This is a genomic window from Amycolatopsis sp. NPDC000009 (assembly GCF_055563465.1).
Genome location: NZ_JBVHDI010000007.1, coordinates 280,586 through 336,297, shown reverse-complemented (window position 1 = coordinate 336,297; position 55,712 = coordinate 280,586). Strand labels below are relative to the sequence as shown.

The 55,712-nt window shown below is 69.2% G+C and carries 61 protein-coding genes (2 of these 61 running past the window's edge); 33 read left to right on the top strand and 28 right to left on the bottom strand.

Annotated features, from left to right (window positions below; genetic code table 11):
* Positions 1 to 24, bottom strand: the start of a protein-coding gene (locus tag ACZ3HL_RS21900) for a glycosyltransferase family 4 protein (RefSeq protein ID WP_465533184.1). 1,044 nt of this gene lie to the left of the window's left edge; only the first 24 of its 1,068 coding nucleotides appear in the window; the start codon lies at positions 22 to 24; its stop codon lies off the left edge, out of view.
* A gap of 19 nt (positions 25 to 43) precedes the next feature.
* On the opposite strand from ACZ3HL_RS21900, the gene ACZ3HL_RS21895 reads away from it, so the two are divergent.
* Genes ACZ3HL_RS21895 through ACZ3HL_RS21885 form a run of 3 tightly spaced genes read left to right on the top strand, consistent with a single transcriptional unit; the run spans position 44 to position 4,582 of the window.
* Positions 44 to 955, top strand: coding sequence for a glycosyltransferase family 2 protein (locus ACZ3HL_RS21895; RefSeq protein WP_465533136.1), 912 nt, complete (start codon positions 44 to 46; stop codon positions 953 to 955).
* Between the two features lie 32 nt (positions 956 to 987).
* Positions 988 to 3,501, top strand: a complete 2,514-nt coding sequence (locus ACZ3HL_RS21890) for a glycosyltransferase (RefSeq protein WP_465533134.1) — start codon at positions 988 to 990, stop codon at positions 3,499 to 3,501.
* Entirely contained in the window at positions 3,494 to 4,582 is a 1,089-nt protein-coding gene (locus ACZ3HL_RS21885; RefSeq protein ID WP_192746632.1) for a glycosyltransferase family 4 protein, read from the top strand. Before ACZ3HL_RS21890 ends, ACZ3HL_RS21885 begins: the two co-directional genes overlap by 8 nt.
* A gap of 76 nt (positions 4,583 to 4,658) precedes the next feature.
* On the opposite strand, the gene rfbD is transcribed toward ACZ3HL_RS21885, so the two are convergent.
* Complete coding sequence (rfbD, locus tag ACZ3HL_RS21880) at positions 4,659 to 5,540, bottom strand: dTDP-4-dehydrorhamnose reductase (protein WP_465417082.1); 882 nt, start codon at positions 5,538 to 5,540, stop codon at positions 4,659 to 4,661.
* 4 nt (positions 5,541 to 5,544) lie between these two features.
* On the bottom strand, positions 5,545 to 6,528 hold the full coding sequence (gene rfbB / locus ACZ3HL_RS21875) for a dTDP-glucose 4,6-dehydratase (protein WP_465417084.1): 984 nt from the start codon (positions 6,526 to 6,528) through the stop codon (positions 5,545 to 5,547).
* A 150-nt stretch (positions 6,529 to 6,678) separates the two neighbouring features.
* Between rfbB and ACZ3HL_RS21870 the strand changes: the two genes are divergently transcribed.
* The 3 genes from ACZ3HL_RS21870 (at position 6,679) to ACZ3HL_RS21860 (ending at position 10,344) form a co-directional block, all read left to right on the top strand.
* Entirely contained in the window at positions 6,679 to 8,220 is a 1,542-nt protein-coding gene (locus ACZ3HL_RS21870) for an LCP family protein (RefSeq protein ID WP_465533132.1), read from the top strand.
* Positions 8,221 to 8,307: 87 nt separating this feature from the next.
* Entirely contained in the window at positions 8,308 to 9,627 is a 1,320-nt protein-coding gene (locus ACZ3HL_RS21865) for an LCP family protein (RefSeq protein ID WP_465533130.1), read from the top strand.
* 9 nt (positions 9,628 to 9,636) lie between these two features.
* Positions 9,637 to 10,344: a TIGR03089 family protein gene (locus ACZ3HL_RS21860; protein WP_465533128.1), complete on the top strand. Its 708-nt coding sequence runs from the start codon at positions 9,637 to 9,639 to the stop codon at positions 10,342 to 10,344.
* Positions 10,345 to 10,389: 45 nt separating this feature from the next.
* Here the strand turns inward: ACZ3HL_RS21860 and ACZ3HL_RS21855 are convergent, their stop codons facing one another.
* Positions 10,390 to 10,815, bottom strand: coding sequence for a DoxX family protein (locus ACZ3HL_RS21855; RefSeq protein ID WP_007031884.1), 426 nt, complete (start codon positions 10,813 to 10,815; stop codon positions 10,390 to 10,392).
* 133 nt (positions 10,816 to 10,948) lie between these two features.
* On the opposite strand from ACZ3HL_RS21855, the gene ACZ3HL_RS21850 reads away from it, so the two are divergent.
* Positions 10,949 to 11,401, top strand: coding sequence for a hypothetical protein (locus ACZ3HL_RS21850; RefSeq protein ID WP_465533126.1), 453 nt, complete (start codon positions 10,949 to 10,951; stop codon positions 11,399 to 11,401).
* On the opposite strand, the gene ACZ3HL_RS21845 is transcribed toward ACZ3HL_RS21850, so the two are convergent.
* Positions 11,349 to 11,777: a hypothetical protein gene (locus tag ACZ3HL_RS21845; protein WP_465533124.1), complete on the bottom strand. Its 429-nt coding sequence runs from the start codon at positions 11,775 to 11,777 to the stop codon at positions 11,349 to 11,351. The two genes, ACZ3HL_RS21850 and ACZ3HL_RS21845, sit on opposite strands and share 53 nt — an antisense overlap.
* Positions 11,778 to 11,945: 168 nt before the next feature.
* Positions 11,946 to 13,118, bottom strand: a complete 1,173-nt coding sequence (locus ACZ3HL_RS21840; RefSeq protein WP_465533122.1) for an acyl-CoA dehydrogenase family protein — start codon at positions 13,116 to 13,118, stop codon at positions 11,946 to 11,948.
* A 105-nt stretch (positions 13,119 to 13,223) separates the two neighbouring features.
* Between ACZ3HL_RS21840 and ACZ3HL_RS21835 the strand changes: the two genes are divergently transcribed.
* Positions 13,224 to 14,873 (top strand): class I adenylate-forming enzyme family protein, encoded by a 1,650-nt coding sequence (locus tag ACZ3HL_RS21835; RefSeq protein WP_465533120.1) that lies wholly within the window; start codon positions 13,224 to 13,226, stop codon positions 14,871 to 14,873.
* A gap of 3 nt (positions 14,874 to 14,876) precedes the next feature.
* Here ACZ3HL_RS21835 and ACZ3HL_RS21830 read toward each other — a convergent pair whose 3' ends face one another.
* The 6 genes from ACZ3HL_RS21830 to ACZ3HL_RS21805 all read right to left on the bottom strand — a co-directional run bounded on the left by ACZ3HL_RS21830 (position 14,877) and on the right by ACZ3HL_RS21805 (position 20,839).
* Positions 14,877 to 15,500, bottom strand: coding sequence for a DUF3558 family protein (locus ACZ3HL_RS21830; RefSeq protein WP_465533118.1), 624 nt, complete (start codon positions 15,498 to 15,500; stop codon positions 14,877 to 14,879).
* Positions 15,501 to 15,645: 145 nt separating this feature from the next.
* On the bottom strand, positions 15,646 to 16,143 hold the full coding sequence (gene purE, locus ACZ3HL_RS21825; protein ID WP_465417123.1) for a 5-(carboxyamino)imidazole ribonucleotide mutase: 498 nt from the start codon (positions 16,141 to 16,143) through the stop codon (positions 15,646 to 15,648).
* Between the two features lie 10 nt (positions 16,144 to 16,153).
* Positions 16,154 to 17,338 carry a 5-(carboxyamino)imidazole ribonucleotide synthase gene (locus tag ACZ3HL_RS21820; protein WP_465417125.1) on the bottom strand — a complete coding sequence of 395 codons (1,185 nt, stop codon included), beginning with the start codon at positions 17,336 to 17,338 and terminating at the stop codon, positions 16,154 to 16,156.
* Between the two features lie 13 nt (positions 17,339 to 17,351).
* A complete protein-coding gene (locus ACZ3HL_RS21815; RefSeq protein WP_465533116.1) occupies positions 17,352 to 18,557 on the bottom strand; it encodes a glycosyltransferase 87 family protein in 1,206 nt (401 codons plus the stop codon).
* A complete protein-coding gene (locus ACZ3HL_RS21810; protein ID WP_465533114.1) occupies positions 18,532 to 19,884 on the bottom strand; it encodes a glycosyltransferase 87 family protein in 1,353 nt (450 codons plus the stop codon). Before ACZ3HL_RS21810 ends, ACZ3HL_RS21815 begins: the two co-directional genes overlap by 26 nt.
* 82 nt (positions 19,885 to 19,966) lie before the next feature.
* Positions 19,967 to 20,839 (bottom strand): nucleotidyl cyclase domain-containing protein, encoded by an 873-nt coding sequence (locus ACZ3HL_RS21805; protein ID WP_007031897.1) that lies wholly within the window; start codon positions 20,837 to 20,839, stop codon positions 19,967 to 19,969.
* Between the two features lie 311 nt (positions 20,840 to 21,150).
* Between ACZ3HL_RS21805 and ACZ3HL_RS21800 the strand changes: the two genes are divergently transcribed.
* From ACZ3HL_RS21800 to ACZ3HL_RS21765, 8 genes are all read left to right on the top strand, one after another.
* Positions 21,151 to 23,391 (top strand): sigma-70 family RNA polymerase sigma factor, encoded by a 2,241-nt coding sequence (locus ACZ3HL_RS21800; protein WP_465533112.1) that lies wholly within the window; start codon positions 21,151 to 21,153, stop codon positions 23,389 to 23,391.
* A gap of 10 nt (positions 23,392 to 23,401) precedes the next feature.
* Entirely contained in the window at positions 23,402 to 23,905 is a 504-nt protein-coding gene (locus ACZ3HL_RS21795; protein ID WP_465533110.1) for a GtrA family protein, read from the top strand.
* 216 nt (positions 23,906 to 24,121) lie between these two features.
* Positions 24,122 to 24,661, top strand: a complete 540-nt coding sequence (locus ACZ3HL_RS21790) for a GtrA family protein (protein WP_465417138.1) — start codon at positions 24,122 to 24,124, stop codon at positions 24,659 to 24,661.
* Between the two features lie 246 nt (positions 24,662 to 24,907).
* Positions 24,908 to 26,266: an MDR family MFS transporter gene (locus ACZ3HL_RS21785; protein ID WP_465533108.1), complete on the top strand. Its 1,359-nt coding sequence runs from the start codon at positions 24,908 to 24,910 to the stop codon at positions 26,264 to 26,266.
* A gap of 11 nt (positions 26,267 to 26,277) precedes the next feature.
* Positions 26,278 to 27,114: an NAD(P)H-binding protein gene (locus tag ACZ3HL_RS21780; RefSeq protein ID WP_465533106.1), complete on the top strand. Its 837-nt coding sequence runs from the start codon at positions 26,278 to 26,280 to the stop codon at positions 27,112 to 27,114.
* A gap of 269 nt (positions 27,115 to 27,383) precedes the next feature.
* Positions 27,384 to 28,031 (top strand): response regulator, encoded by a 648-nt coding sequence (locus ACZ3HL_RS21775; RefSeq protein WP_465533104.1) that lies wholly within the window; start codon positions 27,384 to 27,386, stop codon positions 28,029 to 28,031.
* Between the two features lie 135 nt (positions 28,032 to 28,166).
* Positions 28,167 to 28,799 (top strand): helix-turn-helix transcriptional regulator, encoded by a 633-nt coding sequence (locus tag ACZ3HL_RS21770; RefSeq protein ID WP_465533102.1) that lies wholly within the window; start codon positions 28,167 to 28,169, stop codon positions 28,797 to 28,799.
* Between the two features lie 4 nt (positions 28,800 to 28,803).
* Positions 28,804 to 29,217 carry a hypothetical protein gene (locus ACZ3HL_RS21765; RefSeq protein ID WP_465533100.1) on the top strand — a complete coding sequence of 138 codons (414 nt, stop codon included), beginning with the start codon at positions 28,804 to 28,806 and terminating at the stop codon, positions 29,215 to 29,217.
* Here ACZ3HL_RS21765 and ACZ3HL_RS21760 read toward each other — a convergent pair.
* The 3 genes from ACZ3HL_RS21760 to ACZ3HL_RS21750 all read right to left on the bottom strand — a co-directional run bounded on the left by ACZ3HL_RS21760 (position 29,195) and on the right by ACZ3HL_RS21750 (position 31,761).
* A complete protein-coding gene (locus ACZ3HL_RS21760) occupies positions 29,195 to 29,707 on the bottom strand; it encodes a hypothetical protein (RefSeq protein WP_465417154.1) in 513 nt (170 codons plus the stop codon). The genes ACZ3HL_RS21765 and ACZ3HL_RS21760 overlap by 23 nt on opposite strands.
* A 64-nt stretch (positions 29,708 to 29,771) precedes the next feature.
* Entirely contained in the window at positions 29,772 to 31,055 is a 1,284-nt protein-coding gene (locus tag ACZ3HL_RS21755) for an ATP-binding protein (protein WP_126735183.1), read from the bottom strand.
* A gap of 1 nt (position 31,056) precedes the next feature.
* Positions 31,057 to 31,761 carry a response regulator transcription factor gene (locus tag ACZ3HL_RS21750; RefSeq protein ID WP_465417361.1) on the bottom strand — a complete coding sequence of 235 codons (705 nt, stop codon included), beginning with the start codon at positions 31,759 to 31,761 and terminating at the stop codon, positions 31,057 to 31,059.
* A gap of 39 nt (positions 31,762 to 31,800) precedes the next feature.
* On the opposite strand from ACZ3HL_RS21750, the gene hisN reads away from it, so the two are divergent.
* Complete coding sequence (hisN, locus tag ACZ3HL_RS21745) at positions 31,801 to 32,589, top strand: histidinol-phosphatase (RefSeq protein WP_465533182.1); 789 nt, start codon at positions 31,801 to 31,803, stop codon at positions 32,587 to 32,589.
* Positions 32,590 to 32,769: 180 nt separating this feature from the next.
* Here the strand turns inward: hisN and ACZ3HL_RS21740 are convergent, their stop codons facing one another.
* The 5 genes from ACZ3HL_RS21740 to ACZ3HL_RS21720 all read right to left on the bottom strand — a co-directional run bounded on the left by ACZ3HL_RS21740 (position 32,770) and on the right by ACZ3HL_RS21720 (position 36,391).
* Positions 32,770 to 33,045 carry a hypothetical protein gene (locus tag ACZ3HL_RS21740; RefSeq protein WP_016331362.1) on the bottom strand — a complete coding sequence of 92 codons (276 nt, stop codon included), beginning with the start codon at positions 33,043 to 33,045 and terminating at the stop codon, positions 32,770 to 32,772.
* A complete protein-coding gene (locus ACZ3HL_RS21735) occupies positions 33,042 to 33,842 on the bottom strand; it encodes a TNT domain-containing protein (protein ID WP_465533098.1) in 801 nt (266 codons plus the stop codon). Before ACZ3HL_RS21735 ends, ACZ3HL_RS21740 begins: the two co-directional genes overlap by 4 nt.
* A 119-nt stretch (positions 33,843 to 33,961) precedes the next feature.
* On the bottom strand, positions 33,962 to 34,894 hold the full coding sequence (locus tag ACZ3HL_RS21730) for a hydroxymethylglutaryl-CoA lyase (protein WP_465533096.1): 933 nt from the start codon (positions 34,892 to 34,894) through the stop codon (positions 33,962 to 33,964).
* Entirely contained in the window at positions 34,894 to 35,469 is a 576-nt protein-coding gene (locus ACZ3HL_RS21725; RefSeq protein ID WP_465533094.1) for a PH domain-containing protein, read from the bottom strand. Before ACZ3HL_RS21725 ends, ACZ3HL_RS21730 begins: the two co-directional genes overlap by 1 nt.
* Before the next feature lie 97 nt (positions 35,470 to 35,566).
* Positions 35,567 to 36,391, bottom strand: coding sequence for a biotin--[acetyl-CoA-carboxylase] ligase (locus tag ACZ3HL_RS21720; RefSeq protein ID WP_465417166.1), 825 nt, complete (start codon positions 36,389 to 36,391; stop codon positions 35,567 to 35,569).
* A gap of 80 nt (positions 36,392 to 36,471) precedes the next feature.
* On the opposite strand from ACZ3HL_RS21720, the gene ACZ3HL_RS21715 reads away from it, so the two are divergent.
* Positions 36,472 to 37,587, top strand: coding sequence for a C40 family peptidase (locus tag ACZ3HL_RS21715; protein WP_465417168.1), 1,116 nt, complete (start codon positions 36,472 to 36,474; stop codon positions 37,585 to 37,587).
* On the opposite strand, the gene ACZ3HL_RS21710 is transcribed toward ACZ3HL_RS21715, so the two are convergent.
* A complete protein-coding gene (locus tag ACZ3HL_RS21710) occupies positions 37,588 to 38,130 on the bottom strand; it encodes a histidine phosphatase family protein (protein WP_465533092.1) in 543 nt (180 codons plus the stop codon). It abuts the gene before it with no gap.
* Positions 38,127 to 38,957 carry an alpha/beta fold hydrolase gene (locus ACZ3HL_RS21705; protein ID WP_465533090.1) on the bottom strand — a complete coding sequence of 277 codons (831 nt, stop codon included), beginning with the start codon at positions 38,955 to 38,957 and terminating at the stop codon, positions 38,127 to 38,129. The genes ACZ3HL_RS21710 and ACZ3HL_RS21705 overlap by 4 nt, the downstream gene beginning before the upstream one ends.
* Before the next feature lie 27 nt (positions 38,958 to 38,984).
* Here ACZ3HL_RS21705 and ACZ3HL_RS21700 point away from each other — a divergent pair, with 27 nt between their 5' ends.
* From ACZ3HL_RS21700 to ACZ3HL_RS21680, 5 genes are all read left to right on the top strand, one after another.
* Entirely contained in the window at positions 38,985 to 39,380 is a 396-nt protein-coding gene (locus tag ACZ3HL_RS21700) for a nitroreductase/quinone reductase family protein (protein WP_465533088.1), read from the top strand.
* A gap of 42 nt (positions 39,381 to 39,422) precedes the next feature.
* On the top strand, positions 39,423 to 39,818 hold the full coding sequence (locus ACZ3HL_RS21695) for a MerR family transcriptional regulator (protein ID WP_093934887.1): 396 nt from the start codon (positions 39,423 to 39,425) through the stop codon (positions 39,816 to 39,818).
* Entirely contained in the window at positions 39,819 to 40,154 is a 336-nt protein-coding gene (gene trxA, locus ACZ3HL_RS21690) for a thioredoxin (protein ID WP_465533086.1), read from the top strand.
* 397 nt (positions 40,155 to 40,551) lie between these two features.
* Positions 40,552 to 41,175 (top strand): LysE family transporter, encoded by a 624-nt coding sequence (locus ACZ3HL_RS21685; protein WP_465417180.1) that lies wholly within the window; start codon positions 40,552 to 40,554, stop codon positions 41,173 to 41,175.
* A 57-nt stretch (positions 41,176 to 41,232) separates the two neighbouring features.
* Entirely contained in the window at positions 41,233 to 41,658 is a 426-nt protein-coding gene (locus ACZ3HL_RS21680) for a VOC family protein (RefSeq protein ID WP_465417183.1), read from the top strand.
* On the opposite strand, the gene ACZ3HL_RS21675 is transcribed toward ACZ3HL_RS21680, so the two are convergent.
* The 5 genes from ACZ3HL_RS21675 to ACZ3HL_RS21655 are packed head-to-tail and all read right to left on the bottom strand — an operon-like array spanning position 41,655 to position 45,994.
* Complete coding sequence (locus tag ACZ3HL_RS21675; protein WP_465533084.1) at positions 41,655 to 43,418, bottom strand: S9 family peptidase; 1,764 nt, start codon at positions 43,416 to 43,418, stop codon at positions 41,655 to 41,657. The genes ACZ3HL_RS21680 and ACZ3HL_RS21675 overlap by 4 nt on opposite strands.
* Positions 43,419 to 43,422: 4 nt before the next feature.
* Positions 43,423 to 43,860: an SRPBCC family protein gene (locus ACZ3HL_RS21670; protein WP_465417190.1), complete on the bottom strand. Its 438-nt coding sequence runs from the start codon at positions 43,858 to 43,860 to the stop codon at positions 43,423 to 43,425.
* Positions 43,857 to 44,189, bottom strand: a complete 333-nt coding sequence (locus ACZ3HL_RS21665) for an ArsR/SmtB family transcription factor (RefSeq protein WP_465533082.1) — start codon at positions 44,187 to 44,189, stop codon at positions 43,857 to 43,859. The genes ACZ3HL_RS21670 and ACZ3HL_RS21665 overlap by 4 nt, the downstream gene beginning before the upstream one ends.
* 44 nt (positions 44,190 to 44,233) lie before the next feature.
* Positions 44,234 to 44,932, bottom strand: a complete 699-nt coding sequence (locus ACZ3HL_RS21660) for a lysoplasmalogenase family protein (RefSeq protein WP_465533080.1) — start codon at positions 44,930 to 44,932, stop codon at positions 44,234 to 44,236.
* 51 nt (positions 44,933 to 44,983) lie between these two features.
* Positions 44,984 to 45,994, bottom strand: coding sequence for a GlxA family transcriptional regulator (locus tag ACZ3HL_RS21655; RefSeq protein ID WP_465533180.1), 1,011 nt, complete (start codon positions 45,992 to 45,994; stop codon positions 44,984 to 44,986).
* Positions 45,995 to 46,037: 43 nt separating this feature from the next.
* On the opposite strand from ACZ3HL_RS21655, the gene ACZ3HL_RS21650 reads away from it, so the two are divergent.
* The 8 genes from ACZ3HL_RS21650 to ACZ3HL_RS21615 all read left to right on the top strand — a co-directional run bounded on the left by ACZ3HL_RS21650 (position 46,038) and on the right by ACZ3HL_RS21615 (position 52,364).
* Entirely contained in the window at positions 46,038 to 46,808 is a 771-nt protein-coding gene (locus ACZ3HL_RS21650) for an NAD(P)H-dependent oxidoreductase (RefSeq protein ID WP_465533078.1), read from the top strand.
* A 68-nt stretch (positions 46,809 to 46,876) separates the two neighbouring features.
* Entirely contained in the window at positions 46,877 to 48,028 is a 1,152-nt protein-coding gene (locus ACZ3HL_RS21645; RefSeq protein WP_465533076.1) for a sensor histidine kinase, read from the top strand.
* Positions 48,025 to 48,690, top strand: coding sequence for a response regulator (locus ACZ3HL_RS21640; RefSeq protein ID WP_465533074.1), 666 nt, complete (start codon positions 48,025 to 48,027; stop codon positions 48,688 to 48,690). The genes ACZ3HL_RS21645 and ACZ3HL_RS21640 overlap by 4 nt, the downstream gene beginning before the upstream one ends.
* Positions 48,691 to 48,857: 167 nt before the next feature.
* A complete protein-coding gene (locus ACZ3HL_RS21635; protein WP_465533072.1) occupies positions 48,858 to 50,534 on the top strand; it encodes an acyl-CoA carboxylase subunit beta in 1,677 nt (558 codons plus the stop codon).
* A complete protein-coding gene (locus tag ACZ3HL_RS21630) occupies positions 50,531 to 50,749 on the top strand; it encodes an acyl-CoA carboxylase subunit epsilon (protein WP_125680154.1) in 219 nt (72 codons plus the stop codon). Before ACZ3HL_RS21635 ends, ACZ3HL_RS21630 begins: the two co-directional genes overlap by 4 nt.
* Positions 50,750 to 50,809: 60 nt before the next feature.
* Entirely contained in the window at positions 50,810 to 51,643 is an 834-nt protein-coding gene (locus tag ACZ3HL_RS21625; RefSeq protein ID WP_465533070.1) for a helix-turn-helix domain-containing protein, read from the top strand.
* Positions 51,644 to 51,840: 197 nt separating this feature from the next.
* Positions 51,841 to 52,047, top strand: coding sequence for a DUF397 domain-containing protein (locus tag ACZ3HL_RS21620; RefSeq protein ID WP_465417216.1), 207 nt, complete (start codon positions 51,841 to 51,843; stop codon positions 52,045 to 52,047).
* Positions 52,044 to 52,364 (top strand): hypothetical protein, encoded by a 321-nt coding sequence (locus ACZ3HL_RS21615; protein ID WP_465417218.1) that lies wholly within the window; start codon positions 52,044 to 52,046, stop codon positions 52,362 to 52,364. Before ACZ3HL_RS21620 ends, ACZ3HL_RS21615 begins: the two co-directional genes overlap by 4 nt.
* Before the next feature lie 42 nt (positions 52,365 to 52,406).
* Here the strand turns inward: ACZ3HL_RS21615 and ACZ3HL_RS21610 are convergent, their stop codons facing one another.
* Complete coding sequence (locus ACZ3HL_RS21610) at positions 52,407 to 54,212, bottom strand: glycoside hydrolase family 3 protein (protein ID WP_465533068.1); 1,806 nt, start codon at positions 54,210 to 54,212, stop codon at positions 52,407 to 52,409.
* A 166-nt stretch (positions 54,213 to 54,378) separates the two neighbouring features.
* On the opposite strand from ACZ3HL_RS21610, the gene ACZ3HL_RS21605 reads away from it, so the two are divergent.
* Both ACZ3HL_RS21605 and ACZ3HL_RS21600 read left to right on the top strand, forming a co-directional pair.
* Entirely contained in the window at positions 54,379 to 55,005 is a 627-nt protein-coding gene (locus tag ACZ3HL_RS21605; protein WP_465533066.1) for a Maf family protein, read from the top strand.
* A gap of 100 nt (positions 55,006 to 55,105) precedes the next feature.
* Positions 55,106 to 55,712: the beginning of a dicarboxylate/amino acid:cation symporter gene (locus tag ACZ3HL_RS21600; RefSeq protein ID WP_465417224.1), read on the top strand. 755 nt of this gene lie beyond the right edge of the window; 607 of the gene's 1,362 nt are visible here — the first part of the coding sequence; the start codon lies at positions 55,106 to 55,108; its stop codon lies off the right edge, out of view.

Genomic DNA, 55,712 nt, shown 5'->3' with positions numbered 1-55,712 from the left:
GGCGAGCACGACCAGTTCGGGCATGGTCTCTATTCTCTCTGGCATGACCAGCACCACCGTCGTCGTGGTCACCTGGCGCGGCGCCGCGCACGTCACCGCCTGCCTCGACGCGCTCGCCGCGCAGACCCGCCCGCATCGGACGCTGGTCGTCGACAACGCCTCCGACGACGGGACGGCCGCCCTGCTCGCCGCCCATCCGTCGAAGCCCGAGGTGCTCCGGCTGCGGCACAACACCGGTTACGCGGGCGCCATGGCCGCCGCGCTGGACAAGGTGGAAACCCCGCTGATGGCCTGGCTGAACGACGACGCCGCCCCCGCCCCGGATTGGCTCGCGACCTGCGAAGACACCCTCGCCAAGGCTCCGCTCGCCGCCGCCGTGAGCGCCCGGCTGACGCTGGCCGACGGGACCGTCCAGTCCACCGGCGTCCGCCTGACCGCCGACGGCCACGGCGCCGACCTGCCCGAGCCCGCCGACGAGGTCTTCGGTTTCTGCGGGGGTGCGGCTGTGCTGAACGTCGAGGCGCTCCGTTCCGTCGGTGGCGTCCCGGCCTCCTACTTCTGTTACTACGAGGACACCGACACCGCATGGCGGCTGCGGCTGGCGGGCTGGGACGTCGTCGGCGCCGAAGCCGAGGTCACCCACCGGCATGGCGCGAGCACCCGGCCGGGTTCGGTCCCGTTCCACCTGTGGAACGAACGCAACCGCCTGCTGACCCTTCTGCGGTGTGCTCCGCGCGCGGTGGCGATCCGTCAGCTGGTGAAGTTCACGATCTTGACCGCGATACTCCCCCTTCGCGGGAAACCTGACGCCCCGAACTTCCGTCTGAGCCTCCGGTGCCGGGTCCTCGGCGCCGTCGCCGCCCGGCTGCCGCGCACGCTGCTCGAGCGGCGGGCCATCGGGCGACGGGCGACACTGGGCCGAGGCGCGGTCTGGGACGCGTGGGCGGGCAATTAAGCTTGCCCCAATCGAGAGCAGGGAGTACGGCTTTGGCGCAGGGGGAAACGCAACCGGTCGTCTCGGTGATCGTGGTGAACTACCGGGGAGCGGCCGACACCGTCACCTGCCTGCGCGCGCTCGCCGAACACGATTACCCGAACCTCGAGGTCATCTGCGTCGACAACGCATCCGGCGGCACCGATGTGGCCGAGATCAAAGCCGCCGCCCCGGGCGTCAAGCTCGTCGAGTCCCCGGTGAACTCCGGCTTCGCGGGCGGCTGCAACCTCGGCGCGCGGCACGCGACAGGCACCGTCCTCGCCTTCCTCAACAACGACGCCCGCCCGGCACCCGGCTGGGTCGGCACGGCCGTGGCCGAACTGCGCGCGCAGCCGACCGTCGCCGCGGTGGCCAGCAAGGTCCTCGACTGGGACGGCACCGGTACCGACTTCGTCGACGCGGGCCTCACCTGGTTCGGCATGGGCTACAAGCGCCACGCCGGCAGCCCGCTGGCGGACGTCCCCGCCGCCGAGCACGAGATCGCCAAGGACGTCCTGTTCGCGACCGGTTCGGCGATGTTCGTCCGCGCCGGGGTGTTCGCCGAACTCGGCGGCTTCGACGAGCGGTTCTTCATGTTCTACGAGGACGTCGACCTCGGCTGGCGGCTGAACCTGCGCGGCTGGCGCGTGCGCTACGTGCCGGAGTCGCTGACCTATCACCGGCACCACGCCACGATGTCCACAGTGGACGCGCCGGAGTCCGGGCGTGAGACGTTCCTGTTGGAGCGCAACGCCTTGGCGGCGCTGTACAAGAACCTCTCCGACGAGACGCTGACGCGCGCGCTGCCCGCCGCGCTGGCGCTGGCCGTCCGCCGGGCGACCGCGCGCGGCGATCTCGACGCCACCCAGCTCGATCTCTCCCACGGCGTCGGCCCCGCCGAGACCGGCCCGGTCGAGGTGCCGAGGACGACCTTGGCCGGCGTGCTGGCGATCGACCAGTTCGTCGAGCTGCTGCCCTCGCTCACCGAGTCCCGCGCCGCCGAACAGGCCGCCCGCGTCCGCACCGACGCCGATCTGCTTCCCTTGCTGCGCAAGGCCTTGGAGCCCGCGTATCCGCTGCCGCGCTATCTTGCCGCGCACGACGTCCTGGTCGAGACGTTCGGTATCGACGCGCTCTTCGGGCAGCGTCGCAAGGTACTGGTGATCACCGGCGACGCGATCACCGAACGGATGGCGGGCCCGGCGATCCGCGCCTGGAACATGGCCGCGACGCTGGCCACCGAACACGACGTCCACCTGGTGACGATCAACCCGCTCGCCGATCCGCCGCCCGCCGCGTTCCGGGTCAGCGCGGCCACCCGGCGCGATCTGGAGACGCCGATCGCCTGGGCCGACATCATCGTCCTGCAGGGCCACGTGCTGGAACTCGCGCCCTCGCTGAAGAAGCAGTACGCGCACAAGATCGTGGTCGCGGATCTATACGACCCGATGCACCTCGAACTGCTCGAACAGGGCAAGGGCGTTCCCGACGACAAGCGGGCGCTGGACCTCGTCGGGGTCACCAAGGTCCTCGACGCGCAGCTGGAACGCGGTGACTTCTTCCTCTGCGCCTCGGACCGTCAGCGCCACTTCTGGCTGGGCCACCTCGCCGCGATGGGCAGACTGTCGCCGCGGCTGTACGACGCCGACCCGACCACGCAATCGCTGCTGTCGATCGTCCCGTTCGGCCTGCCGCCGCAGGCACCGGTGCGCACCGGCCCCGGCCTCCGGTCCACTTTGGACGGTATCGGCGAGACCGACCACGTCGTGCTGTGGGCGGGCGGCGTCTACAGCTGGTTCGATCCGCTGACCCTGGTCCGGGCGATCGAGCTGCTGCGGCAGCGCCGCGGCGACGTCCGGCTGGTGTTCCTCGGGATGAAGCATCCCAACCCCGAGGTCACCGAGATGGACATCGGCGCGCGGACGATGCTGCTGTCCGACACGCTCGGGCTCACCGGCAAGCACGTGTTCTTCAACCAGCAGTGGGTGCCCTACGAAGAGCGCCAGAACTGGCTGCTGGACGCGAATTGCGGCGTCACCACCCATTACGAGCACGTCGAGACGACTTTCGCGTTCCGGACGCGGGTGCTGGACTACCTGTGGGCCGGACTGCCGATCGTCACCACCGACGGCGACTCGTTCGCCGACCTGGTCCGCGAGGAACGGCTCGGTGTCGTCGTCCCGGCCGAGGACGTGGACGCGCTCGCCGACGCGCTCGAAAAGGCGTTGTACGACGAGGAGTTCGCCGCGGGCTGCGTCGAGCGGATGGCCGCGGTCGCCCGGCGTTACGCCTGGCCGGAGGCGCTGAAGCCGCTGGTGGAGTTCTGCCGGAACCCGCGGCCCGCCGCCGACCGGCTGCCCGGCTCCAGCGACCTCGTGGTCTCCGAACCGGTGCGGGGCAAGGAAATGCTGCGCCGCGACGTCGACCTGATCCGCGAGTACCTCTCCGTCGGCGGCCCGAAGGAGCTCGCGCGGCGCGTCGGCGGCCGCGTGGTCAAGGTCGCCAAGCAGAGGCTCGGCCGTGGCTGACCGCCCCTTGCGCGTCCTGCTCGACGGGACCCCGCTGCTCGGTGCCAGGACGGGTATCGGCCGGTACACCGTCGCCCTGTCCGAAGAGCTCGCCTCGATGTCCGAAGTGGACACTCGCGCGGTCGCGTTCACGTTGCGCGGCTGGCGAAGGCTGCGGCACGTGCTCCCGCACGGCGTCCGGGCGCGCGGTATGCCGGTGGCGGCGCGACTGCTGCGCAAGGCCTGGCTGCGTTCGCAGCTGCCGCCGGTGGAGCTGTTCGCCGGGCCGACGGATGTCGTGCACGGCACCAACTTCGTGCTGCCCGGCCGGTTCCGTGCCGCTGGCGTGGTGACGATCCACGATCTGGCCTTTTTGGACGCTCCCGAAGAGCTGGCGCCGAGCGATCACGAGCTGCCGCGCCTGGTGCGGCGCGGCGCCCGGCTCGCGGACGCGATCTGCACGCCCACCAACGCCGTCGCCGACCAGGTCGCCGAACGGCTCGACGTGGACCGCGGCAAGATCATCGTGACCCCGCTCGGCGTGAACCCGGCCTGGTTCACCGCGCGCCCACCGGACCCGGAACGCCGCAAGGAACTCGGGCTCCCGGACAAGTACCTGCTCTTCGCCGGCGCCCCCGGGCCCCGGAAGGGCCTGCACTGGCTCCAGCAGGCACACGAGGCCGCGCCGGATCTGCCGGATCTGGTGTTCGTCGGTCCCGGTTCGTTCGCGGTGGGCTCCCGTTCGCGGCACGTCGGCTACCTGTCGGACGTCAACCTCAGGCGCGTCGTCGCCGGGGCCAGCGCGCTGGTGCTGCCGTCGCGCGACGAAGGCTTCGGGCTCCCGGTTCTGGAGGCGCTGGCGTCGGACGTCCCCGTGGTGTGCACGGACATCCCGGCGTTGCGCGAGGTCGCGGGGAACTGCGCGAGCCTGGTGCCCTACGAGGACGTCGACGGGCTCGTGGAGGCGCTGCGGATCGCCGTCAGCGACCCGCACGCCGTCGCCACTTCGGCCGCGCGCCGCGCGCACGTCGCGAACTTCACCTGGCGCGCGTGCGCCGAACTCACCGTCGCCGCGTACCGCCAGGCGAGCACTAAGCACTGACCTCCCGCATTTCGTCCTCTGAATGCGGTACTTGCGTGTGCAAGTACCGCATTCAGAGGACGAAATGCGGGAGGGGTCAGGAAGCGAAGTAGGCCTTCAGCGCCTCAGGCCAGCCACGGAGCGGAGTGAGGCCCGCCTCGCGCCAAGACGCGTTCGACAGCACCCCGTACGCCGGGCGCGCTGCCGGACGGGGGAACTCCGCCGTCGTGCAAGGCTTCACGCGCGCCGGATCCGCGCCCAGCTCCGCGAAGATCGCCTTCGCGAACCCGCACCACGTCGTCGAACCGCCACCCGTGCAGTGCAGCACCCGCTGCGACGGCCCGTCGCCGGCGGCGACCCGGCCCGCCAGCTCCAGCAGGCCGGCGGCGAGGTCGCGGGACCAGGTCGGCGAACCGGTCTGATCGTCCACTACGGACAGTTCGTCGCGCTCCTTTTCCAGGCGCGCCATGGTCTCCACGAAGTTCGACCCGGTTTTGCCGTACACCCAGGACGTCCGGACGATCCACGAACGGGCACCCGAACCGAGCAGCGCGTCCTCTCCAGCGGCCTTCGTCCGGCCGTAGGCGTTGAGCGGGCTCAGCAGGTCGCCGGTCTCGTACGGCGAAGTCGCGTCGCCCCCGAACACGTAGTCCGTGGACACGTGGATGAGCGGCACCCCGCGCGACGAACACGCGGCGGCGAGCACCCGGGGGCCGTCGGCGTTCACCGCGAACGCCCGCTCCTCGTCGGTTTCCGCCGCGTCCACCGCGGTGTAGGCCGCCGCGTTGATCACCACCGGCGACCTCCCCGCCGCCCGCGCCCGGTCGGCCAGCTCGGTCACCGCTGCGACGACCTGACCGGTGTCGCGTACGTCCAGCTCCGACGACGACGGGGTCGTGGCGTCGATGGAGTCCACGGCCAGCGCCGCCAGGTCCCGCCCCAGCTGCCCGGATCCGCCCGGTACGAGAATGCTCAGCATCTGTTCACTCCCCCGCACGCTTCTTCAGCGGCTCCCACCACGATCGGTTCCCGCTGTACCAGGCGACCGTGTCGGCCAGACCGTCCTCAAAGGACTTCCGCGGCGCGTAACCGAGCTCCCGCGAGATCTTGGTGATGTCGACGGAGTACCGGCGGTCGTGCCCCTTGCGGTCCACGACCGGCTCGACGCTGTCCCAATCGGCGCCGACGGCGGCCAGCAGCCGCTCGGTCAGCTCGCGGTTGGTCAGTTCCGTACCGCCGCCGATGTTGTAGACCTCGCCCGGCCTGCCGCCGTCCGCGACGAGCTGAATGCCGTTGCAGTGATCGTCCACGTGCAGCCAGTCACGTACGTTGAGCCCGTCACCGTAGAGCGGGACCTTCTTGCCGTCGAGCAGGTTGGTCACGAACAGCGGGATGACCTTCTCCGGGAACTGGTACGGACCGTAGTTGTTCGAGCACCTCGTGACACAGACGGGCAAGCCGTGCGTGCGGAAGAACGAACGGGCCAGCAGATCCGAGGACGCCTTCGACGCCGAGTACGGCGAATTCGGCTCCAGCACGTGGTCCTCGTCCCAGGACCCCTTGTCGATCGAGCCGTAGACCTCGTCGGTGGACACGTGGACGAACTTGCCGACCCCCGCCTCCAGTGCGGCCTGCAACAGGGTCTGCGTGCCGAGCACGTTCGTCAGCACGAAATCGGCCGCGCCGGCGATCGAACGGTCCACATGGGACTCGGCGGCGAAGTGCACGACCAGGTCGATCCCGCGCATCAGCTCACCGACCAGGGCGGCGTCACAGATGTCGCCCTTTTCGAACCGGTAGCGCGGGTTCTCGCGCACGGGCTCCAGGTTCGCCTCGTTGCCCGCGTAGGTCAGCTTGTCGAGCACGATCAGCTCGGCGTCGGCCAAGCTCGGGTACGCACCCGTCAGCACCTGCCGGACGTAATGCGATCCGATGAACCCGGCGCCACCGGTGACCAGCACTCGCATGCCGCCATCCTCCCTCTGCTCCTTCATGACCGGCCGAGTGTGTCACGACCGGGGCAACCTTTCACCAGCCTACGGACGTCTAACACGAGACTCAGTAGAGTCATGGACGAGGCACACGTGTGCCCTGGGGAGATTCGTGGAGGACCGCACGTGACCGAGTGGCCCGGGCCACCCATTCTGGCGCGCCGTGGTGGTGGCGGCGTCGTGGTGTTCGCCCGCCGTGGCGTGAAGGTCGTGTTCAGCCTGGTCTCGATCACGATCCTGGCGCTGACCTGGTGGGGCTGGCAGTTCATCGGCGACCCGTCCCAGGGCTTCGCGACCACGAACATCTTCGATGACAACGGCCATCCCCCGGCGAAACCGCTGGACGGCGCGATCGACATCCTGCTCGTCGGCCAGGACAGCCGCACCGACGCGCAGGGCAACCCGCTGCCGCGCGAGGTCCTCGACATGCTGCACGCCGGTGTTTCGGACGGCGAGCGCCAGACCGACACGATGATCCTGGTGCACATCCCCCAGAACGGTAAGAAGGCGGTCGCGATCTCCTTCCCCCGTGACTCGTGGGTCGAGATCACCGGCGGTTTCGGCAAGCACAGGCTCAACAGCGCATACGTGTACGCCTACAACGACACGTCGAAGACTCTGCAGCAGCAGGGCAACACCGACCTCAAGGACGTCGACGCCAAGGCCAAGGACGCCGGCCGCAAGAACCTGATCGCGACGCTGGAGAAGTTCATCGGCAAGCCGAAGATGATCGACCGGTACGCCGAGGTGAACCTGTCGAGCTTCTACGAGATCACCAAGGCGATCGGCGGCGTCGAGGTCTGCCTCAACAACGCGGTCAAGGAGAAGAAGTCCGGTGTGGATCTGCCCGCCGGGAAGTCGACCGTCGAGGGCGTCCAGGCACTCGCGTTCGTCCGCCAGCGCTACGACCTGCAGAACGGCGACCTCGACCGGATCGCGCGGCAGCAGGCCTTCCTGTCCGGGCTGGCGAACAAGGTGCTCTCGTCGGACGTCCTGATCAACCCGGCGAAGATCGCTGACCTGATCGAGGCCGTGAAGAAGTCGGTCGTGCTGTCGGCCGGCTGGGATCTGCCGGAGTTCGCCGCCCAGATGCGCGGGCTGACCAGCGGAAACGTCGAATTCCACACGATCCCCACCCAGGGCGACGCGATCATCGGCGGCGCCGCCGTGCTCCGCGTGGACCCGGCCCAGGTGCAGGCCGAGGTCGCCCGCCTGACCGCGGACGGGGAGACGGCGCCGGCCGAGACCCCGGCCACGCTGCCGGGCGCGGAAGCCGTGACCGTCGAGCTCTTCGACGGGACCGGTTCGCCCACGGTGGCCACCGAGACCCGGAACCTGTTGCAGGGCAAGGGTTTCAAACTGGCGGCCGACACCAAGCTCAGCACCAGGAACTCGACGGTCGTCCGGCACGCTCCGGGCGACGACGACGCGCTGGCCCTGATCAAGCAGGTCTTCGGCCCGGCGGTGCAGGCCGAGGCGGACCGTGACGTCGCGCCCGGCAAGGTGCGGGTGCTGCTCGGCAAGGACTTCAAGGGCGCGTCCACCGGCGCGGCCACGCCCCCGGCGAAGACGTCGGCGCCCTCGAAGCCTGCTCAGCCGCCCTCCAGCGCCCCGGCGGCACCCACCACGAAACCGATCGTCGCGGGCAATGTGCCCTGCGTCAATTAGTTCCGGGTACTCAGCGTGGCCACCCCCACGGTGGCTTAGCCTTCTCCTACTATCGAACGGCTACCGCGCCAGGGGAGGTGATCAGGGATGAGCGACGAGGACAAGAGCGTCAACGAACGTTCTGAGCACTTGGACGCCGAAGAACCGGTGTCCGAAGAGGACGACAATTCAGACACCGAGAGTGACGAAAAGCTCGTCCCGACGCCGTACCCGCGGACTCCACCACTCCTCCAGCCGTCGGCCCCGGCCGAGGACGAAGACGAGCCGATCTCGGGCGTGCTCGACGTACCCGCACGCCCGCTGCGCCGTGCCGGCCGGATCACCCGGCGGATCGCGGTCGGCCTCGTGTCCCTGCTCGCCCTCGGTACGACGGGCTACGCGTACGTCACCAAGGACCAGCTGCAGAACAACGTCCCCACGACGAACGCCCTGAGCAAGCCCGACGACCCCGCCGCACCGCCCGCCGACGACGGCGCCACCGACATCCTCCTGGTCGGCAGCGACGCGCGGACCGACGCGCAGGGCAACCCGCTGCCACTGCGCGTGCTCAAGCAGCTGCGCACCGAGGAGAAGGCCGGCGTCAACACCGACACCATCATCATCCTGCGCATCCCGAAGAACGGCGGGAAACCGTCCGGCGTCTCGATCCCGCGCGACACCTGGACCGACATCCCCGGCCGCGGCCCGAACAAGATCAATTCGGCGTACGGATTCGCGAAGACCAATTACGCGAACGCCCATCGGGGTGAAACCGACCAGGCGAAACTCGAACGTGATTCCGATCAGGAAGGCCGCAAGGCACTGGTCCAGACCGTTCAGGAACTGACGAAGATCCGCATCGACCACTACGCCGAGGTCAATCTGCTCGGGTTCTACCTGCTGACCGAGGCGCTGGGCGGGGTCAAGGTCTGCCTGAATCACGCGACCGAGGACAAGGACTCGGGAGCGAACTTCCGTCGCGGCGTACAGACCGTGTCGGGCGGCGAGGCGCTTTCCTTCGTACGGCAGCGGAAGAACCTGCCGCGCGGCGACCTCGACCGCATCGTGCGGCAGCAGACGTTCCTGTCCTCGGCGCTGAATCAGGTGCTTTCGGCGGGGACGCTGACCAGCCCGTCGACGATGTCGGGCCTGATGGACGTCGTGCGCCGGTCGATCGTCCTCGACGAAGGACTGGACCTGCTGGAGTTCGCGCAGCAGGCGAAGGGGATCGCGTCGGGCGATCTGACCTTCACGACCATCCCGGTGGTGAACATCAACGGCCGCAGCGCGGACGGCCAGAGCGTCGTCGAGATCGACGCCGCCGCCGTGCGGACCTTCGTTTCCGGCCTGGCGGGCCGGGGCGGCGGTGGCGGCGCTCCCGGCGCGGCTCCGGTGCTCGCCGCGTCGAGCGTTCCCTGCGTGAACTAACGTCGTGGCGTGAGCCTCACCGAACTGCTGCTGCGACCCGTGCTCGGGTCGCCCGCGAAACCGCTGATCACGCATTACGACGACAAACAGGGCAGCCGGGTCGAACTGTCCGTGGCGACCACGGTGAACTGGGCGGCCAAGACGGCGAACTGGCTGGTCGACGAGTTCGACGTCGAACCCGGTGACGAGGTCGCCGTGGTGCTGCCGTCGCATTGGCAGACCGCAGGTGTGCTGCTGGGCGCGTGGTGGTGCGGCGCCAGGGTGGTGACGGAGACCGCGGGCGCGCGGGTGGCGTTCGTCGCACCGGGCGGCACGTCCGACGCAGCCGCGACCGCTGTCGTCTCGCTGCACCCGATGGGCCTCGGGCTGCCCGCCGGCTCCGTGCCGGACGGGGCGCTGGACTACCTGACCGAAGCCCGGCTTTCAGGTGACCAGTTCAGCCCGCTGTTCCCCGTGCCCGGTGACACTCCGACACTGGGTTCGTCCACTGTGGACGAAGTGCTCGCCGAAGCCCGCTCTCGCGCGACCGGCCTTGGGCTTTCCGCCGACGACCGGGTTCTGTCCACTGTGGAGTGGGCGGGCGAAGAAGGGATTCTCGCGGGGTTCCTGACGCCGTTGGCGGCGGGTGCGCATCTGGTCCAGGTCACCGACGCGGATCCGGCCAAACTCGCTTCCCGGCGCGAAGCCGAGCGGACGACGGCGGATCTTCCCTCCTGACGCGAGGTGAAGGGGCCTTTCGCAAGGCCCCTTCACCTTGAGGAATCAGGCGTCCTGGAGCTGCTTCGCCTCACGCTTGCGCCCGAAGAGTGCGTGGTCGAGCGACAGCTTGCCGGCGTTGAAGCCGAGCGCGAGCCCGGCGACCGCCAGGACCAGGACGAGTTCGTAACCGCCCTGACCGGTGAGGCCGTTGTCGAGGTGCACCGAGAGCAGGGCACCGACGGAGACCACGACGAAGCCGAGGCCCACCAGCGGCGTCAGGAAACCGACGATGAACAAGATCGCGCCCACGATCTCCACCGCGATCGCGAAGATCGCCGCGAGCGTCGGCAGCGGGATTCCGGTCTGCTCGAAGAACTTCGCGGTGCCGTCGATCCCGTTTTCCCACTTCTGCAGGCCGTGTGCGAGGAAGACCACACCGACACCGATCCGGCCGAGCAGGAGGGCGACATCCTTGAAACGAGCGAACATCGGGTATCAGCTTTCTGGTCGGTGAATATTCAACTTACCCGGATCACGGTAAGGCACCGGACGCCTCCGATGGCACCTCCGGAGCGTGATCGACAGGTATCCGACAGGAACCCCGTACGGCAGACTCGCCTCCGTGACGGACGAACGGCTGACCGGCCCATGGTCGGATGAGATCCTGCACCCGGGCAGCACCGAGTCCGTCGACCTGGTGTTCCGCCTCGACGGCTCCGGATGGCTCTACTGGGCGAGCTGGAGCACCGAGTTCACGGTTTCCCGCTTCACCTGGGCGACCCCGGGCGAACTGGTCCTGAAGTTCCATCGCACCTTGAACGGCACGTGGTCGATCGACAACGGTGTCACCCGTCACGACGTCGAATCCGACGAGAAGGAAGAGTCCGTCATCGAACTCGGGTACGAAATCGCACCCGGCGAAGACCCGTTCGGTACGCCGGTGACCCTGCTCTCGCTGGACCGCCCGTTGGACGAGCATCTGGCGGGTTCGCGGTTCGCCCGGGCCGGGAAACCGGAACCGCTCAGCGACCCGTCCGCCGGTGCTCCGCGGCCAGACCCGTCCAGCCCCCGCTGACGGCCAGCACCTCGAGCACTCGCTCGGCCTGCTCCGCGAACCCGGCGAGATCGGCGTGCAGCAACGCAATCCGCTCGGCGTCGAGCGGGACCTCGTCGTCGGCCCACAGCTCGATCACCGTGCTGACGGTCCACACGAGGAACTGGATGATCCGGATGAACCCCTCCGACGGCTCGTCGACGGCATCGCGGTAGCCCGTCTCGATCTCGTCGCAGGCCGCGACCAGCTCACGCAGCGGCCGGACGACGTCGGCCGCCGTCCCGTCCCACGCGGCCGACGGCCACGTGCGATCCCCGAGTTCGAGCCACAACCGCCAGCCGGCGATCAGCTCGGCCTCGTCGTGCGGCGTCCACGACACCGGTGCGAACCAGAACATCTTTCGAGAGTGACACCGGCGGTCCATGATCGCCGTACTTCCGTGAAGCATCTCACCGAGGGGCGATCTCACCTGCGCATTTCGTCACCTGAATGCGAGGCCCGAAGCGCGTGAAGGCCCCCTTCCCTCGGCTGAGCCGTGGGAAGGGGGCCTTCACGCGGGAATAAATCAGCCCTTGAGCAGGGCGCGCGCCATGACCATGCGCTGGATCTGGTTGGTGCCTTCGTAGATCTGCGTGATCTTCGCGTCGCGCATCATGCGCTCCACCGGGAAGTCGCGCGTGTAGCCCGCGCCACCGAAGAGCTGCACGGCGTCCGTCGTCACCGACATCGCGATGTCCGACGCGTACGCCTTCGCGGCCGCGGCCATGTAACCGCCGCGCTTGTCGCCACGCTCGGTCGCCGCGGCGGAGGCGTAGACGAGGTTCCTGGCGGCCTCGATCTTGATGCCCATGTCGGCCAGCATGAACTGGACGCCCTGGAACTCCGAGATCGACTTGCCGAACTGCTTGCGCTCCTTGACGTACGCGATCGACGCGTCGAGTGCGCCCTGCGCGATGCCCAGCGCCTGCGCGCCGATGGTGGGGCGGGTGTGGTCGAGGGTGCGCAGCGCGGTCTTCAGGCCGGTGCCGGGCTCGCCGATGATGCGGTCGGCCGGGATGGTGCAGTTCTCGAAGTGGATCTCGCGGGTCGGCGAGCCCTTGATGCCGAGCTTCCGCTCCTTCGAGCCGACGGTGAAGCCGGGGTCGTCCTTGTGCACGACGAACGCGGAGATGCCGTTGGCCTTCTTCTCGGCGTTGGGGTCGGTCACCGCCATCACGGTGTACCAGGACGATTCACCCGCGTTGGTGATCCAGCACTTGGTGCCGTTCAGCACCCAGTGGTCACCGTCGAGCTTCGCGCGGGTGCGCATCGAGGCGGTGTCCGAGCCGGCTTCGCGCTCCGAAAGCGCGTAGGACGCCGAGGCCTCACCGGAGGCGATGGAAGGCAGCACGAGCTTCTTGAGGTCTTCCGACGCCGAAAGGATGATCGGCACCGTGCCCAGCTTGTTGACGGCCGGGATGAGCGACGCCGACGCGTCGACGCGCGCGACCTCTTCGATGACGATGCAGGCGGCGATGGCGTCCGCGCCCTGGCCGTCGTAGGCCTCCTCGATGTGGACGGCGTTGAAACCCGACTTGACCAGCGCGTTGTACGCCTCGATCGGGTAGCGCTCGTCCTCGTCGACCTCGGCCGCGTACGGCTCGATCTCCTTCTCCGCGAGCGCACGCACCGCGGCCCGCAGCTCCTCGTGCTCTTCGGCAAGCTGGTATAGACCCGGGCCGTCAGACACCTTCGTCACCTCTTCTAACCGCGTTTGGGAGTTTGACCGATGTTAGCGCTCGTTCACATTGTGCGACATCGCGAGCGCTTGTGTCCTTGACCGCAAAGTCCGTACGTTCGAGTGATGGAGCTCACCCCGTTCCCCCGGTCGCTCGATTATCCCGAGGTCCCGGTCGGCTCGGTGCTGGCAGGCGCCGCTGCTCGCTGGGGCGCCCGCACGGCCTTCGCCCACGGAGACCAGAGCCTCACCTTCGCCGAGACGTACAAGGCGGCCTGCCGCTTCGCGAACGCCCTGCGCGCCGAAGGCGTCGGACGCGGCGACGTCGTCGCACTCCATCTGCCGAACTGCCTGGCGTACCCGGTCGCGTATTACGGGACGCTGCTCGCCGGCGCCACCTTCAGCCCGGCGAACCCGCTGCTCCCGCCGGACGACCTCGCCTTCCAGCTGGCCGACGCCGGGGCGGTCGCCGCCGTCACCGTCGGCCCGGTCGCCCGCGTGCTCGCTTCGGTCCGTGATCGGACGTCGGTCCGGCTGACCATCGTCGTTCACCCGCCGGAGTCACTTGGGCAGGGCGAGGTCGAGTTCACCGAGTTCTCCTCCGCTCACTCCGACGAGCGGCCGGACGTCGAGATCGACATCTACCGCGATCTCGCCCATCTGGCGTACACCGGCGGCACCACGGGACGCTCGAAGGGCGTGTGCCTGCCGCATCGGAACGTCGTGGTCAACAGCCTCCAGAGTTCCTGCTGGCGGCTGGGCGCGGTCCCCGCCCTCGACGCGTCGGGAGAGGTGATCGTCGAGCAGCTCGGCGGTCCGGACGAATGGCCGTCCCGGATCGGCACCGGCGTCGCCCTCAACCTGACGCCGTGGTTCCACGCCATGGGCACCATCGCCGCGCTCAACGTCCCGCTGCTCGACGGCGGCACCGTCGTCCTGCACGACCGCTTCGACCCGGCCGCGTACGTGGCCGACGCCGAACTGCTGCGGGTCACCACGATCGGCGGGGCACCGGCGCTGTTCGCCGCCTTGCTCGCCTGCCCCGAGTTTCACACAGCCGACCTGTCTTCGGTACTGACCATCGGGTCCGGCGCGGCGCCGATGAACCACGAGATGATCCGCGCCCTGCAGAAACGCTTCCCCGGCGTGATCATCACCGAGGGCTACGGCCTCACCGAGGTCACCATGGGCGCCGTCATCGCGCCGTCGTACCGCTCCGCCACCCGCAAGGTGGGCTCGGTCGGCCTTCCGCTGCCCGACACCGAGGTCAAGATCGTCCCGGCCGAGGGCGGCGAAGATCCGTTGCCCGCTGGGGAAAGCGGTGAGGTGTGCCTGCGCGGCCCGCAGGTGATGACCGGCTATCGCAACCGCCTCGAGGAAAACGCGGCCGCGCTCGTCGACGGCTGGCTGCACACCGGTGACATCGGCATCCTCGACGAGGACGGTTACTTGTCCATTGTGGACCGTAAGAAGGACATGCTGCTGTACAAGGGATACAACGTCTTCCCGCGCGAACTCGAAGAGCTGCTGATCACCCTGCCCGGTGTCGCGGCCGCGGCCGTCGTCGGCAAACCGGACACCGAGGTCGGCGAGCTACCGGTCGCGTTCGTGGTGCGCAGCGACGAGAACGTCACCGCCGAGCACCTACTGGAAGCCGTCGGCGCCCGTGTCCTGCCGTACAAACGGCTGCGGGCGATCCACTTCGTCGACCAAATCCCGGTTTCGGCGGCCGGGAAGGTGCTCAAACGGGAGCTACGGAAGCAACTCGCCGACTGACGCTCAACGGCCGCGGAGGTTGCCGATCACGAACTCCGCGGCCTTGAGCGCCGCCGCACACCGGTCGTTGCCCCAGTATTGCGACTTCTCGCCGTCGAACTGGGAGTATTTGAACTCCAGCACCTCGGTGTCCGTGGCTCCGACCTCGACGGTGCAGGCCTCGAGAGTGGCACCTTCGTGCTCGAAGACCGGCGGATTCCCGACTTGTTCGACCGAGGGAAGGCCACCGATCGACAACTCCCGCCAGTGGGACGACTGGGCCGGATCTTCTCTTCGCCGAGTCATGCGGTCTTCAAGGCTGCCCAAACCGACCTTGGGATTCCGGACTTCAAGGACGCCCGCCTTGGGCTGATCCCACTTGCAGGCATGACCCCCGGCGGAATACCGGTCCGCTGTCACCTTGTCCGGCGGATCAGCGATCAGGGCGGCGATTTCCGCACGCTCGAGAACGCCGCAAGGATCCGCCATGAAAGAATCCAGAGGCAACGGATCTTGCACCGGCACGGCCGGAATCGCAGGCCCCGTCAGGGCGGGCGAGGGTCTGTTCTCAAGAATTCTACCGCTGCCACAACCGGCGATCAGCAGTGATGTCAGTACCGCGACGGATATCTTCAGCGTGCGCGTCATGAACCCCTCCTCCACCACCGATCGAATTGACCGATGGTGCCCGGCTGACACCTTACAGTCATCGGCGCGCGCTACCTTCGCGTTTCGTCCTCTGAATGCGGTAGTTCGCCACCGAACTACCGCATTCAGAGGCCGAAAGGCGGGGTCAGCCTTCGACGCGTTTGCGCAGTGCGGCGTCCTTGTCGAGCACCAGCTGCTCCAGGTCCGCCTGGAACCGCGCCATCTTCGCCTGAAGCTCCACATCGGACGCGGCGAGGATGCGCACCGCGAGCAGGCCCGCGTTACGCGCCCCGCCGACGGAGACCGTCGCGACCGGGACGCCCGCGGGCATCTGCACGATCGAGAGCAGCGAGTCCATGCCGTCGAGGTACTTCAGCGGCACCGGCACCCCGATCACCGGCAGCACGGTCGCCGACGCGACCATGCCCGGCAGGTGCGCGGCACCGCCGGCGCCCGCGATGATCACGCGCACACCGCGCGAAGCGGCCGACGTCGCATAGTCGAGCATCCGCTGCGGAGTGCGGTGCGCCGAGTAGACCCCGACCTCGTACTCGACGCCGAACTCGGCCAGCGCCTGCCCGGCCGCTTCCATCGTCGGCCAGTCCGAATCGCTGCCCATGATCAGGCCAACCTGCGGCGCCATTTTCCTACTCCTAGTGAATTTCGTAGCCGTCGAGCCAGACGGCGTGGGAAAGCCAGTGCGCGGCGAGCAGTGCACGATCGCGCAGCTCCTCCATGCGTTCGCCGACGAGGTTGACGTGGCCGAGCTTGCGGCCGGGACGCTCGCCCTTGCCGTACAGGTGAACGCGAATGTCGGGGTATCGCGCGAACAGGTGGTGCAGCCGTTCGTCCGGGCCCATCGCCGGGGCCTCGGGGGCGCCGAGGACGTTCGCCATCACACAGGCGGGGGCGATCAGGTCGGTCACGCCGAGCGGGTAGTCGAGCACGGCACGCAGGTGCTGCTCGAACTGTGAGGTCTTCGAGCCGTCCTGGGTCCAGTGGCCCGAGTTGTGCGGGCGCATGGCGAGTTCGTTGACCAGCAGGCCTTCGTCGGTCTCGAACAGCTCGACGGCGAGCAGGCCGGTCACGTTCAGCGTCGCGGCGATCCGCAGCGCCAGGTCCTGCGCCTCCTGCGTGCGCCCGGCGCTCAGCCCCGGCGCCGGGGCGAGCACCTCGGTGTTGATCCCGCCGGACTGCACGGTCTCCACCACCGGCCACGCCGCGCCCTGCCCGAACGGCGACCGCGCCACGAGCGCGGACAGTTCGCGCCGCATGACGACCTTTTCCTCGACCAGCAAGGGGGTTCCGGCGTCGAGCAGTTCGGGGACGGTCTCGCGGGCGTGCTGCGCGGTGTCGAGCATCCAGACACCGCGCCCGTCGTAGCCGCCCTGCGCCGCTTTGAGCACCACCGGCCAGGAGTGCTTGTCGCCGAAGGTGATCACATCGTCCACAGAGGACACTTCGGCGAAGGCGGGGCCGGGGATCTCGAGCCCGGCCATCATCTCGCGCATGACGAGCTTGTTCTGCGCCATCGACAACGCGGCCGGATCGGGCCGGATGGTGACGCCTTCCATCGCGAGGGTCAGCAGATGCTCACCGGGAACGTGTTCGTGGTCGAACGTCAGCACGTCGACCCCGGCGGCGAACGAGCGCAGCGCTTCGAGGTCGGTGTGGTGCCCGTGCACGACCTCGCCCGCGACGAGGCCGGCGGAGTCGTTCTCCCCGGCGGCCAGCACGCGCAGGGACTGGCCGAGGGAGATCGCCGCCTGGTGGGTCATCCTGGCCAGCTGCCCGCCGCCCACCATGCCCACGATCGGAAGACCGGTTCGTTTGTCCATAACGAGGAGCAGATTACTTGGCCGCCACCGCCACGACCTGGGCGGACCCACGTCGCAGCTCCCGCACCGCCAGGCCTGTGATGGCGATCGCAGCCGTGAGGACGTAGACGTTCCCGAGCAGCGACCAACCCGGTCCCCAGCCGAACTCGGTCTCCCCGCCGTTGGGCACGAACATGATCAAGCCGCTCGCGAACAGCACCGCGACGCCCGCGGCCGGAACCCACGATCGGCGGACCACGAGCAGGACGAGCAGCGGCACCGTCCACACCCAGTGGTGTGACCAGGACACCGGCGAGAGCAGCAGCCCGTAGAACGCGGTCACCAGCAACGCGCCGACCGGGTCGCCGCGGCGGTGCAGGCGCACGACCAGCCAGACGGCGGGTACGGCCAGGACGGCGGCGATCGCGATGGCCACCGCCAGTGACCACGACGCGAGTTCCGAAGCGCGGTTCACCAGGCCGTTGAGTGACTGGTTGAAGATCCAGTGCACGGAGCCGACCCGGCTGGGGTCGGTCGCGGATTCGGTCCAGAACCGGACGGCGTCACCGGGGATCACCGCGAACATCACGGCTTCGAGCGCGACGAAGGTGCCGAGCGCCCGCAGCGCGTCCCGCCAGCGGCCGGTGAACAGCAGATGCGGCACGAAGATCAGCGGCGTCAGCTTGATCGCCGCCGAGATCCCGATCAGCACCCCGGCCCAGCGCGAACCGCGTGCCGAAAGCACCAGGACATCGAGGACGATCAGCGCCATCAGGACGAGGTTGATCTGCCCGAGGAAGATCGTCTTCCAGACCGGCTCCAGCGCCAGTGCGCCCGCCGTGGCCAGCGGGAGCACCCACCACCGGGTGATGGGGGCGCCGCAGGCACGGGCGACCACGGAGATCACCACGCTGAGGCAGACCAGCGACAGAGCGCCGACGACACCCCAGGTAAGCCCGGCGGGGACGATCGCGAGCGGCAGGAACAGCGGTGCCGCGGCCGGGGTGTAGGTGAACGGCAGCAGCACCCACAACGGCAGGGTCGTCAGCGCCTCGCGGGTGTAGAGCGGTTCACCCTTCAGCAGCGTGAGCGCGCCGGCCCGGTAGACGGCGCTGTCCGCGCCGAGGTGCCATTCACCGAGCCACGCGACGACGCCCAGCGTGAGCATCGCCAGTGCGAGCGCACCCGCCAGCGTGATCCCGACCAGCCGGGGCTCAGCCGCCGGACGCGACTTCAGCATGCTTTTCGGTATCCCCGGAGCCGTGCTTCCGGCGCAGGTACCACCAGCGTCCGGCGAGGGCCATCGCCAGCACCAGCGGCATGAAGATGTACGCGCTGCCGAGGATGTTCTGCCACACCTTCCAGTGGAGCTCGACGTTGCGGCCGTTCGGCAGGATCAGCAGGACACAGCTGATGAAGACGAAGAACACGGCGAAGGTGCCGAGCCAGCGTTTCCACGCGGTGGCGGGCGTGGTCTTCGGCAGCCGCGAGACCAGCAGGACGACCAGCGGCGCCACCCACACCCAGTGATGCGTCCAGGAGATCGGCGAGATCAGCAGGATCCAGAACGCCGTGACCAGCATCGCGGCGAGCGCCTGCCCCTTGCGGTGGAAACGCAGCACCAGCCAGATCGCCGGGATGGCGAGCAGCGCGCCGATCCCCATCGCCGCTTTCGACGCCCAGGGCGCGAGCTCGGTGAAGCGGTTCATCAGCGCGTTCAGCGACTGGTTGCCAGCCCAGTGCACCGGGCCGATACGGCCGGTGTCGGGCAGCGTGTAGGTCCAGTACCGGGCCGCGTCGTGCGGGATGATCAGGAACATCAGGCCCTGCATCACGACGAAGGTGACGAGCCCGCGCACGGCGTCCATCCGGCGGCCGGTGATGAACAGATGCCCCAGGAACACGATCGGGGTGAGCTTGACCGCGGCCGCGACGCCGACGAGCACGCCGCCCCAGCGGCTGCCCCTGGCCCCGATGACCAGGATGTCGAGCATCACCAGCGCCATCAGGATGATGTTGATCTGACCGAGGAAGATCGTGCGCCACACCGGCTCGAGGCCGAGGAAGACCAGGAAGAACGCGATCGTCGACCGGGCGGGCGAGGCCCACCAGCGGGGGCCGTCGGCCGAGGGCTTCGGCAGCGCGCCGATGGCGATCCGGACGCACAGCGCCAGCGCGAGCAGCGAGACCGCGGTCAGGAGCCCCCAGGCGACCTGCGTCGGGACGATCGCGAGCGGGATGAACAGCAGCGCGGCGGTCGGCGGGTAGGTGAACGGCAGCAGCGCCCACCACGGTTCCACCGGAAGTGTGTTCGCGTCGTACAGCGAGTCGCCGTTGAGCAGTGTCTCGGCACCGGCGCGGTAGACCGCGCTGTCCACTCCCAGCACCCACTCGTGCTGCCAGCCCCAAATCCCGAAACCGATCGCGACCAGCGGGATCACCGACAGGATCAGGATCGATCTCGGCCGGACGGACAAGCGGGCGAGCGACTTCCGCAGCGACAGGCGATGCTGCGGGCGGCTCGCCGAAACGTCGCCGTTGGCGTCGGCGGGAACAGTCCGGGTCACGCGAACAGGAAATCATGAACCGGGTCGTCCCTGGTCGACAGGGTCGGCCGTGACCTGGAGAACGTCTTACGCTACCTCCGCGTCAGGAGCGCGCGAGGGTGCCGAGGAGGTCGCACGCGAGGTCGTAGGTCGCCGGGAGCCGGACCGCCGAAATCTGCGGGCGGCCGGTGTCCCGCAACTGGGCGTCCACGGAGAGCCGCTCGTTGAGCGCCCTGCGCAGCGCGACGCCGGACGAAGCGAGCCGCACGTCCTTCGGCACGAGGGCGCCCGCGACGGACGGCCCGATCGAGGCGACGCTCTCCCCACCGTCGAACACCTGCTTGAGCGCGTCCGCGACCAGGATCATCCCGGTCAGCCGGGGCCAGCCCGCGACGGAGCTGAAGTCCATCGAGACCACGAGCAGCGTGTGCGCCTCCGCGACCGGCCGCTCGTCACGGCGGGCCTGGCGGTACAGCTCACTCAGCCGGGTCCTCAGGTAAGCGGCGGTGGGCAACCCGGTCAGGGGTTCGGTGACCTCGGTGTTCACCAGCTGATCGGTCGCGACGTCCGCCCAGGCGAGCGCCGTCACCCTCAGCAACCGGGACGGGGTGGAATCGACATCCGGCGCGAGGAAGCCGTCGACCGCGTCCGGGTCGGCGAGCACGGCGTGCAACGCCGCGAGGTCCGCGAGCGTTTCGGCGAGCCCCGCGCCCGCCGCGGCCCGTGCCCTGCCCAGACCCGCGAGGGCGGTCTCCGCCACTTCGGCGGGCGCGACCCGGCCGTTCTTGATCACCGCAGCGCAGACGGCGTCGACCTCGGGAAGACCCCAGTCACTCGGGAAACGCCAGCCCGCGGCCAGGCTGGCCGTCCGCCAGCGGGCCCGCAGTGCGCGGAGCGTGCGATCTCGTTCGAACCGGTTCCAGGCGGCTTGCCCATCGGATCCCCCGGACGGCGCACCGGTGGCCGGTACGTCCACTGCCCACCGCCCCTTTCCGTTCCGATCTTGTCGATCTTGCGATCGCTTCACGGTGGGGACGCCCGTCCACGCCGCGCGTGACGGCGTTTTTCAAGGATCTTTCCGAACTCTCCATCCATGCCCCCGCCACCGCCCTCAACGGACGCGCTGCGCGCGCGGCTCGAAATCCGACCCGTCCTGGGTGATGGCGTTGCGCCCTACGGGTCATCGAAGGGACCGCGAGGTGACGTGCGTCGCCCTGTCCGTCACACTGAGCGTGTTCGGGCGTTTAAGACAGTAGAACCCGCCGGACCAGCAGATGAAGGAGCCCCGTGTCCACCGTTCCCGCCGATCTCTCCGGTAAGAGTGACGCCGAGCTGATCGCCGAGGTTCGTGACGGGAAGATCGCGTCTTACGGAACCCTCTACGAGCGCCACGCCGGCGCGGCGCACAACCTCGCCCGCCAGCTGGCCCGCTCGAGTTCCGAGGCCGACGACCTCGTTTCGGAAGCCTTCGCGAAGGTGCTGGACACGCTGCGCGGCGGCAAAGGCCCCGACGCCGCGTTTCGCGCGTACCTGCTGACCGCGCTCCGGCACACCGCCTACGACAAGACGCGCAAGGACAAACGCGTCGACCTGAACGAGGACATGTCCGACGTCGGCGGTGCCGTCGGCGAGGCGCTGACCGTCCCCTTCTCCGACACCGCCGTCGCCGGGCTCGAGCGCACGCTCGCCGCGAAGGCGTTCACCCGGCTGCCCGAGCGGTGGCAGGCGGTGCTGTGGCACACCGAGATCGAGGGTCAGACGCCCGCCGAAGTCGCTCCGCTGCTAGGCCTGACCGCGAACGGTGTCTCCGCGCTCGCCTACCGCGCCCGTGAAGGGCTGCGGCAGGCGTATCTGCAGGTCCACCTGGCCGAGAACTCCGCCGAAAGGTGCCGCGCGAGCGCCGAAAAGCTCGGCGCCTGGACCCGGGACGGGTTGTCCAAACGCGAACGGACCCAGGTGGAGAACCACCTGGACGAATGCGAGAAATGCCGCGCGCTGGCCGCGGAACTGGCCGACGTCAACACCGGTCTGCGCGGGATCATCGCGCCGATCGTGCTCGGTGGCGCGGCTCTCGGTTACCTGGCGACGACCGGGGCGGGCAAGGCGGGCGCGGTCACCGCGGCCGCGACGGCCGCCGCGGCGGGTTCGACTTCGGGCGGCGCCGCCGGCGCGGCCGCGGCCGGACCGCGTCAATTCGCCGGAGTGGCCGGATCGAGCGCGGCCATCGTCGCCGCCGTCGCGGTGGCGCTCGCCGCCGGTGGCGGCACGCAGGAGATCCCGGCCGCGGCGGCGGTCGCGCCGCCCGCCGCGGCGCCCGCTCCCCCACCGGCCGCCCCGCCCCCGGCGCCTCCGGCCGGCCCGCCGGCGCAGCAGCCCGTGCCGCCCGCTCAGCAGGTACCGCCTCCGGCCCAGGCCCCGGCGCCCGCCCCGGCTCCCACACCCGCGCCTTCGCCGACGAGCCCGGCGTCTCCTTCCATAACGGCGTCGACCCCGCCCGACGGCGTCCAGCTGAAGCCCGGCGAACCGGCAAACCTGCCGATCACCGTGCGCAACGACGGTGGATCGAAGTCCGAGCCCGTGGCGGTTTCCCTGACTCTGCCGGAGGGTGTGCGGGCCATTCCCGCCGGCGGTGGCGGCGCGGTGGGCACCACCGGCTTCCGGCAGCAGGCACCCGCCACGATCGCGGTGAGCTGCCCCGGCGGCACGGGCACGGTGACCTGCCGGACCGGTACCGGCCTCGAGCCAGGCCAGTCCGCGGTGCTGACGTTCCGGCTGCTCGCCGACGAAACGGCCAGGGACGGCAGCACCGTGACCGGGTCGGTGACGGCGGGCGCGCAGCTCAACGTCCGGGTCGAGGTGCGGGTCAAGGTGCCGGCACGACCGAAACCCCCGGAGCCGCGGGACGACCTCACCCTGACGGCCAAGAGCGACGACCTGTCGGCGTTCCCGTGGAATCGCAATCCGCTGGTGATGATCCGCGTGAAGAACACGGGCGAGACGACGAAGCCGGTGACGATCACTCTCGATCATCGCGTGCTCAGCTCGTGGAGCGTGTCCGGCATCCGATGCGCTCCGACCGGCGAAGGCGCGTCGTGCACTTCGCGCGGCTCGCTGACTCCGGGGCGTCAGGCGAGCCTGTGGGTGCGGTTGAAGGGCCGCCCGCCGGAGAACGTCCCGGTGACGGTGAACGCCACCCTCGGCACCGCGAAGGCTGATCCCGCCCAGGTCTACTTCGACTGCTGGCGCCACTGGTGTGACGACAACGCGCTGCTCCCGTCGACCACTGTGCCTTCACTGCCTTCGGTCACTTCGAAGCCTTCGGGCGCTCCGGACACGACAAAGCCAGGGCGGCCAGGGTGGCCCGTTCCGACGAAGAAGCCCTTGACGTCCGTGACGCCTTCGGAGCCTGCGCAGCGGGAGCCGTCCCAGCCGGCGGAGACGACCACCACCACGAGCGCGCCGCCGCAGCCCGGCAAGTCCAAGCCGACCACGCGGCCCAACGGAGTGGTCGACCGCGTTTTCCAGTAGCGTCGCCCGCATGCGGGGGAAGCATCGCGAACTGCTGCGGTTCGTACTGGTCGGCGGCGCGAGCTTCGTCATCACGATGACGATCACCTACGGGCTCAAGTTCACCGTGCTGACCGACAAACCGGTCACCGCGCTGATCATCGGCGTGCTGGTGGCGACCGTTTTCTCGTACGTCGCGAACCGTGAGTGGTCCTTTCGCAGCCGCGGCGGGCGTGAGCGGGCCCACGAAGCGGCGCTCTTCTTCCTGCTCAGCGCGATCGCGCTCGGCCTCAACGCGCTTCCGCAGCTGGTTTCGCGGTACGTGTTCAAGCTGGAGCAGCCCTACGTCGGGCTGCTGACCCAGGAGGTCGCCGACTTCGTCAGCGGCGTGATCGTCGGCACCCTGCTCGGCACGGCTTTCCGCTGGTGGTCGTTCAAGAAGTGGGTCTTCCCGGAGGCCGGCGCCCGGCCGCGGCTGCTGCGGGGCGGCGGCGAGCGGGACATTTCCGGCATTCCCGACGATCCCGCCGCCTGACCTGCCAAGTGGTAGCAAAGGTCCCTTGCTCCCCCGGGCGGGGTGGCGTGTCGCGAAAGCCACTTTCGCGACGTTGAAGGTTGCGAAAGTGGCTTTCGCAACGCCACCGGAGGCGGGGCGATCAGCCGGGATCCCCGAACCGCCCAAAGCGCCGGATATCGCGCTGTCCATCCCCTGCCGACCCGTTCGGCGGGCATCGCGAATTAGACTGATCTGGTGACCGTGGTCGAATCCGTCCTCTCCAGGACGCCCGAGCCGCTCCGATCCGTGCTGATCAAGCACCGTGAGCTGTTGAAGTTCGCGATCGTGGGCGGCACGACGTTCCTGGTCGACAACGGCGTCTGGTACCTGCTGAAACTCAGCGTGCTGGAGTCGAAGCCGACCACGGCGAAGGCCATCGCGATCATCGTCGCGACGATCGTGTCCTACATCCTCAACCGCGAGTGGTCCTTCCGGACCCGCGGCGGCCGCGAACGGCATCACGAAGCGGCGCTCTTCTTCGTGATCAGCGGAATCGCCGTGGTGGTCAACCTGATCCCGCTCTACACGTCGCGCTACATCTTCGACCTCGAAGTGCCGCACGTGACGCGGTTCGTCCAGGAGCTGGCGGACTTCACCAGCGGGTCGATCGTCGGCATGCTGCTGGCGATGTTCTTCCGCTTCTGGGGTTTCAAGAAGTGGGTCTTCCCCGATGAGCTGGGCAAACGCCGCCGGGACAGCGACGAGCCCGACGACGACGTCGTTCCTCTCCGTTAAATACTTGTCACAAGACATGTGATTGTCTAGAGTCATCCATGTTGATGTTCCTTCACTGATGACGCCGGCCGGGTTCGTACGGCCGAGCGGGACGAATTCGAGGTGATCGCCAAGCGCGAAGAGGACCGCATCCGGTTCGGATGACGGTTGAGCCTTTTCCCGTCTTGGCGGGGATCCGGGGCCGCTTTCGAGCGCTGCTCCGCGTCCCTCGCGTTCCCTCGTTTCTTCCAGTGAATGGATCTCTCCTTGAGCACCGCTCTCGGCGCGCCTCCGCGCGCCCGAAACACCCTTGCCCTCGTCGGGCTCTTCGCCGCCGTGTTCCTGGCGATGCTCGACGCCCAGGTCGTCGCGACCGCGCTGCCGCGCATGGTCGGCGAACTCGGCGGCGCCGCGTCGTTCGCCTGGGTCACCACCGCCTACCTGCTCGCGGGCAGCGTCAGCGCGCCCGTCTACGGAAAACTCGGCGACCTCTTCGGCCGCAAACGCGTCGTGCTCGCCGCGATCGCGCTGTTCGTCCTCGGCTCCCTCGCCTGCGCGCTCGCGCCGACGATGCCGCTGCTGATCGCCGCCCGCGTGCTGCAGGGCATCGGCTCCGGCGGCCTGTTCGTCGCCGTCGCCGCGATCATCGGCGAACTGTTCCCGGGACGCGAAGGCGCCCGCTACTTCGCCTGGTTCTCGATCTGCTTCGCCGGGTCCTCGCTCGCGGGTCCTGTCGTCGGCGGTGTCCTGACCGATCTCGCGGGCTGGCGGTCGATCTTCGGTCTCAACGTGCCGATCGGGCTGGCCGCGTTCGGCGTCGTCGCGCGCTACCTGCGCCTCGAACGACGCCGGACGACCGCACCGTTCGATCTCGCGGGGATCGTCGTCCTCGCCGGAGCGATCGTCGGACTGACCCTGGCGACGCCGCTGTCGGCCTCGATCGGCGCGGCACTGCTCGCCGCCTTCGTGCTCATCGAACGCCGGGTGGCCGAACCGGTGATCCCGCTCCGGCTCTTCCGCTCCCGGATGTTCGGCCTCAGCGTGCTGGCCAGTGCCGCCGCCGGGTTCGTCTTCCTGGGTTCGGTCAACTATCTGGCGCTCTTCCTGCAGACCGCGGGCGGCGCCGGACCTTCGGAAGCCGGGCTTCTGCTGCTGCCCATGACGCTCACGGTCGCCGCGTCGTCGATGGTCGCGGGCCGCGTCATCGCCAAGACCGGCGCCTACCGCTGGGCGCCGATCCTCAGCATGACCCTCGGCCTCGCCGCCGCGCTCGCCATGTCCACAATGGACGAAACGACGCCGTTGCCGCTCGTCGTCGCCTACCTCGTCGTGTTCGGCGCGGCGGCGGGGCTCAACATGCAGGTGCTCTCCATGGCGGCGCAGCAGAACGTCGCCAGGACCGATCTCGGCGCCGTATCGGCGACCGTCGGTTTCCTGCGTTCCCTCGGCACCACGGCCGGGCTGACCGTTTTCGGCGCGGTGTTCACCGGTTCGTTCGAGACCGGCAGCCCGGCCGGGTACGCCTCCGCGCTCGATGGCGTGTTCTGGGTGATGGTCCCCGCCTTGGCCGTCGGCCTCGCCGCTTCCCTCTTCCTGCCGCGCGTTTCCTTGCGGCGCAACCACTAAGGAGTCCTTCGATGATCCTCGTTCTCGGTTCCACCGGCAAAATCGGCCGCGAGCTCGTCCCCGCGCTGCTGGACAGGGGCGCTCGCGTGCGTGCCCTGACGCGCGACCCCGCGCGCGCCCGGATCGATCCGCGCGCCGAGGTCGCCGCCGGTGATCTCGACGCCTTCGACCCCGCGCTGCTCGACGGCGTCGATCGCGTGTTCGTGCTGACCTCCGGCCACGGCTCGGATCCGCTCGCCCAAGAGCGAGCCGTGCTCAAGGCCGCCGCCGACGTCTCGCACGTCGTCAAGCTCTCCACGACTGGCGTCCACTTCGGACAGACCGACCCCATCTCCCTCGTACACGCCGATGCCGAACGGGCCGTTCGCGAAGCCGGGCCGGACTGGACGATCCTGCGTCCCGGCACGTTCATGGACAACCGGTTCGCGTGGCTGCACGCCGTGCGCGGTGACGGCGTCGTCCGCGTGCCCGAAGGCGACCCGGCGTCCGCGCTGGTGCACGTCCGCGACATCGCCGAAGTCGCGGCGACCGTGCTGACCACCGACGGGCACGCCGGAAAGACGTACCCGATCACCGGCGGCGAAGCGCTCACGACGCGGCGGCAGGTCGAGATCCTCGGTGACGCGCTCGGGCGACCGCTGACGTACGTCGAAGAGCCCGAAGCCGCTTCGCGGGCCAGGATGCTCGGGTACGGCTGGCCCGCTTCGGCGGTCGACGGGATCTTCGAGCTCAAACGGCAGTCCGCCGGGAAGGAGGAGATCGTGTTCGACACCGTCCGCGAGCTGCTCGGGCGAGCGCCGCTGACGTTCGCGGACTGGGCTCGGGAGCACGCCGCCGCCTTCGCCTGACCTGCGGAAAGGGAGCAAGGGACCTTTGCTACCGCCTGGCTCCCGCAGGTCCGTGAAGGCCTCCTTACCTACCTTCAGGGTAGGCAAGGAGGCCTTCACGGACTTGAGACCCGAACTTGGGCCGAAAGGGTCAATGGGTTGGGCGAGCCACCGCGATACGCGATAATCATCAGGCGTTCAATTTCCGCCGGTCCGCTGTCCGGACCACGCGTTGTCCGCCGAGCGGCCCTCTCGCTAACGTGCCGCGTCGGGGAGACAGGGGGAACTGCATGAACGAACGCCTTCGCGTGCTCGTGGTCGACGACCATCCGCTGTTCCGGTTCGGGGTCTGCACACTGCTCGCCAACGAACCGCTGGTCGACGTGGTCGGCGAAGCCGCGAGCGGCGCGCACGCGATCAGCGCGGCGAACGCCCTCCAACCCGACGTCGTGGTCATGGACCTGCATCTGCCCGACATCAGCGGCGCCGAAGCGACCCGGCACATCGTCGCCGAACGGCCGGACATCGGCGTGCTCATGCTGACGATGGCGGACGAAAGTGAATCCGTCTTCTCGGCGATGCGGGCCGGAGCCCGCGGATATCTGCTGAAGGACGCGGAGCCCGACGAAATCATCCGCGCCGTTCACGCCGTCGCGAGGCGCGAAGCGATCTTCGGGCCTGACATCGCGACGCGCGTTCTCGGCTTCTTCAACCGCGCGCAGCCGAGCACGGACACGGTGTTCCCGGAGCTCACCGTCCGCGAACGAGAGGTCCTCTCGCTCATCGCGGGCGGGCACAGCAACACCGCCATCGCCAGCACTCTCTGTCTCAGCCCGAAAACCGTGCGGAACCATATTTCGAACGTCTTCAGCAAGCTCCACGTCGCGGATCGCGCCGAAGCGATCGTCCGTGCCCGCGAAGCAGGGTTGGGCCGGTGAAAAAGCGACCCCGATAGGGGCGGCTTTTCGGGCAATTCCGGGACCGGAGTCCCATGCGCTCGGGACACCCCACCCGGCAGGGTGAGTAGCGCGAGGGGTGGGACCCTCGCACCGTTCGAGGGGAATGGGAATCACATGTTCGAACCGGACAGGACACCGGTGGTCGTCCGCGCCACCGATCCGATTTTGCACAACGGCGTCTGCATGACGCTCCGCTCCCGTGACGACGTCTGGCTGGTGGACAGGGAGACCGCCGACCCGACCATGGTGGCCCTCCTGGTCACCGACCGCCTCGACGAGGCCATGACGCAGCTGCTGTCCGCACTGCACCACCAAGGATTCACCCGCATCGTGCTCATCGCGGGTGAAGTCGACGACAACGAGATCCTCAGCGCCATCGAGCACGGCGTCTGCGCGGTCGCCCGCCGATCCGAGGCGGGCGCCGACGTCCTGGTCCGGCTGATCAAGGCGGCCGCGGCCGGGGAAGGCGCGCTGCCGCCCGACCTGCTCGGCAGGCTGCTGCACCGGGTTTCGCGGCTGCAACGCCAGGTGCTGCAGCCGCGCGGTCTGCACTTCGGTGGCATGAGCAGCCGGGAGACCGAGGTGCTCAAACTGGTCGCGTCGGGGTTCTCGACGCAGGAGATCGCCGACCAGCTCTGCTATTCGCAGCGCACGGTGAAGAGCATCCTGCACGACGTGACCAATCGGTTCCAGCTCCGGAACCGCTCGCACGCGGTGGCTTACGCACTGCGCGAGGGATTGATCTGACCCCGTGATCAGCCAGGTCGACGAGGCGCTGTGCCTGCTCATCGCGCCCCATCTGCCGGAGGGGACGGTGGTCCGGCTGGATCCGCCGAAACCCGCCTGGCAGACCGAGACGCGGGTGTCGAGCGTCGATCTGTTCCTCTTCGCCCTGCACGGCGCCGGCCCGGGAACCGGCGCCGTGCGGGCGCAGCGGTGTGCACTGTCCTATTTGGTCACGGCACAGGCGGACAAGGTCCGCGACGAGCACACCCTGCTCGACCGCTCGTTGCGGATCCTGCTCGGGACGGAGTTCCTCATGGTCGGCGGGCAGCCGTCGCGGATCGCCCTCGGGCGAACCGATCCGACCGGATTGTGGGCGGGCCTCGGCCTGCCCGCCCGCGCGGCGTTCGTCGTCACGGTCAAGGCGGAGTACCGAGACTGAGCACCGAGGACCGCCGCAGGACCACCCCGCCGATGGACGACAGCTGCCCGCCGAAGAGCTCACTCCATTCGGCGGCGCTCCCGGGCGGGCCGCATTCACCGGCCCGTCTCGACCACTGCGCGCGGACTTCGAGGCGGTAGCCGAGGATGCCGGTCAGGGTCAGCCCGTTCCGGCTGGCGCCGACCCCGCAGACGCCCCGGTGGAGCCGGACGTCCGGCGGCCGGAACTCGACGCTCCGCTGGGCGAACCGGTGTCCCGCGGCCCCGGTCACGGTCGCGACCTGGGTGTCGATCCCGCTGACGAACAACCCTTTCGACAGCAGATCCAAGGCTTCGGCCTCCATCCGCTCCACCACGCCGGGCGGACGTCGGCACGCGTACAGCGCGCCGTCGAAGGACAACCCGACGGTGACCGTCACCTTGCCGATCTCCAGGGTCGCCGCGGCCACCGGATTCACCGGCGGGTGGTACCGGAACGCCGTCGCACGCACCCCCCGACGGTAGGTCGGCGCGCGGCCCGTGGCCTTGCCCGATCGGGAGATCCTTGGGGAGGTCTTAGCGCGGGACCCGCTCGGCGGGCCAGCGCACCTCGGCCACGTCGCCCGGCCGGGGCACCTTCAGGAAGAGGCTGAACACCGCGGGCTGCTTGCTCGACAGCTCCAGCCGACCGCCGTCGGCCTCGATGAGCGCGCGGGCGAGCGCGAGCCCGACACCGGTCGACCCGCCGCCGGAGAAACCGCGTTCGAAGATATGCGGCGCGAGTTCGTCGGGCACCCCCGATCCGGTGTCGGCGACCTCGACGACGACGGTGCCTTCCGTGTCGCCGCGCCGCGCGGCGAGCGTCACCGTTCCCGCGCCGTGGCGCAGCGCGTTGTCGAGCAGGACGCCGACGACCTCGCGCAACCGGCCCGGCGTCGCCCTCGCCCTCAGCCCGTCGGTGACGCGGATCCGCAGATGCCTTCCTTCGGCGCGAAGCAGCTGTCGCCACTCTTCGGAGACTTCGGGAAGCACTTCCTGCAAGTTCACGGGTTCGGCGCCGACCTCGCGCGCCGCACGCGCGGCGGCCAGCAGTTCGTCGAGGGCCTCGGCGAGCCGGTCGGCCTGTTCCTGCGCGGCCTTCGCCTCGTCGACCACGTCCTGGTCGGAGTGGATGGTGAGCGGTTCGAGCCGCAGCTGCAACGCGGTCAGCCGGCTCCGCAGCTGGTGGGAGACGTCGCCGACGAGCTGTCTTTCGCGCTGGACGAGCTGGGCGAGCGCCGAACCGGACGCGTCGAGCGCCTCGGCGACCATGTCGAGTTCACCGACGCCGTAGCGTTTGGGATCCGGCCGGAAATCGCCGCCGCCGAGTTTGACCGCGCGATCCGCGACGTGTCTCAGCGGTTTCGCGAGCCTTCGCGCGGTCACCGTCGCGACCACCGTGCCGGTGCCCACCGACAGCACGACCAGCAGCACCACCAGCAGGGTGACCTGGGTCTGACGCGTGCGCATCGGCCCTGCGGGCACGGCCAGCTCGACCTCGCCGTGCAACGCGATCGGCGCCTTCTCGGACACCACGTCGGAGCCCGGGTCGGAGCCGTACCGCTTCTCGATCTGCCCCTGGGCGCGGACGGTCAGCAACCCGCCCTGTGGGACACCCACGCGGACCAGGTCGAGGTTGATCGGCTGGCCGACGGCGATCTCGTTGTCCAGCGTCGCCGCGATCCCGCGTGCCGAAGAGGCGAGATTCTCGCGGTTGAGGTTCTCGACCAGCTGCCACGCGGTGATCCCCAGCGGGATGCCCAGCACCGCCGCGGTGACCGCGACGGCGAGCAGGATCGCCAGGAGGATGCGTCGGCGCATGCTATTCCGCGTTGAAGCGGAAGCCGACGCCGCGGACCGTGGCGATCCGCCGTTCGCCGTCGCCGTTCCCGCCCGGTTTGCCCGCCCGGCCGGCGGCTTCGTCGGCGGCTATGGCGAGCTTCCGGCGGAGCCACGACATGTGCATGTCGAGGGTCTTCGAGGTCTTCGATTCGAGGTCGTTCCACACCTCGGCGAGGATCTCGTCTCGGCTGACCACCTGGCCCGCGCGGCTCATCAGCACCCGGAGCAGCTCGAATTCCTTGTTCGCCAGCTGCACCTCGTGCAGGTCCACGGTGACCATCCGGGCACCGAGGTCCATCCGCACTCCCCCGGCTTCGAGCACGTCCGGCGCCCGGCGGCGCAGCAGTGCCCGGATACGGGCCAGCAGTTCGGCCAGCCGGAACGGCTTGGCGACGTAGTCGTCGGCGCCGGCGTCGAGCCCGACCACGAAATCGACCTCGTCGGTGCGCGCGGTGAGCATCAGCACCGGCACCTCGGTACCGCTGGCGCGCAGGCGGCGGCACACTTCGAGCCCGTCCATCCCGGGCAGGCCGAGATCGAGGACCAGCAGGTCCACCCGGTCGCTCTCGGTCGCGTCGAGGGCGGCCGGGCCGTCGGCGACGACCCGCACGTCATACCCCTCCCGCTGGAGTGCGCGGGAAAGCGGATCGGCGATGGCCGGGTCGTCCTCGGCGAGTAGCACCATGCTCACCTGGCCAACTCTACGACTGCCGGGCGTGAAACCATCGTCACCGTGCCTGGCTACGAGAATGATCTGGAACTCGCCACCCGGCTGGCCGACGCCGCCGACGCCATCACCACCGCCCGGTTCCGCGCGCTCGACCTCGCGGTGGAACGCAAACCCGACCGGACGCCGGTCACCGACGCGGACACCGCCGTCGAGGACGCCATCCGCGCGATCCTCGCCGCGGACCGGCCGGACGACGCGGTGCTCGGCGAGGAGCGCGGCGGCACCGCCGCGACCGGCCGTGCCTGGGTGCTCGACCCGATCGACGGGACCAAGAACTTCCTGCGCGGTGTCCCGGTCTGGGCGACGCTGATCGCGCTGGTCGAAGACGGCACGCCCGTGGTGGGCATGATCAGCGCGCCCCTGCTCGGCCGCCGCTGGTGGGCCGCCGAGGGCGACGGCGCCTGGATGAGCGACTCCGCCGGGGAACGCCGTATCTCGGTGTCGAAGGTCGCGTCGCTCGAAGACGCCTATCTGTCCACAACGGACCTGAACTCGTGGACGGAGTACCACTCCCGTGAGAAGTACCTGGATCTCGTCGACGCCTGCTGGGAAAGCCGCGCGTTCGGCGATTTCTGGCACCACTGCCTGGTCGCCGAGGGCGCGGTCGACGTCGCCGCGGAATGCATCGTGAACCCGTGGGACGTCGCCGCGGCCCAGGTGCTGATCACCGAAGCCGGTGGCCGGTTCAGCGACCTGAACGGCGAAGCGCGCTACGACAACGGCTCGGCGCTTTCGACGAACGGGCTGCTGCACGACGAGGTCTTGGCGATCCTGAAGCGCTGAACGCGCGTGAAGGCCCCCTTCCCTCGGCTCAGCCGAGGGAAGGGGGCCTTCACGCGCATCGGGGGCCGGGGCTGCCGGGCCAGCTGGGAAGCGTGCTCCAAGGGGCCGCCAGTTGCGAAAGCCACTTTCGCAACCTTCAACGTTGCGAAAGTGGCTTTCGCAACTCCCCGGGTCAGCGGGTCACTGCGCCCCGGGCAGCAGGCCGACGGCACCGCGCGCGACCTGCGACCAGGCGAGACGCCCGAAGAGGTAGTGGCAGGCGACCTGTTCGCTGGTGAACCGGGCCCAGTCGTACCGGTTGCCCTGCTCACGCCAGAAGACCTCCCAGGCCGGTTCGGCGCCTTCTTCCTCGGTGCGCATGAGGCACCACGCGTTGTCCGCCTCCGCGCCGACCGACACCACTTCGGGTGGCACACCCAGTGCGGCCAGCCACCGCAGGATCGTCCCCGTGTTCACCGAACCTCCCCCGTGACGTCCGCCAGGAAGCCCAGCGTGACGAGTTCATCGGCGCCCAGCACCGTGCGGAAGCGCACCCCGCCGCCGGGCTGGCCGAACCCTCCGGCGGTCACCGAACGCCAGGCCGGCAGCGCCCGCACGACGCGGTAACGCCGATACGAGGTGACCAGATCGGGTGGCAGCGAGCGCATCGAAAACAAGGTCGCGTCCTCGGCGAACACCCGGCCGTGCTGATCGCCGAAGCGGTCGAGATGGGTGCCCACCTCGAGCACCACCGGCCTCGCCGGGTCGGCGTCGTCCGGCCACAGGTGGCCCGTTCCGGTCACGAACCGCGCTTTCCAGTCCTCTTCGGACATTCCGCCCCACGGGTCGTGGCCCCTGCTCAACCCCGCCGGGGGCGCGACGCCCGGCGCCGTCGGCGAGCGCCGGAAACCACTGCTGACGTGGGACAGCGCGTCCAGGTCGTCGAGCAGGTCCGCCTCGGGATGATCCTGCGGGCCCGAACCGCCCTCGGGGAGCGGCAACTGGCGCTCGGGTTTCGCCATCGCGACCGGCAGATGCCCGATGGGGAACATGTGCACGAGGAACAGCGCGATCACGCTCTCCCGCTCGGTCCGCAAGGCCCCCATGGGGGGTGGAGCGACGGGCTGGGGCGGGAACGGCACACGCAGCGGCGCCACCGCGGGCGGCCACGGCGAAGGCGCGTACGAAACGCGCGCCCCGTGCGGCGGGGTCGGGGCGTCGTACTCGGCAGGCAGCCGGATCGGGCCCGTTCCGGCCTCGCTCGGATCGGTCACCGCACCTCCCCCAAGGAATCGAATCCCACCGGTGACGGGGGAGGCAGCGGACAGGACGCGTTACGACCTTAGCGCCGACCGTCGCTCGCGTCGGCGAATACCCGGAAGCGCGCGAACGTTCAGCCGGCGAGCGCGTTGACCACCCGGGACGGGCTCGGCCTGCCCAGTTTCCCGGCCATCCACTTGCTCGTCGCCACCAGCGCGTCGAGATCGACACCGGTTTCGACGCCGAGACCGTCGAGCATCCACACGAGGTCTTCGGTGGCGAGGTTCCCGGTGGCCGATTCGGCGTACGGGCAGCCGCCGAGCCCACCGGCGGAGGAGTCCACAGTGGACACACCGCAGCGAAGGGCGGCCAGCGTGTTCGCCAGCGCCTGGCCATAGGTGTCGTGGAAATGGACGGCCAGGGTGCCGACGTCGGCGAACCGCCCGATCAGCGCCTCGACCTGGCCCGCGGTGGCGACGCCGATGGTGTCGCCGAGCGAGAGCTGCGAACAGCCGAGGTCGAGGAGCCGTTCACCCACCCCGGCGACCTGCGCGGCCGGGACGGCGCCTTCCCAGGGATCCCCGAAGCACATCGACACGTACCCACGGACGTCGAGCCCTTCGGCCCGTGCCCTGGTGACGACCGGCTCGAACATCGCGAACTGGTCGTCCACCGTCGAGTTGAGGTTCTTCTTGGCGAAGGTTTCGGTCGCGCTGGCGAAGATCGCGATATGCGAGACCCCCGCCTCCAGCGCCCTGTCCAGCCCGCGCTCGTTCGGGACGAGCACCGGATACCGGACGCCTTCGTGCTTTTCGAGCCCCGCCAGGAGTTGCTCGGCGTCGGCCAGCTGCGGCACCCACTTCGGGCTCACGAAACTGGTCGCCTCGAGCGTGGTCAGCCCGGCGGCGGCGAGCTTGTCCAGGAACTCCAGTTTGATCTCGACCGGGACGATCGACTTCTCGTTCTGGAGACCGTCACGCGGGCCGACCTCCCAGATCGTCACCCGCTCCGGCAACGTGGCGGCCGACGGGACGCGGTCGGGCAGCCCCAGCTCTCGCGTGCCCATCAGCGCCGCCGGTTTCCGCGCGGCGGGTGCCCCGGTGGCGGAAGCGGTTCGGTCTGCTGCGGCGCACCCGGCGCGAAGTCGTCGTACGGATTGTCGTTGACTTCGCGGTAGATGACCGTGTGCACCCGCTCGACCTTGGGGATGTCGTCGAACTTCAGCGGTTCGTCCGAAGCGGACTCGATCACCAGCGTGCCGCAGCCGAACACGCGGTCCAGCAGCCCGTGCTCGAACTGGACACTGTTGATCCGCGACAGCGGGATGTCGATCCCGGTCCGCTTGAGCACACCTTCACGGGCGATCAGCCGGTCCGTGGTCACGATGAAATGCGTCGTGCGCCAGCGGACGAACGGTGCCAGGAAGAGCCACACGACGAGACCGAGCCCGACCGCGGCGATCGCGATCTCCGAGATCAGGTCCCACGGGGTCGTCGCGTCCTTCGCGACGACGGCCAGCCAAATCCCCAAGCCGAGCGTCACGATCAGCGCGAGGAACGGGAAGATCAGCATCTTGAAATGCGGGTGACTGTGCACCACGACGTGCTCGTTTTCGCTGAGCAAATCGTCCGGATAGGCCACGACGGACGCTCCCAAAGTGTGTTCGGCGCTGGTGAGCTCACCGTACCGGCGAACGGTCCCCGCGGAAGAGGAGACGCCGGAAATCGAGACGCACGGATCAGGCCTTGGCAGGCCGGACGTGGACGACGTCGCCGGCGAACACCGTGTACCGCTCACCACCCGGAACGTCGACCTGGAGCTGGCCGGCGGGATCGATGTCGGCGGCGCGTCCGGTCAGGGCCGCTCCGTCGGGCAGCTGGACCTCGACGTCCTGGCCCAGCGTGGCGCAGTACCGCCGGTAGTCCCCGAGCAGTCCGGCCTCGGCCAGCGACCCGGCGGCGAGCCGCCAGCGGCGTTCGAGCTCGTCGAAACCGGTGAGCAGCCGCGAGGCGATCTCGGCGCGATCGGTCTCCGTCGCGCCCTGCTCGGCCAGCGAGGTCGCGGGCAGGCCGCCGGGCCCGGCCGGGACGTTTTCGCCGAGCGGCAGCACGTTCAGGCCGATGCCGAGGATCACGGTGGTCTCGTCGCCGGCGACGGCCTCCGCCAGGATGCCAGCGCATTTGGCGCGCTCGGGGCCGGCGAGGACGTCGTTCGGCCACTTGAGGACGGCGTCGACGCCGAGGCCCGCGGCGACCTCCCGCACCGCGAGGCCCGCGACCACGGAAAGTGAACCCAAATTGGCGAACGGGACACCGCCGGGACGCAGCAGGACACTGACGTAGAGGCCCGATCCCTTCGGCGAGGCCCACTGCCGCGCGCGGCGGCCGACCCCGGCCGTCTGCTCTTCGGCGATCAGCACGGTGCGGTCTTCGGCGCCCTTCGCGGCGGCTTCCCGCAGGTCGGCGTTGGTGGACCCGGTGCTCTCCACGACCTGGATCGCGGCGTACCGGCCGGACAGCGTGGCACTCAGGCGCCCGGCGTCGAGCGCTCCCGTCTCACTCATTCGTCCAGAATATGAGAGTCCCCCTAACGTGCAAGGCGTTCGCTCGTTACGCAGAGGTGGTCTCCAATAACCTGGACGGCGTGACTGAGCCCGACCCGGCCCCGAGCGCGCCCGAAACCAGCCGGAAGAAGTCTTGGGCGCACGGCGTGGCGATGCGCGGCCTGGTCGCCCTTCCCCTGGTCGCGGGGCTCGCGACGGCGGGCTGGCTGCTGGCGGGAGGCAACGATCCCGCCCCGGCCGACGGGCGTCAGCCGATTCCCGTTCCCGCCGCCAAGCAGGATCCGGCCACCGTCGGCGGCGGCGCGGGTCCGTCGGTGCTCGAAGTCAGCGCGCCGGTGAAGGCGCAGGAGACGCCGAAGGGTGCCCGGCCGCTCGAAGAGTGGGCCAACAAGCTCGCCGGTGCACTCGACATCCCGGCGAAGTCGCTCATGGGCTACGCGAACGGCGAACTGGCGCTGCGCGGCGAGCAGCCGAACTGTCACCTGTCCTGGGTCACCCTCGCCGGGGTCGGCGCGGCGAGCTCGAACCACGGACGGGGCGGCGACAACCCGCTCGGCCTGTCCGCGCAGCAGTGGAAGAAGCACGGCGCGTCGATCCCCGGTATCGCGAAACCCGCGCTCACCGATCCCGACTCCGCCTCGGTCGCCGCCGGCCGCGCCCTGTGCGCCTCCGGGGCCGACCTCGGCGGCGGCAACGGCTGGTGGAAAGCGATCGCCGGATACCAGGGCGGCAAGGGCAACGACGCCGAACTGTTCCGCCAGCGCGTGCTGGGCAACGCCCAGCTGTACGCGACCCTGTCCCTCGACCCGGCCCGCGCCGACAGCCCCGCCGTGAAGGCGACCAGGTTCGCCCTCGGCCAGCTGGGCCTCCCGTACGTGTGGGGCGGCAACGGTCCCGAAGCGGGCGCGGCGGGCTTCGACTGCTCCGGTTTGACCAAGAAGTCCTACGACGAAGCCGGGATCTCGCTCCCGCGGACCGCGGACAGCCAGTTCCGGGCGCTGCCGCAGGTGCCCGGCGAGCCGAAACTCGGCGACCTCGTGTTCTACGGGAACCCGGCGACGCGGATCCACCACGTCGGGCTGTACCTCGGGAACGGGCTGATGATCAACGCGCCCACCCAGGGCCAGGCGGTCCAGATCCACACCTATCACTCGAAGGGCGACGACTACACGGGGGCGGGAAGGCCCGCGGCCTGATTACGGCGGTCCCGGCTCCCATCGCAGCCGATGGACGGCGGGCATCGGCATGTCCCGGGAGAACGGCCAGCCGATCCCCGGCCTGACCCCGGCCAGCAGGCGGGACACGAAGGTCCCGTGACTCCCCACCAGCACGACACCGCCGTCATGTTCCTCCGCGAGCCGGTCGACGGCGGCCATCGCGCGTGCCGTCAGCTGCCGCAGGCTCTCGGCGCCCGGCCGCGCGAAATCCGGATCCGCCCAGCTTCGCTCGTAGTGCCCGGCGTAGTCCGGTGTCGGTTCCAAGCCCGAGTCCCACTCGCGTAGTTCCCACCGGGTCGTGACGTCGAGCCCGGCCTTCCTGGCCGCGGGCTCGACCGTCGCGACCGCTCGCCGGTACGGGCTCGACACGACCGCCGTCGGATTCATCGCGGCGAGCTCGTGCGCGAGCAGTTCCGCGGCCGCCACGCCCGCCGCGGTCAGCGGCCGCTCCGGGTCGTCGGGCCTTCCCAGCGAAGGCGGAACGGATTCGGCGTGCCGGATCAGGACGACGTCACAGCTCACGCCCGCTCGGCCAGCCACTCCAGCGCCGCCTCCCCGTGACGGAGGACCGAGACGTGCCCGTCCTCGGGAAAGACGCGCGACTCGGCCGTCGCGCACTGCCGGGCCAGCCATTCGCCGTGCGCGGGCGGCACGATCCGGTCCGCGCCGCCGTGCAGGTGCAGGGCCGGGGCCCGGACGTCGGACGGCGCGAACCCCCACGGCGCGACGTACGCGAGGTCGTCGTCGATCAGCGCGCCGGGCCCGCCCTCGACCGCGGGACCGACCACGTCGAGCACCCAGTTCCAGTCGCCCGCCAGGGCCGCGTGATCCGCCGGGGTGAACATCTCGGCGTCGTATCCGGCGGTCGCCTCGTACCGCTCCTTTTCCGCCCGGCCGGCCGCGGCCGCCGTCAAAGAGGCGACTCCCGCCGCGCCCATCCCCGCGAACCAGTCCAGCCCCTCGGCGTCGTACGGAGCCAGGCTCGCGACGCAGACCAGCGCCGTCACTCGTTCCGGCACCAGGGCCGCGCAGGCGAGGGCGTGCGGCCCGCCTCCGGAATGCCCGAAGACCGCGAACCGCTCGATCTCCAGGGCGTCGGCGATCTTCTCGACGTCCGACGCCGCCGACGCGACATCCCGGCCGGGCCGCGGCGAGGAACCGCCGTAACCGGGCCGGTCGTAGGAGACCCACCGCAACCCGAGCCGCTCGGCGGCCGCGAACAGCGGGACCGGCGGGGCGCCGATGTTCGGGGTGCCGTGATGCCAGAAGACCACCGGCCCGGCCCCACCCGTGTCGTAAGTGTGAAGGGTGGTCCCGTCCCCCAGGTCCACGTCGGACTCGCTCACCATGGCCCGAGGGTAGGGCACTCTGGAGCCATGTCGCGCTATCACGAGATCAAGCACCGGGTGGCCACGACCTTCCAGCGCCACGTCGGCAACCCGATCCTCGGACGTCTGCCGTCCCAGCCGATCCTGGAGACCACCGGCCGCAGATCCGGGGTGCCCCGGCACACGCCGATCGGCGGCCGCCGGGTGGGCCGCTCGTTCTGGATCGTCTCGGAGTTCGGCGAGAAGTCGCAGTACGTCCGCAACATCCAGGCCGATCCGCGGGTCCGGGTCCGGCTCAAGGGACGGTGGCACACCGGCACGCCGCGCCTGCTCCCCGACGACGACCCGCGCGCCCGGCTGAAGACCCTGCCCACGGTCAACAGCGCCGCCGTGCGGGCGATCGGCACGAACCTTCTCACCATCCGGGTCGATCTCGACGACTGAACGTTTGCCTTGACGCCAAGGGCAAGGTTTACGCTCGGCTCCATGCGGATCGGCGAACTCGCCGCGCGCACCGGAACCACCACCCGCGCGCTGCGTTTCTATGAGTCACAAGGGCTTCTCGACGCACGGCGCGCGTCGAACGGCTACCGGGAGTACGACGAGGACGACTACCGCCTGGTGAACGAGATCCTGACCCTGCAAGCGGTCGGGCTCAGCCTCGAAGACACCAGGCCGTTCGTCGAGTGCCTGCGCGCCGGGCACGAGACCGGCGACTCGTGCGCCGATTCGATCGAGGTCTACCAACGCAAACTCGCCGAGGTGGACGCCTGTCTGGCCAGGCTCAACGACGTGCGGGACAGCCTGCTGACCAAGCTGGCGGGCGCGCTGAAAACGCCGCCGGGGCCGTGCGTCGTCGTGCCACGAACCGAGGAGGCCTGAATGTCCCTTACCGTCGTCACCGACGAAACCTTCCAAGAGCTCGTCCTGGATCAGGACACGCCCGTCCTGGTGGACTTCTGGGCGCAGTGGTGCCCGCCCTGCCACATGATCGCGCCGGTGCTCGAGGAGATCGCCGAGGAGCGTGCCGGCACACTGCTCATCCGCAAGCTCAACTCCGACGAAAACCCGCTCACGGCACGGAACTATCAGGTCATGTCGCTGCCGACACTGATCCTTTTCCGGGGCGGGAGTCCAGTGTGGACGAACGTCGGGGCCCGGCCGAAGGCCAAGTTGCTGGCCGATCTGGACGCCGCTCTGCAACCCGCTCTCTCGTGAGCGGTAAGGCAGACGTGTCTGGTGCGGCGGGCGGTCCGCGCGGCCGCTGTCGGCGATCGTGGCTTTCCCTACCTTGACGGCAAAGTCACCTGATTCCTGTTCACTACTGCTCAGTCGCGGGTCTGGTGTCCCCAATGTGGCATTGGAGGCACTGAGCGTCCCCAATGCCACATTGGGGACACCAAACCGCAGGCGCGGTCCGTGAAGGCCTCCTTGAGGGACTCTGGGTCCCTCAAGGAGGCCTTCACGGACGTAATTGTGTTGCGCGAGGGGCCGCCCGTCCGCATCCTTCCTCCATGACTTCGACCCGCACCTTCCTGAACCCGTCCTCCGTCGTCCGACGGGTGCGGGTGCAGCAGCAGGCCGGGTCCTGGCGGAGGCCGGCACCAGTCCGGCCGTGAGCGCCGCGCTCGTCGCGGGCCTGCTCGCCGGGTATGGCATCGCCATCCCGGTGGGCGCGGTCGCGACCTATCTGGTGGTACTTACGGCCCGGTCGGGCCTCAAGATCGGCGCGTACGCCGCGCTCGGCGTCGCCACGGCCGACGGGTTGTACGCGCTGATCGCGGTTCTCGGCGGCGGCAGGCTCATTCCCGTCATCGAGCCGATCGCCGTACCGCTACGCTGGACGTCGGTGGTGGTCCTGCTCGCGCTGGCCGTCCACATCGGACTCAGCGGGATCCGGACCTTCCGCGATTCCGCGAAAGCCGAGGTGACACAGCCGGTCACGATCGGTCCGGCGAAGGCCTACGCGAGCCTGCTCGGGATCACGCTGCTGAACCCGACGACGGTGGTCTACTTCGCGGCGCTCGTACTCGGCAGCGAGGACATGGCCGCGGCGAGCGGAGCGGAACACGTGGTCTTCGTGGCCGCGGCGTTCGCGGCCTCGGCCAGCTGGCAATTGTTCCTCGCGGGTGGTGGCGCCATGCTCGGCAAGGCGTTGACCGGACGCCGAGGGCGGCTGGTGACCGCGCTGGCGTCGAGCGTGCTCATCACCGTGCTCGGGCTGCGACTGCTCTGGTGAGGAAACAGCCGCGAATCGCGGACCGTGGTTGTCCGCATCGGTTGCGAGGCTGTGCCCATGACCGAAACCCAGGAACGCACCGCCGACCTCCACACCTACCTCGCCTACAACGACGCCCCCAAGGCCCTTCGCTGGCTGGAACGCGCCTTCGGCTTCGAGACCACCACGGAGTACCCCGACGACAAAGGCCTGATCCTGCACGCGGAACTGCGGCTCGGCGAAGTCAGGATCATCGTGTTCAGCGCGGAGGAGGACTACGACCGCCCGGTACGCAAGGGCGAAACCGTCGGCCATGGTCTGTACGTGAGCCTTCCGACGCAGGAAGCCGTGGACGCCGTGTTCGCCTCCGCCCTCGAAGCCGGCGCGACGTCGGTCTGGGAACCGGTGAACACCGAATGGGGCAACTACCGCTGCCGCGTCGACGACCTCGAAGGCTACGAATGGACTTTCGGCACGTACGTCCCCGGCGAACCGCAAAGCTAGAGCAACCGCGCGAACCACTCGCGGCTTCGGCGAAGCAGATCCAGCTGGTGTTCCCGTTCGGAGATCCTATGACCTTCGCCGGGATAGACGACAAGATCGTGTTCGACGCCGAAGTGGCGTAGTGCGCGGTGGAAGAATTCCGCTTGGGACAACGGGACGTTCGTGTCGTCCGCACCGTGCACGATCAGCACGGGGGTCTCGATCTTCGACGCGTAGGAGATCGGGCTGAGCTGATCGTGCCGGTGCGGGCCGGTCCCTTCCCAGCCGATACTCCCGGCATGCGCGGATTCCACCAGCGGACCGAGTTCACCGGTCGCGGCGAGCATTCCCCAGTCACAGATCCCGGCGATCATCAGCGCCGCCTTGAACCGGCGGGTCTGCCCGACGGCCCAAGCCGTCATGTATCCGCCGTGACTCCCGCCCACGATCCCGAGCCGCTCCGGATCGGCCACCCCTTCGGCCACGAGGAGGTCGATCCCGGTCTCGATATCGCTCCATTCCTCCAGCCCTACCCGGCCCCCGACGGAAGCGGCGAATTCGTGCCCATGACCTTGCCCCCCACGGGGATTCGGCAGGAAGACGGCGTATCCCGCCAGGGCCAGCCACTGCGCCGACGGGAACCAGCCGAGCATGAAGCGGTCCGCATGCCGGTCGTACGGTCCACCGTGAACCCGCGTGACCAACGAGAAAGGCCCATCGGCCCGAGTCCGTCCCGGCGGCAGAACGAGCAGGCCGTCCAACGCGTGACCATCGGACGCCTTGTAGGACAACCGTTCTTGGGAGCCCCACGAAATCTCGGCGAACTCCGGCGCCGTGTCGCTCACGCGCGTCAGGGGTCCACCGATTAGTCCACAATGGACATCCATCGGACGATGAGCGGTGCTCAGCACGGTGACCACGATCTCGCCATCCGAGGCCAGCGCATCGGCTTGCCCGCGCCACAACGACACTTCACCGGCACCGAGCCGATGGAGAGCCGTGTCGAGACCGTCGGCGACGAGCATCAGCGGAGCACCGGAATCGACCTGCGCGAGCTTGACCGGGCAGGCCGATTCCGGTGTCAGGTTCCGGTGCTCCCCCGTTTCCACGGGCACGTCGAAGACCGCCCGGCCGCCCACCACTTCCGGATTCCCGAGGTACGCGACGTGCCAGCCCCCCTCGTCGCGCCACCAAACGGGGCAGGTGGCTTCGAACGCGGCCCTGCCGAGCTCGCGCCGCTCACCGGTTTCCAGATCCAGCACGGAAAGCCGGGGTTCGAGACTGCCGGGATCGACTTCCGGCGTCGGCCACGTCACCACGGCGAGCGCCCCGTCGTCCTGACGGCGGGCCACGTCGACGGCGTGGTCCTCGACCAGCGTCGTGATCTCACCGGTCCGTGGATCGAAACTCCGCAGCCGCGCCGGGCGAAGGCTCTCGCTCCAGACCCAGATTTCCGCGGCGGGCGTCTCGTCCTCGGCGATGAACACGATCCGCTCACGCATCGGGAGAAACGCCGTGATCTCACTCCGCCAGGCGAACAGCGGCCCGTCCTCCGTGTGAATCAGCCCGTCCCGGAGGAAGTAGAGGGAATCCGGTGACCACGCGGGCGAGGAACCTTCAGCCACCTTTCGCGGCTTCTCGCCGCCGTCCACAGCGGCGAGCCAGATCTCGGGGACGCCCTTCGCGATGGTCGAGACCTGGTAGGCGATCCACCGTCCATCCGGGGAGAGCGCGGGGTTCGACGGGACACGGCTGTCGACGATCAGCTCAGCGGTCAGCATGTGTTCATACTGCCGACAATGCCTTCCCCAGCGCATCGAGCCAATCGGCCGTGCCCTGCTCCCGCCACGCCGGTTCTTCGTGGCCGTCGAGGAAGGTGCCCTGCTCGGTCAACGTCAGCCGGGTGCCGCCCTCCTCGGCTTCGAGCAGGACCGTCGTGACCGACACCGTCGCCAGGACGTCGTCCGCGGAGAGCCTTCCCGCGTAGACGATCCGCTCGTTTTCCGCGATGTCCTCGTAGCGGGCTTCGAAGACCGGCCGCTTGCCGTCGCCGGGGCCGCTGATGACCTCGCGGCCGCCGACCCGGAAGTCCAGGGAGTGCCCGCCGCCGGGCACGGTGATCCAACCGGCCTTCGCGGCCGGATCCGACCAAGCGGCGAAAACGCGTTCCGGCGTCACGGGATAGACGCGCTCGAGGGTGAAAGTGGCGTGTTTGACGGTCATGACCTTTTCCCTTCGTCGGAGTCCAGAACGCCGCCAAGGCGATCGAGCCGGTGTTCCCAGCCGGTGCGCTGCCCGCCGAGCCAGTCCTCGGCCATCCGCAGCCCCTCCGGTTCGAGGTGGCAGGTGCGGACGCGCCCCGCCTTCTCCGACCGGACGAGCCCGGCGGCCTCCAGCACCTGGAGGTGCTGCATCACGGCGGGCAGCGACATCGACAACGGCTGCGCGAGCTCCCCCACTGAGGCGGGTCCCCGGGTGAGGCGCTCGATCATTTCGCGGCGCGTCCCGTCGGAAAGCGCCTTGAACACCTGGTCCATGCTTTGGTTAGGCACATGCTTAACTATCCGCCCACGCCGAGCGATAGTCAAGTAGATGCTTAACTTTCCGCGGTCATGCCCTCGACGAGCAGCCACTGCGACGCGAGGTACGAAGTCAGCACGAAGGTTTCGAGGTTGGCCCGCACCCGCTCGCTGGTGACGAAGTCGCGGCGGATCAGGATCGCCAGATCCGACGCGGAGAACAGCAGCGCGCCGGCCGCGATCCAGGTGCGGCGGTCACCCGACGGGACCACCATCCCGCCCGAGACCTTGGCCTTCGGCGCCAGCACCGGGTCGGCCGCGAGGGTCGACGTCGTGCTCAGCAGGCCCCCGTAGACCGAAAGCACCGAAGAGACCGGAGAGGGCTTCGGCAACGCCATCGCGACCGCGGCCGCCGCCCACGCCGCCAGCCGGGGCGGCGCGGTCGCCGCACGCGGACGAGCACCGCGGCGCCACAACAGCGCGGAATACAGCACCTGCATGACACCGAACGACGTCGCGCCCCGGATCAGCTGGCCGTCCTCGTCGGACCTGCCCATGAAGTGGTCGCCCGCGCCCGCCGCGATCAACGCGGTGACGAGCAGGCCCTTCTCCCCCGGCGCGAGCCCCCGCGAACGCGCGACCCTGGCGGCGAGCACCGGGACCGCGGCCGGTTTGGTCGCGAGTCGCAGCTTCCGATTGCCTGTCCGCGCGGAGTACACCGTGCCGATCGCGGCACCGGCGAACAACACCCGTTCGGCGAATTTGAGAGCCTTCACAACCACCTCCGGAACTTATCTCCGGGTAAGTTACCAGGCGGTCAGCTGATTTCAGACGGCTTCGCGGAAGGTGTTCCGATAGGCGCTCGGCGAGACCCCCAACGCCGCCTGCAGATGCTGGCGCAGCGACGCGGCGGTGCCGAAGCCCGCTTCGGTGGCGACCTTGTCCACCGGCAGATCGGTCTCTTCGAGCAGCTGACGGGCCCGTTCGATCCGCTGCTGGGTCAGCCATTGCAACGCCGAAATCCCGACTTCGTCGCGGAACCGCCGCGTGAACGTCCTCGTGCTCATCGCCTCTTTCGCCGCCAGCTCGCGCAGTGTCAGCGGCCGGTCGAGGTTCTCGAGCGCCCAGGCCCGCGCCGCCGCCGTCGAAGAGGACTGCGGCTCCGGCACCGGCCGCCGGATGAACTGCGCCTGCCCGCCCTCGCGATGCGGCGAGACGACGGTTCCGCGCGCGACCTCGTTCGCGATCGCGGCACCGTGGTCGCAGCGGATCATGTGCAGGCAGAGGTCGATCCCGGACGCGACGCCCGCCGCGGTCAGGACGTTGCCGTCGTCGGTGTAGAGCACGTTGGGATCGAGGGCGACCTTCGGGAACTTCGCCTGGAAGTCCAGCGCCGAACGCCAGTGCGTGGTCGCCTTCCGGCCGTCGAGCAGGCCGGCGGCGGCGAGTACGAAGGCACCCGTGCAGATCGACGCGATCCTGACCTCCGGCCGGATCAGTTCCAGCGCCCGCGCGAGCGGCTCGGTGAGGTCGTGCCCCGACGGTTCGTATTCGGTGGACGACGCCGGGATGACCACGGTGTCGGCCTCGGCCAGCACCTCCGGCCCGAGCGGGACCGAGATCGTGACGTCGGCGTCGGTCCGGATCTGCCCCGGCTCCGGCGTGCAGGTGACGACCTCGTAGAGCGGCTCGCCGCCGGCGGACTTGGCCGTGCCGAACAGGCGGGCGACGATGCCCAGCTCCATCACCAGCATTCCGTGACGGACCAGCACGGCGACCCGATGGCGGCCGGGATGCACGAAAAAGCCCATGGCTCGATTCTTGCACATGTTGTCCATCGGGCCACTCGTCTCGGCCGGGAGAACGCGCGACGGTGGGGTCATGAACGTGCTGTGGATCTACGCCCATCCGGAACCCCGGTCCCTCAGTGGCTCGCTGCGCGATGAGGGGTTGCGCGCCCTGCGCGCCCAGGGCGCGGACGTCCGGGAATCCGATCTGTACGCGATGAAGTGGAAGGCCGTGGTCGACGCCGACGACTTCGGCCGGGCCGCTTCCCCGGACCGGCTCATCGTCGGCTCGACGTCGAAGAGCGCCTTCGAGACCGGCGAACTCGGCGAGGACATCCGCGCCGAGCACGAAAAACTGGCGTGGGCGGACGCCGTGATCATCCAGTTCCCGCTGTGGTGGTACGGAATGCCCGCCATCCTCAAGGGCTGGTTCGACCGCGTCTTCGTCAAGGGTTTCGCTTACGGCGTCCAGCGTCACGACGGCCGGACTGCGCGCTACGGCGAAGGGGTGCTTGCCGGGAAACGCGCCATGGTCGTGCTGACCGCGGGCGCGCCGGAGGCCACGATCGGTCCGCGTGGCGTGAACGGCGACATCGGCGACCTGCTGTTCCCGTTGCAGCACGGGACACTCTGGTACGCGGGCATGTCCGTGCTTCCCCCGCTGACGATCTGCGGCGCCGACCGGGTTTCGCCCGAGCAGTACGAAACCGCCGCCGCGTCGCTGCGCGAACGGCTGCGGACGCTGTCCACTCAGGACCCGATCCCGTTCCGCCGCCAGAACGGGGGCGACTACGACGACGATCTGGTCCTGCGCGCGGGCCTCGCGCCGGGGAGGGGCGGGATCGGCGTCCATCTGTCCCGATGATCTCCACCCTGGGGATGACCTCCGCCGGACGGACGCGCACGCACCCCACATCCGGTTAAGTTCGCCGTATGAAACAGCCGTCGGCGCTCCCCCAGCGGGTGGCGTACACGATCGACGCGCTCCTCGCGCTGGTGCTCGTCGTGGCCGTCGGCGGGAACCTGGCGGCGAGGACCTGGACGTTCCTCGTCGCCATCCCGATGTGGCTCGCCTGGGCGACGGTGGCCGCCAGCGGGATCGCGATCGCGCTGCGGCGACATCGGCCGCTGGTCGCCTACGGCCTCGGCCTCGGCAGCCTGGTCCCGGCCCTGCTCGCCGGCAACGGGCTGGGCCCGGCCGCGCTCCTGGCCACCGCGTGCGCCCTGTACACGGTGGCACTGGAACACCCCCGCGCCCGCTCGCTGATCGCGATGGGTCTCGGCCTGGTCGTCGTCATGATCTTCGAGTTCCTGCGGCTCGGGCCGAACACGATCGCGTCGACGGCCTTCGCGGGCGGCGGGGTGGCCGGCTCGTGGGCGCTGGGCTGGATGACGCGGCAACGGCGCGCGAACCTGGCCCAGCTCGCGGAAACCCAAGCCGATCAGGCGGTTTCCGACGAACGGCTGCGCATCGCCCGCGAGATGCACGACGTCGTCGCGCACAGCATGAGCCTGATCGCGGTCAAGGCGGCCGTCGGCAACCATGTCGCACGGGAACAGCCCGAAGAAGCCCGCGAAGCGTTGCGGGTCATCGAACTCACCAGCCGGGAGACGCTCGTCGAACTCCGGCGGATGCTCGGCGTCCTCCGTTCCGGTGACGGGACGCCCGAAGCCGCGCTCGGCCCCGCGCCGAAACTCGCCGATCTGCGGACCCTGGCCGAACGCGCCGGACAGGCCGGGGTGCGCGTCGAGCTGACCGGCGAGGTGGTGGACGACCTCCCGGAAGGTGTCGCGCTTTCGGTCTACCGCATCACCCAGGAGGCGGTGACCAACGTCGTGAAGCACGCAGGACCGTCGGCCTGCCGGGTCACGATCACCGAAGGTCCCGGCGAGGTCAGCGTCGAGATCGTCGACGACGGGCGCGGCGAAAGCTCGTCGTCGACGCCCGGCGGGCACGGTTTGATCGGCATGCGCGAACGCGTCGCCGTCTACGGTGGTGACTTCGAAGCGGGCCCGCTGCCCGCCGGGGGATTCCGGGTGTTCGCGCGGCTGCCGTACGCCGCCAAGGAAGTGGGGACACGATGATCCGCGTACTGATCGCCGACGACCAGGCGTTGCTGCGCGGCAGTTTCCGCGTGCTCGTCGACAGCGCGCCGGACCTCGAAGTCGTCGGGGAGGCGAGCGACGGCGCGGAGGCCGCGGAACTCGCCGAGAAGGAACGCCCCGACGTCGTGCTGATGGACGTCCGCATGCCCGAGCTGGACGGGATCGAAGCGACCCGGCGGATCTGCGCGTCGGCCACCACCGAAGGCGTCCACGTGCTGATGCTGACCACGTTCGACCTCGACGCCTACGTCTATTCGGCGCTGCGCGCGGGCGCGAGCGGATTCCTGCTGAAGGACACGCCGCCCGCCGAGCTGCTGAGCGCGATCCGGGTCGTCGCGGCGGGCGAAGGACTGCTCGCCCCTTCGATCACGCGAAGGCTCATCGCCGAGTTCGCCCGGCTGCCCGACCCCGGTCAGCGCGTCGCGGCCTCGCTGGACAACATCACCACGCGCGAACGCGAGGTCCTGAGCCTGATCGCGCGCGGTCTGTCGAACGACGAGATCGCCAGGACCCTGCATCTCGGGCTGGCGACGGTGAAGACGCACATCGGTCACCTCCTGCACAAACTCGCGGCACGGGACCGGGCGCAGCTGGTGATCGCGGCGTACGAGTCCGGCCTGGTCCGCGCCTCCGTCCCGTGACGTCCACCCAATCACGCGTGTCGTCCGTCCAGTCACGCGTGTCGTCCGTCGGATCACATGTGCCGTCCGTCCAGTCACGCGACACCCCACACCGCCCCTGCCCCCAAGGAACGGACGTTGCCTACGCCACACGCGAAGTGACCGTCGAGTAGCTAGGCTGCGGTTTCATGAGCAGTGCGACGGAGCCGCTCGGGACGCCGCCCGAGGACGAACCGGACATCCACACGACGGCCGGCAAGCTGGCCGACCTGTACCGCCGGTATGACGAGGCGGTGCACGCGGGTTCCGCGAGGGCGGTGGAGAAACAGCACGCCAAGGGCAAGAAGACCGCCCGCGAGCGGATCGACCTGCTGCTGGACGAGGGCTCGTTCGTCGAGCTCGACGAGCTCGCGAAGCATCGCTCGGTCAACTTCGGCCAGGAGAAGAACCGGCCCTACGGCGACGGCGTCGTCACCGGTTACGGCACCGTCGACGGGCGTCCGGTGTGCGTGTTCAGCCAGGACGTCACCGTCTTCGGCGGTTCACTCGGTGAGGTGTACGGCGAGAAGATCGTCAAGGTGATGGACCTGGCGATCAAGACCGGCCGCCCGATCATCGGCATCAACGAGGGCGGCGGCGCGCGGATCCAGGAAGGCGTCGTCTCGCTCGGCCTGTACGGCGAGATCTTCAACCGCAACGTCAAGGCGTCCGGCGTCATCCCGCAGATCTCGCTGATCATGGGCGCCAACGCGGGCGGGCACGTCTACTCCCCCGCGCTGACCGACTTCGTGGTGATGGTCGACAAGACCTCGCACATGTTCATCACCGGTCCCGACGTCGTGAAGACCGTGACGGGTGAAGAGGTCTCCTTCGAGGAGCTCGGCGGCGGGCGCACGCACAACACCCGTTCGGGCAACGCGCACTACCTCGGCTCCGACGACGAAGACGCCATCGCCTACGTCAAGGAGCTGCTCTCGTTCCTCCCGGCGAACAACCTGTCCGAGGCGCCGCTCTTCGAGACCGACTCGGCGCCGGGTGCAGGCTCGAGGTACTCCTCTCCGGCGAGAGCCCATGGGCAGAGCTTCGACGACGTCACCGAATCCGATCGCGAACTCGACACGCTGATCCCGGACTCGCCGAACCAGCCGTACGACATGCACGAGGTCATCAACCGCATCGTCGACGACGGCGACTTCCTCGAGGTGCACGAGCTGTTCGCGCCCAACATCCTGGTCGGCTTCGGCCGGGTCGACGGGCGCAGCGTCGGCATCGTGGCGAACCAGCCGACCCAGTTCGCCGGCTGCCTCGACATCGACGCCTCCGAGAAGGCCGCGCGCTTCGTGCGCACCTGCGACGCGTTCAACATCCCGGTGCTGACCTTCGTCGACGTCCCCGGCTTCCTGCCCGGCACCGACCAGGAGTGGAACGGCATCATCCGGCGCGGCGCGAAGCTGATCTACGCCTACGCCGAAGCGACCGTCCCGCTCGTCACCGTCATCACCCGCAAGGCGTACGGCGGCGCGTACGACGTCATGGGTTCGAAGCACCTCGGCGCGGACATCAACCTGGCCTGGCCGACGGCACAGGTCGCGGTCATGGGCGCGCAGGGCGCGGCGAACATCGTGCACCGCAAGACCCTCGCCGCGGCCGCCGCCGACGGCAAGGACGTCGACGCGCTGCGCGCCGAGCTGATCCAGGAGTACGAGGACACGCTCCTGAACCCGTACGCGGCGGCCGAGCGCGGCTACGTCGACTCGGTGATCGTGCCCGCGCACACCCGCGGCCACATCGCGAAGGCGCTCTCTCTGCTCCAAGGCAAACGGGAGACGCTGCCGCCCAAGAAGCACGGGAACATCCCGCTGTGACCGCGCCCGAGACCCCGCTGCTGCGCGTCGTCCGGGGCAACCCGGACGACGCCGAGCTCGCCGCGCTGACCGCCGTCGTCGCGGCGGCGGCCAGTGCGCGGGCACCGGAACCGGCCCCGAAACGGGATTCGTGGTGGGCGGACAAGGCTTCGCTCGTCCGGGCGCCGCTCGCACCCGGCGAAGGGGCTTGGCGGGCTTCGGCGCTGCCTCGCTGAAAGCGGCTCCGCGGGCTATCGTGACGGATCCGCCGACCGCGATCGCCCAGAAAGCCGTGCGTGACGAATCAGGACCTGCTCTCCACCGAATTGCGCCGTCTGCGCAAAGCCGCCGGGTTGTCCGGTACCGAAGCGGCCAGGCTCACCGGCCTCAGTCAGTCGAAGGTCTCGCGGGTCGAAACCGGCGCGTTCATGCCGACCGAGGAGCAGGTCGTAGCGCTGTGCCGCGTCTATCGCGCGCCCGCGAAGGTCCGGCGGGCGCTCGTCGCGATCACGCGGGACCTCCGTGAGGAGGCGTCGTCCGCCCGCGTCGTCCTCCAGCGCGGTGCCTGGCGGATGCAGCAGCGCATCGGCAAGATCGAGACGGCGTCCGCCCGCATCCGGAGTTTCCAGCCGACCATCGTGTTCGGCCTGCTCCAGACCCGCGACTACATCACCGCCCTGTTCGGTGATTCGCTGCCGGCCGGCGAACGCGACCAGACGGTGGAGGCCAGGCTGGAGCGCCAGCGGATCCTCGACTCGAACCGCGCTTTCCACTTCGTGCTCACCGAAGGAGCCCTGCGCTGGAACATGGGCGGCGCGACGACGATGGTGGCCCAGCTCGATCACCTCGTCGAGGTGTCCCGGCGCGGCCGGGTGCGCCTCGGCGTGATCCCGTGGACCGCACCGGTTTCGGTCCCGGTCCTCCACGGTTTCGACATCTACGACTCGCGCGCGGTGCTCCTCGGCACTCAGACGGCCACGGCGCTCGTCACGGACGAACGCGAAGTGGCCGACTACGAGAAGAACTTCACCGAAGTCGAGCACTACGCCACCTACGGCGAAATCGCCTGTTCGCATCTGACGCGGATCGCCGCCGACTACCGACAGCTCGCGACCGATTCACTTCGGTGACCTAATACCCTTTGCCTTATGCACTCCGAGAGTGCATCGTGAGTAAAGCAGTTGTCGGTGAAGGCGCCTTTTCGTGCGCCGAACGCGATCACCGAAGCCGTTCACCGACCAGCAGGCACAGATCACCCGATCTCGCCAACCTTGCTGCCGAGCAACCCGTCTACTTGCCGAAACAGTCACTGGGGAAAGGGCCTCCGATGACCACCTGGCACGAGAACATGACCGGCTGGCACAAGTCGACCTACACGCACTGGGAAGAGAACGCCTGCGTCGAAGTCGGCGCCGCGCCCGGCCTGGTCGGGATCCGGGACACCAAGCAGTGGGCGATGCCGGACGAGACCCGGCCGATTCTGGTGCTCCCGGCCGAGTCCTTCGCCGCGCTCCTCGAGCACCTCGGACGATGAACGACGTCGCCGAGCCGTACATGGTCCACGATCCGCGGGAGATGGCGGGCCAGCTGATCAACGGCAAGTGGATCGTCGCGCGGTGGGAGCACCTCGGGGAGGACGAAGACCTCGACCACTGGATTGCCGTCCTGCGGAGCCACTGCGAAGAACTCGACGTCGATCCGTACTTCATCAACATCCCGAGGAAGAGCCTGACCATCGTCTTCAACGGCGCGCTCCCCGCGCCGACGTTCGAACAGCTCGAGAACTCGATCGCGGCCATCGAGTACCACCGCTTCCTCGACCGCGAAATCGGGGGACCTCGCGTCTCGTGAGTGGTAAGGACGGTTAGAACCGTCCTTACCACTCACGAGGCCCTACCGGCGGTACCGCAGGCCGTAGCCGTACGGGTACAGCGCCTTCTTGCCGTCACCGACGTTCACCGGTTCCTGAGCCGCGCTGGTGGGCCAGCTGAACGTCAGCTTCCCGGTCGGGTTGTAGTCGCCGTAAAGGACATCGGCGACACCGGCGCCTTCGCTGCCCGGGAGCCAGGCGGCGAGGAGCCCGTCGAACTGCGGCAGCTGCGCGGCGAGGTCGAGCGGGCGCCCGGACACGGTCACCACGACGAGCGGAACCCCGGATGCCTTCAGTTTGGCGATCGTGGCGAGGTCTTCCGCGTCGAGTCCGAAGCCGTTCGGCCGATCTCCCTGTCCTTCGGCGTACGGCGTTTCGCCCACCACGGCGAGGGCGACCTGGTAGCTGCCGTCGATTCCGTTACCCGCACGGTCATAGGTCACCGTGGTTCCCTTCCCCGCCCCCGACTTGATGCCGTCGAGGATGGTCGTGCCCGGGATCACCGGGCCGCTCTGCCCTTGCCAGGTGAGCGTCCAGCCGCCCGCCTGGTTGCCGATGTCGTGCGCGTTCTTGCCCGCGACGAAGATCTTGTTGTTCTTCTTCGCCAGTGGCAGCACACCGTCGTTCTTCAGCAGCACCTGGGATTCACGGACGGCCTGCCGGGCCAGTTCACGATGTTCCTTGCTGCCGAACGTCTTCTGGAGCGAACGGTCGGTGTACGGGTGCTCGAACAGGCCGAGCTTGAACTTCTCCGCCAGGATGCGGCGGTTCGCGTCGTCGATCCGGGCGCGCGAAACACGGCCGGCTTCGACTTCGGCCTTGAGATAGGCGATGAACTGCGGCGCGTCCCACGGGACCATGAACATGTCGATGCCCGCGTTGACCGAGAGCCGCACCTCTTCGGGGGTGAAGCCTTCCTTTCCGTCGATCTGGTTGATCGCGTTGTAGTCCGAGATCACCAGACCGGAGAACCGCAGCTCCCGCTTGAGGACGTCGGTGATGAGGTACTTCTCGGCGTGCATCCGCACACCCTGGAAGCTGGAGAACGAGATCATCACCGAGCCGACGCCGCGGTCGATCGCCTCCCGGAACGGCGGCAGGTGGATCCGGCGCAGTTCTCGTTCGCTGATCTCGGTATCGCCCTGGTCGACGCCGTTCGTCGTGCCGCCGTCACCGACGTAATGCTTCGCCGTCGCGAGTACCGATCCCGGTTTCTCGCCGAGCCTGCGCCCTTGCAGGCCGGTGATGGCCGACGCGTTCGCGATGGCGTCGCGAGGGGATTCGCCGAAGGATTCGTAGGTGCGGCCCCAGCGATCGTCACGGGCGACGCACAGGCACGGCGAAAAGTCCCACTGCGGACCGGTTCCGGCGACTTCCAGTGCCGTCGCGCGGCCGATCTTCTCGACCAGGCGCGGATTGTTGGCCGCGCCGAGGCCGATGTTGTGCGGGAAGATCGTCGCGCCGTAGACGTTGTTGTGGCCGTGCACGGCATCGACGCCGTAGAGCGTGGGGATGCCGAGCGGCGTCGAAATCGCCGCCTTCTGGTACGAGTCGACCATGTCGGCCCACCCGTTCGGCGTGTTGCTGGCGGGCACGGAGCCGCCGCCGGAGAGCAGGGACCCCAGTTTGAGCGCGGCGGCCTGATCGGGGGTGACCGCGCCGCGTTCGGCCTGCGTCATCTGGCCGATCTTGTCGTCGAGGCTCATCCGCTTGAGCAGGTCGTTCACCCGCGCGGACGTCGACGCGTGGGGATTCTTGTAGACCGGCCCCGGGGCGGCGGACGCCATCGGCGCCAGGGCCGAACCGGCCAGGAGCAGTCCTGCGAGCACTGTGGTTTGCGTCGTGCGAAGTGATCTTCTGACGCGGAGGCGGGGCGGCATTGGTTCCTCCGTAGCTCGAACAATCCATATGTTGCGCGCCACAACAAACTAGCTCCACGTTCGGGTGTCCCAGGTCACAATTAGGCAACAGCGGGCCGTCGAGTACCTTCCTCAGGTGCGTTTCGTCCTCGGTTCCCAGTCCCCCGCCCGCCTCGGCGTCCTGCGTTCCGCCGGCTTCGACCCGAGCGTCGTCGTGTCCGGCGTCGACGAGGACGCCGTCGCCGCGTCGCTGACCGATCCGGCTCCCGAAGAACTGGTCCGCGCGCTCGCCGTCGCGAAGGCCGAAGCGGTTTTCGAGACCCTCGGCGGCCACGGCGACACGGTCATCGTGGGCTGCGATTCGATGCTGTCGGTCAACGGCGAAATGGTCGGGAAGCCGATCACGCCGGAGGCCGCACGCGAACGCTGGGCGGCGATGGCGGGCAAAACCGGTGAACTCCTGACCGGCCACGCGATCATCCGCGTCGAGAACGGCGTGAGGACACAAGAAGCTTCTGGCACCGAAGGCACCACAGTTCGCTTCGGCACACCTTCGCAAGAAGAGATCGAGGCGTACATCGCGTCCGGGGAGCCGCTCCAGGTGGCAGGCGGATTCACCCTCGACGGACTCGGCGGCTGGTTCATCGAGGGCATCGACGGCGATTTCTCGAGCGTCATCGGGATCAGCCTGCCGCTGACCCGGCGTTTGCTGGCCGAGGTCGGCGTGAGCGTCATCGACCTGTGGAGCCGTCCCGCATCCTGAGACGACTCCCACACGATCGGGTGATCCGGAAGAGTCCTGCCTCGCCGAACGTTCTCCACGTTCGGGAAATCAGGAAACTTTCACGCACCGGAGTCGCCCCGTGTCTTTCATTCGGACCTATACAAGGCCAAAGGTCTTCGCGGCGGCGGTCCTCGGCTCGCTCGTCGTGGGCGCCCTGCTCGGCGTGCTCGCCAGGACGACCGAGGCGAGCTGGCTGACCGACCTGCTCGACCAGATCGGCACGATCTTCACGACGCTGCTGCAGATCGCGGTGATCCCGCTGGTCTTCACGGCGATCGTGGTCGGCATCAACAGCCTGCGCAATCTCGGTGGCGGCAAGAAGGCCGCGCGCCTGGGCGGCAAGACCGTCCTGTGGTTCGCGATCACGTCGTTCATCGCGTCGCTGATCGGCATCGCCGTCGCCAAGCTCTTCAACCCGGGCAGCGGCGGTCTCGGCGAAGGCGTCGCCGCGACGGCGAAGAACGCGGACAAGGCCGCCAAGAGCACCGAGAACTGGGGTTCCTGGAGCGCCTTCGTCGAAGGCCTGCTGCCCAAGAACTTCTTCACCGCCTTCACCGAGGGCGAGACGTTGCAGGTGCTGTTCCTCGCCGTGATCATCGGCGCGGCCGCCTACAGCCTCGGCGACAAGGCCAAGCCGTTCGTCGACTTCACCACCAGCGTCTTCGAGATCATCCAGCGCTACCTCG

Coding starts and splice junctions, on each gene's coding strand:
- ACZ3HL_RS21895 (WP_465533136.1), top strand. CDS start 44: ATGACCAGCACCACCGTCGTCGTGGTCACCTGGCGCGGCGCCGCGCAC.
- rfbD (WP_465417082.1), bottom strand. CDS start 5,540: ATGCTGAGCATTCTCGTACCGGGCGGATCCGGGCAGCTGGGGCGGGAC.
- rfbB (WP_465417084.1), bottom strand. CDS start 6,528: ATGCGAGTGCTGGTCACCGGTGGCGCCGGGTTCATCGGATCGCATTAC.
- ACZ3HL_RS21865 (WP_465533130.1), top strand. CDS start 8,308: ATGAGCGACGAGGACAAGAGCGTCAACGAACGTTCTGAGCACTTGGAC.
- ACZ3HL_RS21855 (WP_007031884.1), bottom strand. CDS start 10,815: ATGTTCGCTCGTTTCAAGGATGTCGCCCTCCTGCTCGGCCGGATCGGT.
- ACZ3HL_RS21845 (WP_465533124.1), bottom strand. CDS start 11,777: ATGTTCTGGTTCGCACCGGTGTCGTGGACGCCGCACGACGAGGCCGAG.
- ACZ3HL_RS21835 (WP_465533120.1), top strand. CDS start 13,224: ATGGAGCTCACCCCGTTCCCCCGGTCGCTCGATTATCCCGAGGTCCCG.
- ACZ3HL_RS21830 (WP_465533118.1), bottom strand. CDS start 15,500: ATGACGCGCACGCTGAAGATATCCGTCGCGGTACTGACATCACTGCTG.
- purE (WP_465417123.1), bottom strand. CDS start 16,143: ATGGCGCCGCAGGTTGGCCTGATCATGGGCAGCGATTCGGACTGGCCG.
- ACZ3HL_RS21820 (WP_465417125.1), bottom strand. CDS start 17,338: ATGGACAAACGAACCGGTCTTCCGATCGTGGGCATGGTGGGCGGCGGG.
- ACZ3HL_RS21815 (WP_465533116.1), bottom strand. CDS start 18,557: ATGCTGAAGTCGCGTCCGGCGGCTGAGCCCCGGCTGGTCGGGATCACG.
- ACZ3HL_RS21795 (WP_465533110.1), top strand. CDS start 23,402: ATGCGGGGGAAGCATCGCGAACTGCTGCGGTTCGTACTGGTCGGCGGC.
- ACZ3HL_RS21780 (WP_465533106.1), top strand. CDS start 26,278: ATGATCCTCGTTCTCGGTTCCACCGGCAAAATCGGCCGCGAGCTCGTC.
- ACZ3HL_RS21775 (WP_465533104.1), top strand. CDS start 27,384: ATGAACGAACGCCTTCGCGTGCTCGTGGTCGACGACCATCCGCTGTTC.
- ACZ3HL_RS21770 (WP_465533102.1), top strand. CDS start 28,167: ATGTTCGAACCGGACAGGACACCGGTGGTCGTCCGCGCCACCGATCCG.
- ACZ3HL_RS21755 (WP_126735183.1), bottom strand. CDS start 31,055: ATGCGCCGACGCATCCTCCTGGCGATCCTGCTCGCCGTCGCGGTCACC.
- ACZ3HL_RS21750 (WP_465417361.1), bottom strand. CDS start 31,761: ATGGTGCTACTCGCCGAGGACGACCCGGCCATCGCCGATCCGCTTTCC.
- ACZ3HL_RS21730 (WP_465533096.1), bottom strand. CDS start 34,894: ATGGGCACGCGAGAGCTGGGGCTGCCCGACCGCGTCCCGTCGGCCGCC.
- ACZ3HL_RS21720 (WP_465417166.1), bottom strand. CDS start 36,391: ATGAGTGAGACGGGAGCGCTCGACGCCGGGCGCCTGAGTGCCACGCTG.
- ACZ3HL_RS21705 (WP_465533090.1), bottom strand. CDS start 38,957: ATGGTGAGCGAGTCCGACGTGGACCTGGGGGACGGGACCACCCTTCAC.
- ACZ3HL_RS21700 (WP_465533088.1), top strand. CDS start 38,985: ATGTCGCGCTATCACGAGATCAAGCACCGGGTGGCCACGACCTTCCAG.
- ACZ3HL_RS21695 (WP_093934887.1), top strand. CDS start 39,423: ATGCGGATCGGCGAACTCGCCGCGCGCACCGGAACCACCACCCGCGCG.
- trxA (WP_465533086.1), top strand. CDS start 39,819: ATGTCCCTTACCGTCGTCACCGACGAAACCTTCCAAGAGCTCGTCCTG.
- ACZ3HL_RS21680 (WP_465417183.1), top strand. CDS start 41,233: ATGACCGAAACCCAGGAACGCACCGCCGACCTCCACACCTACCTCGCC.
- ACZ3HL_RS21675 (WP_465533084.1), bottom strand. CDS start 43,418: ATGCTGACCGCTGAGCTGATCGTCGACAGCCGTGTCCCGTCGAACCCC.
- ACZ3HL_RS21670 (WP_465417190.1), bottom strand. CDS start 43,860: ATGACCGTCAAACACGCCACTTTCACCCTCGAGCGCGTCTATCCCGTG.
- ACZ3HL_RS21655 (WP_465533180.1), bottom strand. CDS start 45,994: ATGGACAACATGTGCAAGAATCGAGCCATGGGCTTTTTCGTGCATCCC.
- ACZ3HL_RS21650 (WP_465533078.1), top strand. CDS start 46,038: ATGAACGTGCTGTGGATCTACGCCCATCCGGAACCCCGGTCCCTCAGT.
- ACZ3HL_RS21645 (WP_465533076.1), top strand. CDS start 46,877: ATGAAACAGCCGTCGGCGCTCCCCCAGCGGGTGGCGTACACGATCGAC.
- ACZ3HL_RS21640 (WP_465533074.1), top strand. CDS start 48,025: ATGATCCGCGTACTGATCGCCGACGACCAGGCGTTGCTGCGCGGCAGT.
- ACZ3HL_RS21635 (WP_465533072.1), top strand. CDS start 48,858: ATGAGCAGTGCGACGGAGCCGCTCGGGACGCCGCCCGAGGACGAACCG.
- ACZ3HL_RS21620 (WP_465417216.1), top strand. CDS start 51,841: ATGACCACCTGGCACGAGAACATGACCGGCTGGCACAAGTCGACCTAC.
- ACZ3HL_RS21615 (WP_465417218.1), top strand. CDS start 52,044: ATGAACGACGTCGCCGAGCCGTACATGGTCCACGATCCGCGGGAGATG.